Source organism: Peribacillus sp. TH16, from assembly GCF_016651095.1.
In the GTDB taxonomy this organism is placed as follows: domain Bacteria; phylum Bacillota; class Bacilli; order Bacillales; family DSM-1321; genus Peribacillus; species Peribacillus butanolivorans.
In genome coordinates, this window is the sequence record NZ_JAEKEM010000002.1 from 2,133,846 (window position 1) to 2,191,516 (window position 57,671).

Genomic DNA, 57,671 nt, shown 5'->3' on the forward strand with positions numbered 1-57,671 from the left:
ATAAGCTAACCCTTTTAAGAAATTCCTGGCGAATTTATCCCCGCACTCTTTATAATTTCTATGACCAACTTTTCTTAAGATGGCGCTTAATTCTCCTTTAGTTATCATGACTCCTGCTTCATCCAGGATATCAATCATATCCTCGCTTGTTAATGTCAGCGCAATTTTCAATTTCTTTAGCAGAATATTATTCATGCTTTCCTTATTCTTTGCAGTAGGTGCCGGGTTTTCTGGCTGGCCGGGTTTTGGTTCTTGTTTCCCTCTTTTAAAAATGATCAAGCCATTTAAAAAAGATTCCAACATCGTATTGTTACATTTTATACCTTCATCATCCATATCATCGTCGTCGTATTCATCATAGAAACCGTCTTTTGGTTTTGTGAGCATCTGCATGACTTCTTCTCTTGTTACTTCAATATCCCCAAGTTTAAATATCTCTACCATATCTTTATTTTTTATATCCAGCGCATATCTTAATCGAATTAAAATATCATGATTATGCATCCATAAACCTCCTGTATATTTCTTATTTTTTACAGTACCTTCATTATTTCACAAATGGATTGAAATAAACGCAGATGAAAATCCGAGAACCTTTTACAGATTCTCGGATCCTTCTGCTTATTCTTTCCTTTTCAACTTCGTCACAACTTCAACATGACTCGTCTGCGGGAACATGTCCACAGGCTGCATGGATTCTACGTTATATAAAGCGCTCAATTCTTGTAGGTCTTTTGCCAATGTGGATGGGTTACATGATACATACACAATGGTTTTTGGTTTGACCTTTAGGATAGTTTGCAGTAAGGATTGGTCCAGGCCAGTTCTTGGTGGGTCGGCGACTAATACGTCCGGTTTCCATCCTTCTTTGTTCCAGCGCGGCAGGATGTTTTCGGCTTTTCCTGTTTCGTAGTGCATGTTGGTACGTTTGTGTTTTATGGCGTTTTTCTTGGCGTCTTCAATGGATTCTTTGATGACGTCCATTCCGCGAACCTCTTTTGCATCTTCCGATAACCAAAGTCCGATGGTTCCTACGCCGCAATACGCGTCAACGACTTTTTCGGTACCGGTTAGGGCTGCCGCTTTTTTCACTTCGTCATACATGCGGACTGTTTGAACTGGATTAAGTTGGAAAAAAGTACGGGCCGATAGTTCGTACGATAGATCACCCAATGTTTCGTTGATGACTTTTTCGCCAGCCAGATGGATCGTCTTTTCGCCAAAAATAAGTGATGTGTTTTGGTTATTAATATTTTGAACGACCGATTTCACTTCCGGCAGTTGGTCACGAATTTGCTTAAGCAATTGATCTTTTTGTGGAATTTCTTCCGCTCCTGTAACTAAGACCACCTGTACTTCGCCTGTTTCAAAGCCAACTCTTGTAATGACTGTTCGGATCACACCTTTTCTCTTTCTTTCATTATAGATCGAGATATTCAGGTTCTTTAGTATCTTCTTCACCGTACGGGTTACTTTATTAGTAGCCTTGTGTTGGACAAGACAGTTGGGAATATCGATCAAGTTATGGGAGTTCAAACCGTAAAGACCGGCAATCAATTTGCCATCTTTCTGACCGACTTGGTACTGACTTTTGTTGCGATAGTTCCATGGATCTTCCATGCCGATTGTTTCTTGTATATTTAATGAAGAAATCGGGAATTTCGTATGACGTTCCATCGCTTGAATGACGATATCGCGTTTTTCAATAAGCTGTTGACTATAGCTTAAATGCTGTAGTTGACAGCCACCGCATTCTGCGTAGATTGGGCATGGTGCGGCAATGCGGTGTGGCGATTCTTTCCGGATGGTTTTTATTTTTGCTTCAGAAAAGTTTGGCTGCACTTTTGTTATTAAAGCTACAATTTCTTCACCTGGTAATGCTCCTGGGACGAATACGACTTTCTTTTTAAAGTAGCCGACTCCCTCTCCGTTTATGCCAAGCCGTTTAATGGTTAATGGAAGGGTTTGATTTACTTCTAGTGTTGTATCTTGCATGTTTGTCATTTCTTTTCACTCCGTTTTTCAATGCTTCTCCACAAATAGAGGGAAGCGTAGCTTAGATATGGAGACCATTTTGCACTGTAGGATTCCATTTCTTCTTGGGTTGGCTTCTGCGGTAAGCCGTATAAAAGTTTTATGGCGTTTTGAATGCCAATATCGGCTTTTGGAAAAAGGTTCGGCCTTCCGAGTCCAAAAAGCAGGAAGTTTTCAGCCGTCCATCTACCGATTCCGCGTATTTTTATTAGTATATCCATAACCTCTTGATCGGATAGCTCTGACAACAGATCAAGATTAAGATGGCCATGAGTGATTTGCTGGGATAGTCCGATGACGTATTCAGCTTTTCGGCCACTGAATTGAATGGCTCTTAACTGTTCCACCTGAAGTTGTGAGGTCGTTTCTGGTGTTGGATAAAACCACACACCATCTATCTGGTAGCCAAATGTTTTCACGAACCGCTCCGTGAGTATATGCGCAAAAGACAAGTTTAATTGCTGATGTATGATGCATTTGACGAGGCAACTGTAATAATCGAAGTCCAAGACTATGGCTGTACCGCGGTGCTCTTCAAAGATTCCCCTCAAATCAGATTCTCGGAAATGCTGGGAAACGCCTTCTAATGGCTGATGCCAATGAAAAACCTTTTTTAACCGTTCGATTGCTTTAGACTTGTATTCCTCTGATTGACCTTTAATGATAAAGGTCGGTTCTTCGATGTTTCCTATTGCCTGAACATGCAAAACGACTGGTTCTTTTTCTATATAAAGCGGAACTTTTACCGTTCTGTTAGTAAAATCAACTACTTGAAGTGGGTCTAACGATAATCGTTCGAGAACAAGGTCGAAATTATATGGTCCCTGGACCTGTAATTTTTCCGTCCACACAAGCGATCCATCCTTTAGCAGTTTTCCACGTATTATAGCATGTTTCCTGAAATATTACTTAAAAATGAGGAGAATGGAAAAAAGCGGGACCTGTAATCTCACTTCAGGTTCCGCTTTTTATTTTAATAAAGCATTCGATTTGGCAGGTGTTTTTCAATCATTAATTCATCCAGACTGCTGAATTTGTATCCTTGTTTTTCAAGATCAGTCAAAATCGAGTCAAGCGCCTCTGCATTATCTTTTGAAACAGTATGCAGTAATAAAATCGCCCCTGGATGAATCTGTTTAAGCACTTCATCATGAGCGTAAGCTGCACCCTTTTGTTGGTCAACGACCCAGTCTTTATAAGCAAGCGACCAGAAAATGTGGTAATATCCTTCTTTTTGTGCGACTTTCATTGTTCTCTCATTGAATACACCACGCGGCGGCCTTAGGTAGTTCATCCCCTGTTGGCCCGTTAATTTTTCAGTTGCTTTTTTAACCCGTTGCAGTTCCGTGCGAATGACTTCATCCGTCACACCGGTCATATCAGGGTGATTCCAGGAATGGTTTCCGACGATATGACCTTCATTCGCCATACGGACAACAAGCTCCGGTGCGGTTTTTAAATAATGACCAGTGACGAAAAAAGTTCCTGGGGCCTTATGTTTTTTTAACACATCTAAGATATGTGCCGTATATCCATTTTCATAACCATTATCAAACGTTAAATATATGTTTTTTTTCGTTGTGTCACCTTTATAAATTGCTTCATATTTAGGCAGCATTTCATTGAAGTTTTTTCCTGCATCGGCAGGAGTTCCGTTTTTCCCTTTATTGAAGCCCCAATTATAGGACTCCGCAAAAGCCGGACTTGCTAAAGAGCAGATTAAGCATATAAAAACGGATAGAATCGCCATTTTTTTCATTGGATTATCCCCCATGTTCTTTTTTTCTTAGTGTTTGGAACATGAAGATTTATATGCATGATATTGTCATAGGTCGAATATTTCGTGGTGACGGTCATTTTTTGTTCTTAGGACGAATTTTTGCCGGTGACGGTCGAATTATCTTTCTGTAGGACGAATTATCTTTCTGTAGGACGAATTATCTTTCTGTAAGTCGAATTTTTGCCGATGACGGTCGAATTTTTGTTCTGTAGGTCGAATTTTTGCCGATGACGGCCGAATTTTTGTTCTATAGGCCAAATTGTCCCCGGTTACGGACGAATTCCACGCAAAAAAGGCCTATCCTCCTAAAAGGATTGGCCCCCTATCTATTTACCCTTTAAATAACGCCTGTACCGCCTTCCAAATGATGACGATGGCAAAAACGATAACGGTTACAATTCCAATTACGTCTAAAGTTGGTTCAAGTCCGGAGAAAATCGTGCCTGCCACAGGAAGATGGATGAAAGCAAAACCTGTTAACATTGCGACAAAGAACAATAAGATGCTATTTTGCATTTTACTCCCCCCTTTCTCTTCTAATGTATGAGCAAAGGTGCAAAAAGATTGTACTTTTTTAAGGCAATAATAGCCTTTTTTTTCATATACATTAGCAAGGGGGCGTATACAATGCTGGAATGGGTGATTACGTTAGGCTTTATTGGTTGTCTGGGATTAGGTGCGGGGCTGTTTGTTTATTTTGTGAAAAGTGGATTGAATTTAGGGGATTCAAAAAGGATTGATCCATTGCCGAAAATAGAAGAGTAAGGTAAAAAGACGCTCAACCGAATTGGTGAGCGTCTTTTGCATACATCTTATTTAAATACAGGTTCTTTGAATTGTGACAGTTTTTCTAATGAAGATTGCTGTACGTCTTTATGCAGGCTGTTTCCATGTGAATCCATGGTAACAACTGCGGTAAATCCTTCAACTTTCAGGTGCCACATTGCTTCAGGAATACCAAATTCAGTGAAGTTCACACCTTCGACTGATTTAATGCAGTCTGCATAATATTGAGCTGCGCCACCGATCGCGTTTAAATAAACACCACCGTGTTCGCTTAGTGCTTCTAGTGTTTTTGGACCCATTCCGCCTTTACCGATAACAGCGCGAATGCCAAATCTTTTCATGATATCGCCTTGGTATGGTTCTTCACGAATACTAGTTGTCGGACCTGCAGCTTTCACGTGCCATTTACCTTCTTCGTCCTTAAGCATAACCGGCCCACAATGATAGATAATCTGTCCATCAAGGTCAATTGGTGCAGGGTTTTCAGACAAGTGCTTGTGTATCGCGTCACGGCCAGTATACATTCTTCCGTTAATCCGGACTACGTCACCAACTTTCAGCTCACGGATTTGTTCTTCCGTAATTGGTGCCTGAAGGATGATTTCACGCGGTGCTTCAACTTCAGCTTCTATTGCTGCGGCTACTTCTTCTTTCGCTGCTTTTTCTGCTTCTAGAGCAAAGTCAATTTTCTCGCCATCTTGATATAGCCATTCATTGATTTCTCCTGTTTCTGGGCTCACTTTCACACCTAAGCGACGGAAAGCCCAACAGTTATAAGCAACCGATACGAAAAAGCTTGCCGGAATACGGTGCATGACACCAATTTTACAGCCAAGCAGTGTTGTTTCGCCGCCAAAGCCCATTGTGCCAATTCCCAATTCATTTGCCGTCTCCATGATATACTCTTCTAGTTTACGAAGATCCTCATTCGGATTCACATCTTCGTTACTGCGGAAAAGTTGAGCCTTAGCCAAATCATATCCGGATGAACGGTCTCCCCCGATACCAACGCCGATGAACCCTGCGCTACAGCCTTGTCCTTGCGCTTGGTATACGGAATGAAGAACACATTTACGGATTCCGTCTAAATCACGGCCGGCTTTACCTAATCCTTCAATCTCCATCGGAAGACTGTATTGAATATTTTTATTTTCACAGCCGCCGCCTTTTAATATAAGACGCACATCAATGTAATCTTTTTCCCATTGATCGAATTTCATGACAGGAAGACCTTCCCCAAGGTTATCCCCACTGTTTTCACCTGACAAAGAGTCAACTGCGTTTGGACGAAGCTTTCCGCCTTTTGTTGCTAAAATGATTGCATTTCGAATTGCTTCTTTTATTTCAAGTTGGTTCACACCAACTGGAGTTTTAATTTTAAATGTCGGCAGACCTGTATCCTGACAAATCGGTGATACATTGTCGTCAGCCATTGTAATATTATTCGTGATTGTTGTTAGGCTCAACGCTGAACGCGTACCTGCATTTTCACGTTGTTTCGCACTTTTGACCGCACGACGAACATCCTTTGGAAGATTCGTTGAAGTTTCAACGATAAGACTGTACATACTTTCTTGGAATTTTTGAATATCCAAATTTCTCTTCCCCCTCTTATTTCCCCTAGATTTAATCATTCACCGCTTCTCTATTAAGAGCGAATGATACAACACCCGTTTTATTATACATCTAACATAATCTTTCGAAAACAAGTAATTAATTTTCTTAATGGAAATCGGTGTAAAGAGAAATAATCAGGGGCGCTAAGATTAGCATAAAGCAAAAAAAACATTCCCAATCATTACCTAATACTGAATAACCATTTTTCTTCATTACATATATAAAGGGATGACGAGTAAATAGCGTCATCCCTTTACGAATATTAATTATAAAAAAATCATACTATCGTACAGATATTATCCTTCTTTGCGCGTTTTAAATTGTTCTACTTTAACTTCCAAATCATCAAGCATGCCGATTAAGCGATCAATATCTTCTAATTCTGTATTTTCTGGTTCAATATGGTCAAGAACCTCCATGAACATCGTGAGGCGTTCTTTTAAGTATGTTAATTGTTCGTTTTTACCTGTAATGGTTTTTCCCATGAGGCACTCTCCTTCCGTTCTTCTTCCATCGTAACGAAATCCTCTTGAAAGTGCAATGGCAAGCTAAAATGAAGCTCTCCGCCATTTGACAATTTTTGTGCCCATTGTTCATAATGGGTTAGTGCATTATTACGTAAGGAGTTTTAAACATGTCTATGATCAAGCAAGATCTTTTAACACCAATCACACCCAAGTATGATCCTTGGGAAGCATATATGGACGTTGAACAATACGGAAAGCTCAGTCTTACCAATGTCGAATTCACAACCACTACCCTTTGCAATATGCGTTGCGAACATTGTGCTGTCGGTTACACACTTCAGCCAAAAGACCCGGATGCTCTTCCTTTAGAATTAATAATTCAGCGCCTCGATGAGATACCATTGCTTCGCTCGCTAAGTATAACTGGCGGTGAACCAATGCTTTCTAAAAAACAAGTGAAAAATTATGTTTTACCTTTATTAAAATATGCTCGTAACCGTGGAGTTCGTACCCAAATCAATTCTAACTTGACCCTTGACTTGAAACGGTATGAGGAAATCATACCCTATTTGGATGTTCTTCATATTTCCCATAACTGGGGAACGATCGATGAATTCATCGATATCGGTTTTGCCATGATGGACCGCAAACCTTCGCGCGAGCAACGAAAAAAATTATTTGATAAAATGATTGAAAATTCCCGTGCCCTGACAAAAGCAGGTGTACTAGTTTCTGCAGAAACGATGCTTAATAAACGCACCTTGCCACATCTTGAGCATATCCACAGACAGATTGTCGATGAAATGGGATGTCAGCGCCATGAAATACATCCGATGTACCCAAGTGATTTCGCCTCAGCACTTGAAACGTTATCATTGGAGAACATGCGCGAGGCGATTCATCATCTACTTGATATTCGGGATGAAAATGTATGGATGCTTTTCGGAACGCTCCCATTCTATCCATGTAACAACAACAAAGAAGAATTAGAGCTGCTTCAGCGGCTTTACAGTGCTAAAAAAGTGACAGTTCGGAATGACCCTGATGGACGCTCTCGTTTGAATGTCAATATTTTTACCGGAGAAGTCATTGTTACCGATTTTGGGGATGCACCCACTTTGGGAAATATCATTGATCAACCGTTAACCGAATCCTATGAAACATGGATGAATTCGAAGCTGGCCAATGAATTAAACTGCCACTGTTCGTCGGTTAAATGTCTCGGTCCGAATGTTCTTGTCAAAAATGCATATTACCCTAAAGAAGACTTCAGCGTAAGAAAGTCTAATATATGAGAAAAAAACTCGCCAATCAGGCGAGTTTTTTTACTTCACCTTCATTACCGTGGCTGTTGCGAAACAGTAAAGCTGAAGGAAACATGGTCCTGAACTGGTATCCAAGCTCCTATGCCTTGCGAGGTAATATTTTTAATCGTAATCGAGCGTTTATTTCCTTTAAGGTTCAAATATACTTCTCCATAGGTGACCTTACCTTTTTCATTGACGGCAGAAGCATAGCTAGATAAATAACCAATCCGATTTGAAGCAACATTGTATACTTCATCTTTTTTCGTACCAGCTCCAACAATCGTTTCAAAAGCGAGTGGCAAATGGGTCTTTTCCGTAGCTTTTAATAGCATCATCTTTTTAACATCCTCGGCCTTAGGAATTTTCGCTGTTAGTCCACCACTCACTGCCTTTTGGTTTTCTTGGACATAACGGATTCTGTATGGAACATCACCGCCGCGATTATCATAGTAATTCATATTGATCTTTTGATATTCCCAATTGGGGGCCGTCTCGGAAGACTCGTAATTCAACGCCCAATGGCCAAGGTAAATGGTCGCCCTGTAACCAAAAGCAAGCGGTGCTTTTGCAATTGCTGATTCATTCAACATATGAATGAGTTCTGGATTTTCAATCTTAATATCCGATGAATCAATCAACTGTTTAGCAAACTCACTCGGCTGCAGCATTGGAAGATCCTGAGTCGAGTTCGGATACGTATTCTCCTTCGCAATATTTAATACGGAAGGTGGGATATTCACCTTGTTCGGAGTTGTTTTATCTCCGGCTGATATAGGGGCTGCAAAACTTACATTCGCCTGAATAAAGGCAGTTAGGGCAAACACTGTAATAAGAATAAGTCGTCTCATGATGTAGCACTCCTTTAAAAGGTTCAATCATTTTGTTTATAGATTTTGTTTTTCCTCAACATTCTATACATTTCAATAACATGTTGATTTTGTAATAAATTTGTAAAGTTCAGAATATTTACTTTTTTATATAAATCGGTTATACTTAACTTACATTATAAAAAGGAGGCGAAATCGTTCATACCTAATAAACGTTCAGGAGGTATGCTTATCGATCTAAGACACCCTTTTCAAGGATGACAGAAAAACGAATTCGCCACTTACTTAAATTTGATGTAAAAGGATGGTGTAACACTCTAGAATTATTTCTCAACTTTAACAGAAGCATGATGAAAAATTTTGGATTAATTTATGAATGGTAATTTACTAATATAGAAATGACTCTGCTAAATAACCTGGGCAGAGTCATTTTTATGTATCCGCATTTCTCATAATGAAAGACCTCCCGATTTGGAAGGCCTGACACTCTTATAATAAGTAAAATCCAATCCCCATAATAAAGTAAGCAGCCAACAGGGTAAGCCCTTCAAACCAGTTCGTTTCCCCGTCATTCGAAATCATAATCATCAGAAAGACAGCCGTAACCATAGAAATCAACTCAGGCAATGTGAAAACAAGCGGCATATGTGTTGGATACATTAATGATATCAACACTAGGACAGGAGCAACGAACATCGCTACTTGCAGCGTAGAACCGACTGCAATCTCAACAGCGACATCCATTTTATTTTTATATGCCATAATAACGGCTGATGCATGTTCAGCCGCGTTACCTACGATGGCAACGATAATGACCCCGATAAATAACTCTGTCCACCCGAACGTCTCCCCGACTTCACTGAAAGTATGAACAAGTTTTTCCGATACGTAAGCAACAGCCAATGTAGCAACTGCAAGGATAGTAATGGCCTTTTTCTTGCTCCATTCCGGTATTTCCTCTTCATGTTCCTCATGGGCTTCTCTTTTTTCCGCATGCTGATAAACCCCGCGATGAGTAACTAATTTAAAGAATAATGCTGCTAAGTATAATAAGATTAAAATAATGGAAATTCCGACACTTAACGACATTGTACTTGATTCGCTCATGTTTTGGGTGAACACTTCCGGTATCACGAAAGCAACAATAACGGCGAAGATTAGCAGACCAGCGTTATGCCTTGCATCGAACACATTAAATTTCTGCCGTTTGTACCTCGTCCCCCCAATAAAAAAGGAAAGTCCTGCCACCAACAATAAGTTTCCTAATACCGATCCAGTTAAAGAGGCTAATACGACGCCCACTAGCCCTGCCTTTAATGAAAAAATGGAAATAATCAGTTCCACTGCATTACCAAAGGTTGCGTTCAACAGTCCACCAATCCTTGGTCCCATCACAATCGCTAGACTTTCCGTTGCCCGGCCCATAAAACCTGCGAGCGCTATAATTGTTAAACAATACACAATAAACATGATTACACTCGGCCAATGCATCAAAGAACCTATAACTGATAAAGGGACACCTAAGAGGACGAGCCCCAAAAATATTTTATCCACGATATTTCTCCTCACAATCCTATATGCAATTTAATATGTAACAAAAATTATCATACATAATTTTCCCGAAATGAAAAAGGGGATTTTTAACGATATTCTCTTCTTGTCAACATTTACCCAAATTTCTATTGCTTAACCCTCTCCCCTGGATGTAACATCAACAAGGTATACATATCTTAGGAGACGAAAACTTATGAATCAAAAGCTGCTTATTAGTGTTTTAATTTGTATGGTCGGCATATCTGGATTTTCTCAAGGAATGCTTCTGCCAATTATCGCAATCATTTTCGAAAATGACGGAATTAGCTCTTCCTTAAATGGATTTCATGCTGCGTCACTTTATATTGGGATTCTTTTAATTTCTCCTTTTATGGAAGCACCTCTCCGTAAATATGGCTATAAGCCATTAATATTATTTGGCGGAATAACGGTAATTCTTTCACTTGCCTTATTTCCGGTCTGGAAATCATTCTGGTTTTGGTTTGCTCTGCGTTTTTTCATCGGGATCGGTGATCATACCCTTCACTTTGCTACCCAGACATGGATTACCGCTATTTCCCCTTCAGCAAAGCGCGGAAGGAATATCGCTATTTATGGACTATTTTTCAGTCTTGGTTTCATGGTTGGTCCGCTAATGACGAAGCTTCTGGAGATTAATCAGTCTTTGCCATTCATCATTACATCCATACTAAGCCTGCTTACGTGGATGACTGTATTCCTGATTAAAAACGAGCTTCCTGAACAGGATGAATCAGAAAGCACATCATTCTTCGGTACACTTAAACGGTTTACGAAAGTGAGTCGCATCGCATGGGTCGCCTTTTTACTTCCATTCACCTTTGGTGTGCTTGAATCCTCATTGAATAGCAACTTTCCAGTATTCGCATTGCGCTCTGGAATTGATTTAACCGCAGTATCGCTTATCATTCCAGCATTTTCAGGTGGTACTTTGCTTTCACAGATTCCGCTTGGAGTGCTCAGTGACCGATTTGGCCGACGAAAAATCTTGCTGATCATTCTTTTTTCAGGCTTTACCGTATTTACTCTAGCTGGAATTGTTTCATATTCCGTAATCGGTCTGTTCATTTGCTTCCTGCTTGGCGGGATGATGGTGGGTTCGACTTTCTCTTTAGGAATCAGTTATATGGCAGACCTTTTGCCTCGCAACCTATTACCTGCAGGAAATCTGTTATGCAGCATCTTCTACAGTCTCGGCAGCATTGGTGGTCCGTTTTTCGGTGGTTTAGTCATCGAATACTTACAAGGAGGTAATTTTTTCTATCTAATTAGTATAATGCTTCTTCTTGTCTTTATTTCACTGGTGCTATTTAAGGAAAAAATGCCTGCTCCAAGCTTGTAGTATAGTTTATTATCTGAACTACTCCATTTATTATTCAATTTGTATTGTTTTTATCATATAGTGGTCAAATGATATAATTTATGGTTCTTTATATTTTTTCCTACATTAGAATCATTATTCTTTATTTTTGAATAGGATATGTGTTAATATAATATTAATAAAAAGAACATCACGTTAATAAACCTTTTAAATCGTTGCTGTCATCGCAATTTCGGTGACAGCTTTCATATTTTACTCAGAGAAATGACGTTGATTATCTTTCTCAATTAGATATTATACAAATGATAATCTATATCATTTACACAAAAATAGAAAAGAATATGGGAGGGAATCTTATGACCACTGATACTAAACAATTAACACAACCGACTGCATGCGAAACCTCTTGGTTGGAAAAAGTAAAACCCCATCTAGAACTTATTGCCGCATTGTTTAGCGGTGTATTAATATTATTAGGCTGGGCGCTTTCTAAGAATGGACTTGAAACTCCTTCTATCGTTATATATTTAGCTTCCTTCTTAATCGGCGGTTATGCCAAAGCAAAAGAGGGAATTGAAGATACGTTTGCCGATAAGGAATTGAATGTTGAGATGCTAATGATTTTCGCGGCCATCGGTTCTGCGATTATCGGATACTGGACGGAAGGCGCGATTTTAATTTTCATCTTTGCTTTGAGCGGGGCGCTTGAAACATACACAATGAATAAAAGTCATAAAGAAATTTCAGCACTTATGGATTTACAGCCGGAAGAAGCGCTGCGAATCACAAATGGATATGAAGAAACCGTATCCGTTTCCCTGCTACAAGTCGGGGACCTAATTTTGGTAAAACCAGGTGAAAGAATACCCTCTGATGGAAAAATCACGGACGGACGTACCAATATTGATGAAGCGGCGATCACTGGCGAATCTATTCCAGTTAGTAAGTCATTGGATGATGAAGTATTTGCGGGAACAGTGAATCTGCGTGGAACGATTACCGTAGAAATTACAAAACCAGCAAACGAAACGTTATTTCAAAAAATAATTACTCTCGTTCAATCTGCACAAAGTGAAAAGTCTCCTTCTCAGCTGTTCATTGAACGTTTTGAAGGAACCTATGTAAAAATTGTATTAACCGTTGTCGCTTTGATGTTGTTCGTACCGCATTTTGTATTAGGGTGGAGTTGGACCGAAACATTTTACCGGGCAATGATTTTGCTTGTTGTTGCTTCACCTTGTGCCCTCGTAGCTTCTATTATGCCAGCTACGCTATCTGCCATCTCTAATGGTGCTCGTCATGGAATTCTATTTAAAGGCGGTATCCATCTTGAGAATCTTGGTAACTTGAGGGCAATTGCCTTAGATAAAACCGGAACACTAACAAAAGGAAAACCAGAGGTAACGGATGTCATTATCCGTGAAGATTTAAACGAAGAAGATTTCCTATTCCATATTGCATCTGTTGAAAATTATTCGAACCATCCTTTGGCAACATCAATTGTGCGCTACGCTAAAACTAAATTAGCAAAAGACATCATTAAACCGGATAATATGGAAGATATCTCAGGTAATGGGGTTCAAGCATATTTCAACGGAGTGCTTTGGCAAGTAGGAAAAGCTGATTTCGTCGGAAGAAGTGAAGCCGAACAATTTCAAAATGGGATTGCACTAACACTAGCTGAACAAGGAAAGACGATAGTTTATGCAAGAGACAATCAAGGTATTGCCGGCATTCTTACATTGAAAGACGTGGTGCGTGAAGAAACGATTACTGCTATCGAAGCATTGAAAAATGAAGGCATTCATACCGTTATGCTGACAGGCGATGGTGAAAAGACCGCTAAAGCGATTGCGTCTGAGAGCCATATCGATGCATATATTGCTGAATGCTTACCTGAAACTAAGGTTACTGAAGTGAAAAAGTTGAAAGAACAATACGGTACTGTAGCAATGGTTGGAGATGGAATTAATGATGCACCTGCACTTGCAACTGCTTCTGTCGGGATTGCAATGGGCGAAGGCACAGATGTTGCGTTGGAAACAGCGGATGTTGTCCTAATGAAGAATGACCTACCGCGTATTGCCGAAGCAGTAAGGTTATCTAAGAAAATGAACCGAATCATTAAACAAAACGTCGTTTTCTCGATTTCTGTCATTATGGTTCTGATTGCATCCAACTTCCTTCAATTCCTCGACCTTCCATATGGCGTAATTGGCCATGAAGGAAGCACCATTCTAGTTATTCTGAACAGTTTAAGATTATTGAAAAACTAAACAAAAAAGGGGGCCTAAAAGGCCCCTTTTTTTGTGTTCATTCTACTTAGTGATAGCCGTTTTTCCCATTAGCAGAACCTGACGTTTTATGGTTCGAACCTTTTTTTCCTTTTTGCTTTTTGTTGCTTTTACCCATGAAAGAATTCCTCCCTACTACTAAGTCGTCATTTCTTGATTAGCATTAGCTGCAGGACTTATAGCTATTACGGGAACTTTAGGAAGCTCATTCACATTTTGGCTGTTCTTTATTACTTATGAGGGCATTAATTTCCCCGCCTAAAATTATGATTAGCCCTGATAAGTAAAACCAGACCATTAACACGATTATCCCACCAAGGCTCCCATAAGTTGCAGAATAATTTGCGAAGTACGCTACATAAAAAGAAAATAAAAAGGAAACGAGACTCCAGCCAGCCGTGGCAAAAATAGCACCCGGAATCACTGTCAGGCATTTCAACTTTTTGTTGGGCGCAATCAAATAGAGGATCGTAAACACGATAAATAATACAATTGTGCTAATCACCCAGCGCATATGATTCCAAATCGACAAAAACTCGTCAGATAGCCCAAATTCGGCAAATAAAAATATACCTATCTGCTTTCCGAATACAGGAAGCAACAAAGCGACAATAAAAACAAAAATCATCGCTAATGTGAGAATAATCGACATTCCCCGGGAAATAAAGTAAGTTCGACTTTCTTTTACACCATATGCGTGATTAAAGGCTTTAATAATTGCATTCATTCCATTAGATGCTGACCATATTGTTCCGATGACACCAAACGACAATAAGGTACTATTCCCTTCCATAACTTCTGCTAGATTTCCCTCAATGATTGCCATAGAACCATCTGGTGCATATGAACGGACTATACGTAAAATATCTTCCTGTGAAAATGGCAGGTAGGCCAATAAAGTAAATAGGAAAATAAGTAACGGAAACAGGGAAAGTAAAAAGAAATAGGACAGCTGGGCGGCAAGTCCCGACACATCATCCACTTGTAACCGTTTTATGAAAGTTTTGAAGAATGACCATTTCAACCATTCTTTTTTATCGGCCATACCTCCACCTCATTATCTAATTTAAGGGAATACGCTCTTCTAAATCATGGTTTGAAGACGATTCTTGCTGTCCTTCCGCAGAGAAGACCTCTTTCGTCTCCATCACAACATGCGCAACTTGCGATGGAATATCTTTCATCTCCTCTACTCTTTGGGAAATGAAGGATACATCATCGGAAATTTTTTCAACTGTGGCACGAACTTTTGAAGATGTTTCACGTACTTGAGTTAGGATTCCATTGGGGTTTTTCACTAGTTCTTTCATATTATTTATGCAACTTTTGCTGTTTGCCAATACGGAACTTCGCGTGTTTTTATCAAAAAGACTAACAGCAGCCCCAGCTAGAGCCCCTATAAAAACCGCTTGCATAAATTTACTTTTCTTTGCACACTTATATTCTTCACGAATGTTGCTCATATATTCTCCTCCTCGTCATATATTAGTTGATGGGTAATGGTGGTTATCTCCATTATACAGTGTTTAAAAAAGTTTTTTCCTATCTTTTCCCAAACATGCTCACATTAAAACGCGAGACAATCAAGTAAATCGGAGATAATGCGTCGTTTTCCTACTGAATATTCATTGACTTATAGGGGTAATCATGCAAAGATGAAAATAATTTAGAAACGTGTGAAAGGATGAGGGAAATGGATTTAACACAAAATACAGCCGAAAGTGTCGAGTTTATGGTAGAAGCAATCAAGGATAAACTAAAAGTAATGAACTTCGGAGCAATCAAATCCACCCATTTCGATATCGAAATGTATGAAGAACTTCATGATATTTATAAAATGGTGATGAAAAAAACAAACTTTAGTGTCCGTGAAATGGAAGCAATCGCTGAAGAACTTGGAAGACTCCGTAATAAATAACATCCAAATCCTCCCATAATGGTGAGGGTTTTTTATTTATTAAAGAATTCTGCTAAATTTGTTATAGTGAATATTATTGGACAATCAGACAGGAGTTGTAGGTATGGTAGAAAGAAGAACGCCCATTAGTCTCGCAGATGCAGTAGAAAAAGTGATGAAACATAAATTAGAAGGACAGGTGGAAATAGTTGCTCTTGAGGAAAGTCATTATCGTTTTTTAGCTCAAGATATTATAGCCACAAATGATGTTCCACATTTCAACCGTTCACCGTATGATGGTTTTGCCCTCAGGTCTGAAGATACGGCTGAAGGTTCCCTTAATAATCCGCTCGAATTCGAAGTGATAGAAGAGTTGGCTGCAGGGATGGTTTCTACTCTTCCTGTGCAACAAAGCCAGGTAGCAAGAATCATGACTGGAGCCCAGATGCCAGATGAATGTGATGCAGTTATTATGCTCGAGCTCACCAAGGAATTTGAAAAGGACGGGAAGAAATACATATCCTTTAAACGCTCTCTTAACGCAGGCGAAAATGTGTCTTTCAAAGGAGAGGATGCAAAAAAAGGTGATATTCTTGTCAAAAAAGGCACAATGATTAATCCAGGCATCATCGGCTTGCTTGCTACATTCGGTTACGCTGAAGTTCCAGTTGCCAAAAAGCCTGTCGTCGGCTTATTTGCTACAGGGTCAGAACTTCTAGATGTCAGTGAACCATTGCAACCGGGAAAAATTCGCAACAGCAACTCTCATGCCATCTCCGCCCAAATTCAGAGAGCAGGAGGAGAAGTTCGTTTTTATGGAAAACTTAAGGATGAATTTGACTTAAGCTATGAGGCGATTTCCTCAGCCTTGGAGGAAGTCGACCTTCTCATTACAACGGGGGGCGTCTCCGTCGGTGATTTCGACCTTCTCCCTGACATTTACCAGAAAACAGGAGCTGATGTTTTATTCAATAAAGTAGCCATGCGCCCTGGCAGTGTAACAACAGTTGCTGTATTTAATAATAAATTTCTATTCGGCTTATCTGGTAATCCATCTGCCAGTTATGTCGGCTTTGAGTTATTTGCAAGACCGATTATTCGAACCATGCTGTTTTCTGAGCAGCCTCATTTACGAAAAGAAAAAGCGCAATTGGCTGAGGATTTCTTAAAGCCCAATCCCTTCTCACGGCTTTTGCGAACTCGTTTATTTTTCGAATCTGGCCAACTGAAGGTTATCCCTAGTGGTGTAGATAAATCCAATATAACAACAAGCCTTGCAGGAGCAAATTCACTAACCGTATTACCTGGAGGCACTCGTGGATTCAAAACTGGCGATATCGTGGACGTCCTTCTTCTTGATGACCAAGAAGGATGCGTATGGCCTTGGTGAAACCATTTATATTTCAAGTGGTCGGCTACCAAAATAGAGGAAAAACGACTTTCATTACGAATATAATTGAGAAGCTTCGCGCAGTAAACTTGGAAACAGCCGTATTAAAGCATCATGGGCATGGCGGAAAACCCGATCATACAAGTATAAAGGATTCGACCAAACACTTTCAGGCTGGGGCAGCTGCATCACTTGTTGAAGGAGACGGGACGATTGAATTACTTGGCAACTTTAGAAATGGAACCTCTATAGCAGAGCTGATTCAATTGCTGGCTCTTTTTCATCCCGACGTGATTTTGATCGAAGGATACAAACAGGAAGACTTTCCTAAGGTAATTCTAATCAAAGAGGAAAATGACCTTCTATTACTAAAACAGCTTAATAATATCAAAGCAATTATTGCTTGGCCTGACTGTTTGGAGCAATCAATGAGCAATGCTTCAGTACCCGTCTTCCCTTTAAATTCGGATCATTTCATTTCATGGTTTTTAGAACAGATATGAAGGAGTTTTTTTATGTTTATTCAATTTCCCTTAGAAAAGCGACGCGCGATGATTGAACGCATTCAAGAGTATGTCTACCAGGAGAATGGTGAAAAAATTGGCGAAATTGCTGCTGAAAACCACTTACAATTCATTCTCGACAACATCGCTCCCTTTATATATAACGAGGGCATTAAAGATGCTAAAACAGTAATTGAGGACCGAATTGGGAACATCGAAGAAGATTTATATTCATTGGAACGACCAATTAAATGAAATGAAAAAAACAGCATCAATTTTCGATGCTGTTTTTTTCGCTTTTTAGGAGATAAGATAACCAAATCATTATTGTTCCGTTAAAATAAGTGGACCGTTCTTTGTGATGGCAATCGTATGCTCATATTGAGCCGAGTATTTCCCGTCTGCAGTAGAGGCGGTCCAACCATTCGCATCCCTGCTGGCTTTATATGTACCTACGTTCACCATCGGTTCAATTGTGAATACCATGCCCTCTTTTAGACGCGGCCCTTTATTTGGCAATCCATAATGCGGAACTTGAGGCTCTTCATGAATAACATTTCCAATCCCGTGGCCGATAAAATCACGGACGACAGAGAAGCCTTCCGCTTCTACATATGATTGAATAGCATGACCAATGTCGCCAATACGATTGCCTTCTACAGATACTTCAATCGCCTTATATAAAGATTCCTTTGTCACATGCAGTAAGTGTTCCGTTTCCTTTGAAACCTTACCGACCGGGTACGTCCAGGCAGAGTCTGAAAGCGCGCCGTTATAATTAACAACCATATCAATTGTTACGATATCGCCATTTTTCAAAGGTGTCTTTCGAGGAAAACCATGACAGATTTCTTCATTGATGCTTGCGCATGTCGCATATTCATACCCTTTGTAACCCTTTTGTTCTGGCTTCGCCCCATGTTTCTTTAAAAACCCTTCAACAAATTCTTCAATTTCCCATGTTGTCACACCGGGTACAATTAATTTTGCAATTTCCCTATGACAAGCTGCCAAAATTTTACCTGAGTCATGCATCGCTTGAATCTCACGTGCAGATTTTAATACGATCAATCGTTACACTTCCTTTTTTTTCGTCTCTCCTTTTATTTTACTGCAAAGATGGAAGTATATGAATCCTTAAAACCATATTAAAGAAAAAATCCCGACGGCGTCGGGATTTCAGTTTGTAGACAAAAGGGGGCCAGAATGTTTTAATTCTGGACCCCTTTTGAAATTCCCTTTGAATTTTGATCAAGATTAAGAGATTGGGCCTCTACGAGCCCACTTTATTAAGCCATTATTGGACCTTGCCATGTCCAATTGGCAATCTTCTTTAAATTCATGGCAGCGAATGTAAGCATCGCCTGCATCGACAATTTTTTAAGTCCCCTTAAAGTAGTCCAACGCATACCATGCTTTTCTTTTGCATCTGCGAATACACGCTCTATTGTTTCTTTGCGTTTCGCATATATAGGTTTTACATCCTTGTGGTGACGCAGATGATCTGCTTCTTCCATATAATTTTTCCAGATATGGCGTGTCACCACTTTTTGATGGTCTTTGCTTACTGTACACTGTGATAAAAATGAGCATGTCGCACAAGTGTGTTTGGGTGATTTGTACTCGCGATAGCCCTCTTTATTTGTTGTTGAGTACTTTAAAATCTCGCCCGATGGGCAGAGATAACAATTAAGATGTTCATCGTAAACATAGTCATGCTTGCGAAAGAACCCTTCTTTTGTTCGTGGACGTGTATAGGGTAAAGCTGGTGTGATTTCTTTCCCAAAAAGGTAGCTTGTAATGGCTGGTGTTTTGTAAGCTGCATCTGCGGCAACAGCTTCAGGTTTTCCAACTTTCTCAATCACTTGTTCAACAAGAGGCTCTAAGATATGACTATCATGCGTATTTCCTGGTGTTACAATCGTCCCCAGCACAAAACCGTTGCGGTCTGCAGCCGCATGAAATGACTAGGCAAACTGTTTTGTTCGTTCATCTTTTACATAGTAGCCACTCTCAGGGTCAGTTGAACTTTCTTTAATTTCTTTGGTTTCTTCTTTATCAAATTTATCCGGTGGAAAAGGCTTCTTTCCATTGTTTTCACGATCTTGATTTATTTCTTCTTGAAGGCGTCCTTGATATGCTCGTGTTTCCTTACGAACGATTTTCTTTTCGAATTTCCGCTTATTCGCACTGGCTTTCACATGTGTTGAATCAACGAATACGTGCTCTGCACTAATTAACTTTCTTTCTGAGGCTGTCATTAAGATACGATAAAAAATCTGTTCAAACAGGTCTGTATCTTTAAAGCGACGCTCATAATTTTTCCCGAACGTTGAGAAGTGAGGTACTTTATCATGGAAACCGTAACCTAAAAACCAACGGTAAGCCATATTCGTTTCAACTTCTTCAATCGTTTTACGCATCGAACGAATACCGAAGGTATATTGAATGAATGTCAATTTAACTAAAATAACTGGATCAATACTTGGGCGGCCTATCTCTGAATACATCTCTTTCACCAAGTCATAAATGAAAGTGAAGTCAATGGCCCCCTCAATTTTACGAACCAAATGGTTCGCTGGCACCAGTTGATCCAAAGTAATCATTTCAAGTTGATCTCGCTGAATAGAATTATGTTTCGAAAGCATCGTCATCACCTCAAGTTTTAATACTCCTATATTAAAACAAAAAAGACTGTAGGAAAAAGTGTTTATTTCTAATTGTTAAAACAAAGTTGATTGGAACGGAAGGTGCGAGACTCCTGCGGGAAAAGCGTGTCCAAAGGAGACCCCCACAGGCGCAAAGGCGCCGAGGAGGCTCCCTGACCGCCCGCGGAAAGCGAGTGCCTGGAGTGGAAATCAACGTTCGAATTTTTACAACCCCTCAAAAAAACTGTAGACAAACTCGATTTTCATCGAGTTTGTCTACAGTCTGAAATCCCGACGGCGTCGGGATTTTTTTATTTCAATAATCTAAGTGACTCTCGATTAAAGGCTGGGATATCTTCTGGTGTCCTGCTGGTGACAAGTTGATCGCCGCAAACAACGACTTCTTTGTCTAAATATGTAGCACCTGCATACTCCATATCTACCTTAATAGATTTATACCCTGTTGCATGACGTCCTTCAAGTGTTTTGGCAGTAATCAGCAACTGTGGTCCATGACAGATTGCAAATACAGGTTTTTTTTCATCCATGAACGATTTTGCGAACGTTACGAAGCGTGCATCTGCACGTAGCTGGTCTGGGGAAAAACCTCCAGGAATGAACAAAGCATCAAACTCCTCTGGTTTTACTGAATCGATGCTTTCATCTATTGTGACTTCGACTTCACCTTGTTTGCCTTTAACAGTTTTCCCTTGTTCCATTTCAATCGTAGTTACCGTATGGCCGGCTTCCTCAAATGCTTTTGCCGGTTCACTGTACTCCGAGTCTTCAAACATATTCGTTACTACACATGCGATTTTTTTACTCATAAAAAATTCATCTCCTCCATTTTTAGATCGAATGAACTTACTCCATTTATGTTCCCTCATGTAGAATAAATAAACACTTGAACTACCCACCACTTATCGACCTTACGGTCCGATTGAAGTGGGGGATTCCTAAGAACATTAGCCTATCGGCCAATTTTTAATTAGGCTACTCCCGTAGTTCCTACGGTTAGAAGCCTTAAGGCTTCATTCATTAGATTGAGTCCTGCGTTAATATCTCGATCGTGGCGAGTAGAACAAAAAGGACAATCCCATTCACGAAGATTCAGATGTTTAACGTCTTTATTTTGGTTACCGCAGCTAGAACACAATTGGCTAGAAGCAAACGTTTTAGATACGGTCACGATTTGTTTACCATACCGTTTTGCTTTGTATTCCAACATTTTTTTGAATTGGTACCAAGATACTTCACTAATAGCTTTAGCTAGTTTTTGATTTTTCATCATATTCGACACTTGCAAGTCTTCCATTCCAATAACATCGTGGTTTTTGATGATTTCGGTAGAAACTTTATGTAAGTAATCCATTCGGGCATTTGAAATTTTTTCGTGTAGGATAGCCACTTTTCGTTTTTGTTTTTGATAGTTTTTGGCTTCAGCCAATGGTTTATTTTGATTCAAGGCTATTTCTTGTCGCCTTGAAAGAATCCGTTGTGCTTGGGACAATTTCTTTTCGACCGTCCGGAAGAATTTTGGGTTTTGATAGACCGTACCATCTGAAAGAATAGCAAAGTTCTTCAAACCAACATCTACACCGCACGAACGATTCGTTTTAGGAAGTACTTGTACATGGGTTTCGGCTAAAACGGAAATGAAATATTTACCCGAAGGGTTCCGCCTAATTGTGGCATTGATGATTCGCCCTTCGACTTCGCGGCTTTTAGCAAAACGAACTAGACCGAGTTTTGGCAATTTGATTTTGTTTCCAAAAATTCCAATATTCCCATTCGTATGTTTAGTCGTATAGGACTGGATAGGATTCTTTTTCGATTTGAAGCGTGGTGACTTGTTTTGCTTTTTATAATATCGACTATAGGAATCTGCTAAATTTTCCACCGATTTCTGTAAGGCAATACTGTCTACTTCTTTCAGGAAAGAGTACTCTTTCTTTAAAGCTGGAAGTTCTTTGATTGTTTCGTATTTATTCAGAAAAGAACCTTTCCGTTCATTAGAGGGTAATTGGCCGTTCTGCTTCATTTCTTCACAAATATACCAGTAGGCATCTTTCTCCTTTTGTTTGCCTAAAAAGAAGTTATAGACAAAACGGGAGCAGCCGATCGTTTTATTGATTAGAACTAGTTGTTCTTTAGTTGGATAGATTCGAAATTTATAAGCTTTGTTTACGACCATTGGTTTCACCCCCTTATAGTTATTATTAACCATCGAACGTACGTTTGCAAAAAGATTACTTTGGCTTATGCCAACCGCCATTCATCTCCCCCTTACCGTTGTGCTCTCGCCCTTCACACGCTTTAAGAGGGAGTCTTCTGGTGGGAAATGATAAAAAATAATAATGTCCTCCATATATATACCAATAACTCTCGTATAAGGTTATTAAATTTATAGATGATTTTTGATCCAAGACTCTGAGCTCCTGTCATGTTCTATTCTGATTATGTTTGGGGAATTTACCTACCACATGTATGGCACTAATAAGTCTTTTGTTAATCCACTTTCGGTTTTCATCTGTATTCAAGTTTTCAAATATCCGCTTCCGCCCTTCTTCCGTTGTTACATAATAATTGGGCAGGGCATTCAAAGATAATGTGATAATGTCATTCTTACATTTGTTGCACGAGCAAAACGTTTGATATTCCATTCCAGCCATTAAAATCTGCACCCAAGTCACAACAATCTCTTCCATAACATTTGTATATTCTCTTTCCATACATACTCCTTTAAAAAAGAAAAACCCGTCCATACCAGACAGGTTTTCACTCATTTATTGCCGTCCGCGGAACAATCAGTATTTCAACACGCCGGTTTTTCGCTCTTCCATTTTTTGTTTTATTAGAAGCAACTGGCTTAAATTCCCCATGACCTTTTGCGCTGAACATTTCGGGATCCAAGTCTTTATTTCCGAGGAGAAGTTTCATGAAATTAACCGCACGCATAACGCTTAAATCCCAGTTCGAATCATACCTGTAAGTCTGAATCGGTATATTATCGGTATGTCCGCTTATTATAATGTTTCTGGGTAAGTCCATAACTAGAAGATTTGAAATTTCCTTAGCCATTTTTCGATCTTCACTTCTAACCTCTGCCACGCCTGATTCGAACAGCACATTATCCCTAATTGATATCAGCATGCCTTCATCCGTGAGGTTCGTACCCAATTTATCTGTTAAACCGTTCTTTTTAATATATGCATTTACACGTTCCTGAACCTCTGTAAGCTGTTTCTTTTCGCTTTTACCTAACCTCTTAAGTTCTTCTGCCCCTGTACTTTGTTCCGGTGATGTTGGTTTATTGCTGGGAGAATCGCTGGGGAAATCCATAAATCCCGTCCCGCTCGTAAACACTTGATTAAACACATTAGATAATTGTTGGAATCGAACTCCATCAACCGAACTCGAAGCGAAAAGGACGATAAAAAGTGCAAGAAGCAAAGTTAAGATATCGGCATAAGGTACTAACCATGACTCATCAATATGCTCTTCATGCCGCTGTTTTTTTTTCCGCCTAGCCATCTTCTCTCACATCGCCTTCTAACCACTTTTTACGATCTTCAGCAGGCAAATAGGATGTTAGTTTTTGTTCTATCGTTCTTGGCGCTTCCCCTTCGATGATCGATAAAATTCCTTCTATCATCATTTCTTTTATCCGGACTTCTTGTTGCGATTTCCGCTTAAGCTTATTCGCAAATGGATGCCATAACACATACCCTGTGTAAATTCCCATCAAGGTTGCTACGAACGCTGCAGAAATGGCATGTCCTAATGCCTCGGTATCAGCCATGTTACCTAATGCAGCGATCAGCCCGATTACCGCACCCAATACTCCAAGTGTCGGTGCATATGTGCCAGCCTGACTAAAAATTGCAGCCCCGCTTAGATGACGTTCTTCCATTGCGTCTATTTCTTCTGCTAAAATATCACGAATATAATCAGCACTCTGACCCTCGACCGCAAGATTCAACCCATTTTTCAAAAAGGTATTGTCGACTTGATCCGAAATAATTTCTAAAGCCAATAAGCCTTCTTTTCTGGCAATGACCGCCCATTCAGAAAAGGTTTTAATTAGTTCTTCAGGCTTTGTTAATTGTTGTTCTAAGAATAAAACTTTTAATATTTTTGGCAATCTTTTTAATTCTGAAAAAGGGAAAGCCGTTACAACAGAAGCTATTGTCCCTACAATAATGATCAAGATAGCTGCCGGGTTAATCAGCGCTGTAATGCTTACGCCTTTCAATACCATTCCCACTAAAATAGCCACAATCCCTAGAACTACTCCCAAAACCGATGTTATATCCATAATACTCACCCATTCATTAAAAGTCTTATCTGCCCTTTATATCGGATGAAGTTTGAAAAAAATGAGTATTATTTTACTATTCCATTGGATAGAATTTAAAATTTCATTCTATTATCACAAAATCTACCTGCTTTACTCCTTATTAAGGACAGATTCCATAGCATATTTCAGTTCAGACAAAGTTTCCGTCAAAAGGGAATTTCAAGCCGCCCTGTTTTTATATATTAATTTTTTCCATAAAAACCTTGTTTAAAAAGGAATTTTACGATATCTTCTCTATTGTTCCAATGTGCCCTCCGCTCTATCTCATTCACCCTTTTCTTATTAATCTATTAAAATGAAAAATATTTAGACAAAAAAAGACGAAGCATGTCAGCCTCGTTCTTTTTTCTGGTACCATATATTTCTACCATCCAGCCATTTGATGATGGGTGAGAGTAAAAATAAAATGAATAAAATTCTGAATAAGTGGAAACTAGTGACCACAGATAAATCCACATGAACAGACATAGCTGTTACTGCCATTTCTGCCACACCGCCTGGTGCCATACTTAAAAACAATTCGTTAGCCGGTATAGATAGGATGGGAGCAAACTGAATCGAAAGATAATAACAAAATCCAATTAACAGGACATTACTAACGAATACTGCTCCGAACATCTTTCTGAAAAGTCGAGGATTGTCGACCTTCAATGTATACCCTAAATGCGTGCCAATCAGCAATTGTGAAAAGTTCAACCAAAAATCAGGAATTTGCGGTGCCCCAGGTCCTGCCAAATTAAATAGGGCTGCCGCCATGAGAGGCCCAAGTAAAAATGGCAGCGGGAAGTTTACCCTTTTAGTGATGAAAATGAATAATAGAAAGGTTACAATCATCAGAATGGCTAATTTCCAATCATAATCAAACATGAAAAAGGGCCGATCCGAAACACTTACTACCGCAACCGAATCAACTGTCATAACGTGAGTCACAAGCCAGGGAACAATGGATATAACAAGGATGACTCGAAGCGTCTGCATGAAGCCAACAATTGTTTCATCACTATCCTTCATTTCCTCACTTAGGACCACCATCTGAGACAGACCACCAGGAAAACTGCCAAGCATGGACGTACTCAAAGATAAATTCATTCGCTTTCCAACAAACCAACCAGTTAATACCGTAAATAAAATGATAGCAACCGTCGTAAAAAGCATGATGGGCAAATATTCAATCATTTCATTTAACGATTGTTTCGTGAATGAACTTCCTAGTTGTAAACCAAGAATAACCAATCCAGTGCTTCTAAAGGGTTTAGACCATAACATGTACTTTCCTAATTTGATTTTAGCAATCATCACCACAAATAATGGTCCGAGCATCCACGGTAAATATATTCCAAGACGATTGAACACGAACCCACCTATGAAAGCTAGAAAAGCGGTGAAAATAACTCTAAAAATCTTACTCTCAACTAAATATGTTTTCATATTATTACCCTTCTTTATCTACCATAATTTCATCTTTCATCTTAACATAAAATAACCTGTTTCAAGTCTACTACCCTCTCTTGTTTTCGCCTGGGGCAATGTTAGCACCATTGGCCATTCCCATGACAGGATGGATTGGCTACAATTGGACATTTGGCATTCTTAGTGCGCTGGCAATCGCAAGCGCTGTTTTATATTTCATCATGTTTTCCCTTTATGAAAAAGAACAGTGCAGCAATTCCACTATTTACTAGATTTCCCACCCCCACAAACTCTCAGTTCAAGGTAGAATGTTTATATAGGGGTCAAACTCTTATGGAGGGGTGACTAAATGTTATCAAATACAGAAATAGGCATTGACTTAGGAACTGCAAATACGCTAGTTTACAGTAAAAATAAAGGAATCGTATTTAATGAGCCATCTGTTGTGGCCATTGATATAGAGACTAATAAAGTATTAGCAGTCGGTGTGGATGCAAAAAACATGATTGGAAAAACACCTGGAAATATTGTTGCGATCCGGCCACTAAAGGACGGGGTCATTGCGGATTTTGATGTTACCGCACAAATGCTACGGGAAATCATGAAAAAAGCAAGCAAGGCTTTAGGCTTATCAATTCGAAAGCCAAGTGTAGTAGTCTGTACACCATCAGGCTCAACATCTGTGGAAAGAAGAGCCATTCAGGACGCAGTCAAAAGCTGTGGAGCCAAGCAGGTCCACCTTATTGAGGAACCAGTAGCAGCAGCAATCGGAGCAGGTCTGCCTGTAGAAGAACCAGTTGCTAATGTCATCGTTGATATCGGCGGTGGTACAACTGAGGTGGCAATTATTTCTTACGGCGGCGTAGTTTCTTGTAATTCCATCAGAATTGGCGGAGATCAATTGGATGAAGATATCTCCCAATTCGTAAGAAAAAAACATAATGTGTTAATCGGGGAACGGACAGCTGAACAAATAAAAATGGAAATCGGCTACGCCCTCGTTGAACATTCCGTTGTGACCATGGAAGTCAGAGGTCGCGACCTTGTAACTGGTCTTCCAAAACCGATTACGATATCATCCACTGACGTCCAGGAAGCAATCCAGGAATCGCTTCTTCATATTTTAGAAGCAATCAGAGCCACTTTGGAAGACTGTCCTCCTGAATTAAGTGGTGATATTGTTGATCAAGGTGTCATCTTATCTGGTGGAGGTGCACTCCTTAATGGAATACAAGATTGGCTAACTAATGAAATTGTAGTACCAGTCAAACTTGCTGATAACCCGCTTGAATCAGTTGCCATAGGAACTGGCCTTTCACTTGAGGTCATTCATAAATTACAAAAAGCAGTCTATTAAAAAAAGAAATTTAGAGAGGGAATTCCAACTTAGGAATTCCCTCTTTTTTTATGTTTTATGCTGCCAAACTACGTTTTTTTGAAATGCCCTACATCCCCTCCATTTAGTAAGATATAACACACTAAACTGATATATTTTTTCTTGTTTAGGTAGAGAATAAGTAAAAGAAGGTTTATTTTTGGACACCACTTTGTTATTTCCATATGAGTTGCTTTTTTTGGGGGAATCTTTCTTATAGGACTTAATACATGTAATGTAACATAATTTGTGATATAATATAATTATGTTACATTGGTAAGAGGAGAAGATCTATGGAATATGTGGAAGCCTTTAAGGATATCAATCAAATCAGCAAAATAAAAACGTACTTACGAGCTCACTCCAGTCGGGATTATTTATTATTTGTACTCGGAATCAATACGGGTATGAAGATAAATGAAATGCTGGAAATCACTGTTTCCAACGTTCTCGATGAAACAGGAAAAATCAAAGAGTTTTTTGAGCAACGAATGGAGAATGAAGAAATCACTCAAATTTATTTGAACTTGAAAGTTCGTACCGCCTTACAAGAATACCTAAAAGGCTCGAAGGTTATCGAAGGTCAATTTTTATTTCTATCCCCTAAAACAAAAAAGCCGATTACGCGCCAACAAGCTCACCGAATCATTCATGATGCTGTGGAAGGTGCAGGTCTGACAGGTAAATTCGGAGCGAGTTCGATGCGCAAAACATTTGGCTATCATGCCTATAAACAAGGAGTGTCTCTTTCTTTGATACAAAAGCATTACCATCATTCAAGTCCATCAGAGACACTAAAATACATCGGCATTTCTAAGGAGAAGAAATTCAAAACGATTATTGACGTTAATTTATAAACATATTTCTATCTTCTAAAACTCTAACCAACTATCTTAAGGAGGAATTCCAGTGAAAATTAGAGAAAGCGAACTTCCTGGTATTGGCCAAAAATTTGAAATCATAACGAGAAATGATGAAAAGTTAGTGATTGTCATTCACGATGATGGCCGTCGGGAATTGTACCATTTTGATAATGAACATGAAGAAGTTATATCGAGCATCACCCTTAACGATCAGGAATCGCGACAAATGGCTTCCATCATAGGCGGTATGGTTTACAAACCACAAGCGCTTGAAACGATTGAGATGTCATTAGGCGACTTGGTTATTGAATGGTTCAAGGTGGAACCAGGTTCAAGAGCAATCAATCAAACAATAGGCTCGATTGATATTCGGAGCAATTACAACGTAACCGTTATTGCCCATTCGAAAAAAGGAAAAAAACAACTAAACAATCCTGGTCCAGACTCTATCATCGAAACAGGCGATACGCTAGTAATATCTGGTGAAAGAAAAGATATCCGTAACCTGACAAGAGAACTTTTGACCGACGAAAGGAGTGACTAAGCACATATGGACCATTTAGTCTTTGAAGTAGGAACTGCCCTGCTTCTAGTAGCATTAGCTGCTCTCGTTGCAGGTAAATTTAAAATATCAAATGTTCCATTATTAATTATCATCGGCATGCTCGTTGGCCCCCATGCTCCAAACTTCGGATTGATTGATCTGCGCTTCATCGAAAGTGATGAAATCATAGCGTTCCTCGGAAGAATCGGGATATTGTTCCTTTTATTTTACTTAGGTCTTGAGTTTTCCGTTAAAAAGCTAATGAAGTCAGGGAAAAATATAGTAACAGGCGGAACGTATTACATTTTAATCAACGCTGGAATGGCCTTACTATACGGTTTCCTACTAGGACTACCTTTAAGAGAAGTTCTAATATTAACAGGGATTATCAGCTTTTCATCAAGTGCCATTGTAGCAAAGGTCCTTGTCGATCTTAAAAGAACAGGTAATAACGAAACAGAGCTTATTCTTGGTATCATCATGTTTGAAGATATCTTCCTTGCTGTTTATTTATCAGTCGTATCTGGATTGGTATTAAGCGATTCTGGTTCCATTTGGGGAACGCTACTTTCTACCTTCATCGCCATCGGATATATGCTGATATTTTTCGTAATAGCTCGGAAAGCCTCTGGTTTACTCAACAAATTATTTAATATATCCTCTGATGAGATATTTATTATTGTTGTGTTTGCCTTGCTATTCTTTGTCGCAGGTTTCTCAGAAACAATTCACGTTGCAGAGGCCATCGGTGCATTACTGCTTGGTCTAGTCTTTTCTGAAACGGAACACAGCGACAGGATAGAAAAACTTGTCATTCCCTTTAGAGACTTCTTTGGCGCCATATTCTTCTTCAGCTTTGGCTTGAGCATTGATCCAACTACCCTTGGTGGAGCTGTCTGGATGGTCCTTGGAGCCGTTATCATCACTATAATCGGTAACTTTGTCGCTGGTATGATAGCCGGACGAAAATCTGGTTTATCTCACAAAGCCTCAGCCAATATCGGTTTAACTATTGTTTCACGTGGTGAATTCTCCATTATTCTCGCCAATCTAGGTATTGCAGGTGGTTTAATGCCAATACTAACCCCGTTTGCGGCACTATATGTTTTGACCTTAGCGATTCTTGGACCGATCCTTACAAAAGAATCCAAACATATCTATAATATCCTCAATAAAATCTTCAAATGGACGCCGCCAAAGGTCCAAAAGGAACAACAAAAAGAAGAAGTGTAATAGAGGAAGGTCGGACAAAATGTTCGGCCTTTCTTTACACTTCTTCTTTAAAGCTCTGCAAATGTTAACCGCCGAAACTTTTTCCTTATTTTCCCGTATAATAGTAAAAAGACGGGGGGGAAACATTTTATGAGCCATTCTTGGAAAAGAACAATTAGTTATTTATCCTACTTAATTCTATTATTAAGTGTATTATTATATGGTTTAAAGTACCAACATCATCTAGAATTAATTAGTCGCGAAACATATGAGATTAAGGGATATTTTTTGTTTCAATCTTTCTTTCCAATTTTCATCGGGGGCATATTCGCGATACCTAGTATCGTGAAAAACTTTTTAACAAAAGGTCACTGGAAAATGAATTGGCTAAGGTTACTCATCCTTGGATTACCGTTCATTTACATGTCCATTATTCCAATTTTGTATTTCACTGAAATAATTGAATTCGAATTACCTTTCTCCACATTGGTTTGGGGAGGATACTTCGGAGCAGATGGATCAACCACATTTAATTCAATTACAGGAATAATTGCGGGTTATATTGTTCTTACAAGTATAAGAAAACCAACAGATATACAATGAAAGACAACCTGAAGGGTTATCAAGACCTTTTTTAAAAAAGTACCTTCCATTTTCTTTTCTTTTCTTTAGATAGGAGGATTAACTTACCTGAACTGTGGGAAAAGAAGCAGATAACCTTAGTAACTATTCAGGAGTGATGCCCGGATGAATAAGTCGATAAAATTCAGCAAGCAGCTTATCAAAGAAATAAAAGAAGATCGTGTAACAGGGTTGGCAGCAGAACAGGCCTATTATTATTTACTCGCACTATTCCCTTTGCTCATTTTACTACTTTCGATTTTACCTTATTTGAATATCGACATTCAGACAGCCATGGATACTATAAAAACATTCATGCCAACGGAAACGGTGGAAGTCATCGAGGAAAATATTATCAACATATTAAGTGAGCGGAACGGCGGCTTACTTACTTTCGGTTTCCTAGGCACCATATGGTCAGCCTCAAACGGTATGAATGCGTTTATTCATTCAATGAACATCGCTTATGATGTGAAAGAAACAAGGAACTTCATTAAAGCCCGCTTTATTTCTATTATCTTAACCTTAGGCTTGGTTGTAGCTTTTATCGTTATGTTAGGTCTGCCCGTTTTTGGGAAAGTGATCATCGATTTATTACAACAAGTCATCTCGCTTCCTGAAGAAATGCAAAGTCTATTCAGCTTATTACGGTGGATCATTGCAGTTGTCGTTATCTCACTAGTATTGACCTTTTTATATCGCTTTGCACCGAATAAGAGTTTTCCAATTAAACACGTTATCCCTGGGGCCGTGACCGCAACCGTACTGTGGCTCGGAATATCACTTGGATTCTCATTCTATGTCAGCAACTTTGCTAACTATTCGTCCACTTACGGCAGTTTAGGGGGCGTTATCATCTTAATGTTATGGTTGTATTTGAGTGGTCTGATCTTTGTAATCGGTGGCGAAATCAACGCAATTCTTCATCGCCAAAATTCTATACCAAAAAAACAATCCCGTACCATCGTACATCCTGTCCCACTTAAAAGGTGAAATAGCTTAAACAGGCTCAAAAGGCATCCCTTTTGAGCCTGATTTTTATGAAAGTTCAGTCCAATCCTACGTAAATGAGTAGGATCAACAACTTTTATCAACGAATCTTTCTTTTTATCTACGAAATTTCAGTTTAATCTACGGAAAGTCTCCATTTATCTTCGTTTCCTTCGATTTATGGATGATTCTACACAAAGTGTCAGGTTTCCGTCTTAGAGACACAACAAAAAGCGACTGCCCACATTCGGACAGCCGTTTTCCTATTCACCCTCTATTGACAAACTCTTCGTATCTTTCATCATGGGCCAGCCACGCAGCGTATTTCCGCTTTATATATTTATCCGCTTCCCCAAATGTATCAAATGTTTTTTTCTGTTGTTTTCCGTTGATCTCCACAATCCATTCTTCTTCTTCATCTTCATAGATGAAAATATCTTGTTTTTCTCTCGTTGAATACAGGCAACCCTCTGGGGATTCCTTGATATTCAATTGGTTTTTATGAGCATCGCGTTTAATAGGCTCGGCAAAGAAGGTCTTTTCTACGTATTGACTGTATGCCTTTTCGGACATTGTGCAACCTGCGGCTTTTTGATGACCGCCCCCATCGTATTTACCTGCAACCTCAGAAACGTCTATGTCATCATGGATTGTCCGAAAGCTGATTCTTTTACTTCCGACCATTAGAATTGCAATATAATCCAGATGGGAAAACTCTTTGGACAGTTCGTTTCCCAATTCCGAATGATAGGACTCAGCATGGACCACACCTGCTGTATGGGGACCAACCGTAGCCTGATAGACTTCTCTTTTTTTCCTGTTTATGTACCGATCAACCCGGCTTTCCTCAACATCCAAAAGCGTTTGCTCAACTTCGTCAAAAGTAAAGCTTTCAGCCGTTGATAATTTATGGGCGATTTTCATCTCAAATTCCTCAATCGGAATCATAAAGAACAAATCATTTAACCGTTTTGCCGTTAAATTTTTGTTTACTTCCCATTCCCAAGTATCGTATTGACGAACTAATTCAACAAATTCAGCAACAATCCGCGAAGGTTCCAACAATTTTTTTTCAACTGCATACTGATAGAATAATGAAGTCGCTGCTGTTTGTTTACCGTCTTCCTGCTCGACTGTTACAGATGCCCATTCATGTTCGTTCAAATGCAGCGCTGATTTATGATGATCAATCAGAAGCGCTTTGCCTCCATCTTCAACAAACTGTGAAATCGCTTTTTCATTATCTTCATCAACTGAAAGATCAGTAACCAGCAACGTATCCTCAATTTTGGCCTGCTCAAGAAATGCTGCTACATTCTGATTAAGTCTCCCGATTGAATTATAACTAACCACTACTTCTTCCCCGAATGCCAGCTTCGCTACAATACCGCATCCGACTCCATCTAAATCATTATGTGTAAAGAGATGGTACACACAAACCCCTCCTAAATACTAATATAATTACTTTTCCCTAAGATATGAATTTCAATTGCAATCTTTACAATTGTAGCATAATCATATCCGCATATTTTAACATGCTTCATTTACGAACAGCTTTTGTAATAAAATATTTTCATATCATACCTATAAAATTCTTTATTTCCCAGTATTTATTCGATTTATAAAGGTAAGATATTACTTTGGAATCGAGATATTTTCATGTATTCTAAGTGAATCCAGCACGCCACTGTCGAGAAAATGAAGTCCTTTACTACGGAAAGTGGAACGAGGACTAGTATAGAAGCAAGGAAATGGTCACCCTTGCTAAGAACATCATACCCTTGGTGAAAAGGCTAAACAGAAGGAGTACTAATGGATGAATGGATCAGCAAAATAAAGACATCCAAGCGGTTTTAGTAAAGATTGAAGACATATAACACAAACGAATTTATTTTCTCTGAATGCCTCAATTGAAGCTGCTAGAGCAGGTGAACACGCTTCTTCATTGAAGAAGTGGCGGCAAGCTTCAATGATTAGGATAATCTCATCAATAAAATAGCAAGAAATTTCCCGAACTTTGAAGAACTGCTTAATGGGTTGAAAAAGCTAGCTCAATCTGACAGGTAATTGTACATTCGCTACATTAAAAAGCCGCAGAAAAGAATTTTCTTCTCTGCGGCTTTTTTAATGTGTACCATTTACTGTTCAATCAATTTTCCAAGGTTCGCCATTTCAATAGCACTAACGGCTGCTTCATAGCCTTTGTTGCCTGACTTTGTTCCTGCACGTTCAATAGCCTGCTCGATATTTTCAGTAGTCAACAAACCGAAGATAACAGGTACGCCTGTATCCAGAGAAACTGCTGCCATGCCTTTAGCTGCTTCATTACACACATAATCATAATGAGAAGTGGCCCCCCTAATTACTGTTCCAAGGCCGATAACTGCATCATATTTGCCTGTGTTCACTAGTTTTTTCGCAATTAGCGGAAGTTCAAAAGCCCCTGGTACCCAAGCTATGTCAACATCATTCTCATCAACACCATGACGCTTAAGGCCATCCAATGCACCTCCTAAAAGCTTGCTTGTAATAAACTCATTAAATCTTCCTACCACGATGCCTACTTTCAAACCTGATCCGATTAATTGTGCTTCAATAATTTTCCCCATGTCCATATCCTCCTAATTTTAAAAAAATGCCAATTTTTTTCGTATTTTTATTTTTCAACCACTTATATCCTTCAAGCATTCGGAATATTTAATTCAAGTTCCTGTTTCTCATATATTTTTCTTTGTTGGAGATAACGAGTTAGCTTGGCAATCGTAATGAATTTAAGATCGAATTTTTCGGCGATAACTTCTAGATCAGATACTCGTGCCATTGACCCGTCTTCATTCATGATTTCACAAATAACACCTGCAGGAGCAGCCCCGCATAACTTTGCCAAATCTACGGATGCCTCCGTATGCCCTGCCCGTATTAACACGCCACCTTCTTTAGCGACAATCGGAAAAGTGTGACCAGGTCGTTGGAAGTCCCCAGCAACTGAATCTTCTTTAAGAAGCTCCAGAATGGTCAAGGATCTTTCAAATGCACTTATTCCTGTAGAAGTACTTTTATGATCGACACTAACTGTAAAAGCAGTTCCATGATGATCGGTATTTTCACCGACCATAGGATGCAAATTCAATTTTGCCGCCAGTTCTTCGGTAATGGTTGTACAAATCAAACCGCGTCCATGGGTCGCCATAAAATTAATCGCTTCAGGCGTTGCCTTTTCTGCCAATACAACAAAGTCACCTTCATTTTCACGGTCTTCATCATCGGATACGATTACTACTTTACCAGCTTTTAAGTCTTCGATCGCTTCTTCTATTGTATGGAACATCTTTTACACCGCCCTTTAATTAAAATCCGTGTTCTGCCAAAAACTCTAAATTCAGTCCTGGTTTTGAATCACTTTTTTTTATTTGATGTATAATATATTTCCCTATCATGTCATTTTCGATGTTAACGATATCGCCAGCTGCTTTCCGCCCCAATATTGTGTCTTGATGAGTCAGGGGAATCAGAGATACAGTAAGCAGGTTTCCCTCTATCCCGAAAATTGTCAAGCTCGTACCATCAATGGCAACTGACCCTTTTGGGATGCAAAATTTACTAAGTCCTTCTTCCAAATTGATCACATAATACACAGCATTTTCTTTTCGCTCTTTTTTTATTATCGTTCCCGTACCATCAATATGGCCTGAAACAAAATGACCGCCAAACCTGCCCTGTGCACTCATGGCACGTTCCAGATTCACAGGTGATCCTAGTTTTAACGTCCGGATTGAAGAAGCTTTGACCGTCTCTGGCATCACGTCGACAGTAAACAGACTTTGCGTGAAGGACGTTACGGTTAAGCAAACTCCGTTGACAGAAATACTGTCCCCCAGATGAACATCTTCGAGGATTTTCTCAGAACGAATCGCCAACTCCATGCTGCTTTTTCCTTTTTTCAAGGAATGGACGGTACCGATATCCTCAATGATTCCCGTAAACATGTTTTTCCCCCTTTTATAGAATATAAAAAACCCCTTAGATTGACCTAAGGAGTTAGCAGGAGAAATGAGTGAAAAATTGTATACCTAAAAAGCCTAAAATTTTCATTTTTGAAAAATTAGGCGCACGTATACACTTGGGTTCCACACGTCCTTCTCCCATCCAGACTATACTGTCGGCTTTGGAATCTCACCAAATCCTGCCTTTATCAGGCTCGCGGGCTTAGAATTTCTTCATCACCGCCGGTTGGGATTTTCACCCGACCCCGAAGGACTAAATTATTATGAATCTCTGAATATTTTATCACCTTAAAGTAAAGATGTAAAATTTCTAACCTTAAATGAACCATTAGTAACAAGAACTTACTATGTATAAGGAAGAATGTACATATTTTTCTTCAAAACCTCCTATGTGCTCAAAATGGTTAAATAAGTAAAATTAGTGTTCATTATTATTGAGCTTTTGATTAACTTGATTGTCATTTATACAAACATTAAAAAAGTGGAGCATGCCTCTTTCTACCTATTCCCTATTTCCATTTATTTAGGTTGGGTAAGCTTCACAGCCATCGCTGACATTTCTTACTATCTCACCTATATTAGCTGGAAAGGATTTGAGATATCTAATGTAACCTGGACGTTTGTCATGATGATTGCAGCAACAATCCTGGCCTTTGTCTTCGCAGTTAAAAACCGGGATTGGTGCTATCCGCTTGTCTTCGTCTGGGCGTTCATCGGCATTGGTGTACGGAACAGCACACTCTACCCGACAATCACCACTTTATCCTACATCCTGGCTGTTCTAATCCTTATCTTATCCTTCACCATTTTCATCAAAAAAAACCAGGAAATAGGGTCTGACTCCATCTAAAAGGCTTGCTGAAGATCGTGCCAGATGTCCTGCCAAGCTTCTAGGCCTACTGAGAGGCGGATAAGCTGGTCGCTGATACCCATTTGATGTCTGGATTCTTCAGGAACTGCCGAGTGAGTCATGGTAGCTGGATGCTGAATCAATGTTTCGGCATCTCCTAGGCTGACAGCTATTTTGATAAGTCTCAAGTTATTCAGGAATTTCTGGGCATCCTGCTTCGTACCTCGCAATTCAAAGGAGATAAGGCCTCCACCATGTTTCATCTGTTTTTCCATTATATAATGGGCCGGAGAACTAGTATCCCCTGGATAATATACATTCTTCACCTGGGGGTGCTGTTTCAGCTCCCGAAAGATTTCCCACGCATTGGCAGAGTGCCGGTCCATCCTAACTGGTAAAGTCTTTAACCCCCGCAGTAGTAGCCACGCATCAAACGGCGAAATAATTCCTCCGATATCTTTCTGAGTCGTTACCGCTACCTGATTGATAAACTCTTTCTTTCCAACTATAAGACCTGCAACGACGTCTCCATGTCCACAAAGATACTTCGTCGCACTATGAAGTACGACATCACAGCCATAGTCAAGAGGCTTCTGTAAATAAGGTGTCGAAAAAGTATTATCGACTACAACCGGTACATTGCATTCTTTCGCGACTTTCATGACCATTTGTAAATCAATCATTTTCATTGTCGGATTAATAGGGGTTTCCACATAGATGCAGGCTGTTTCTGGGCGGATCATCTTCCTTAACTGTTCCTCTGTATCCATATCACAAAAATCATGATTAATACGATATTTACTTTTCATCAACTGAAGGAGGCCAAACGTACAACCATATAATCCTTGTGAACACAAGATGTGGTCATCTGTTTTAGTTAATGCAAAAAGCACAGCCGATACCGCAGCCATCCCTGAGCTGAAAGCAAGCCCTGCTTCCCCGCCCTCCAATGCCGCAATCTTGTCTTCAAGCACCTGTACCGTTGGATTTCCAAGACGCGAATAAATATATCCATCTTCTAAACCGGCAAAACGTCTTTCTCCTTGCTCGGCCGTTTCGAAGGTAAATGTTGAGGTTTGAAACAGTGGTGTTGTTAAGCTTCCTAAATGCTCCTTCGAGTCATATCCTTCATGAATTACTGCCGTTTCAATATGCTTATATTTCTCTGCCATACCGTCTCCTCCTCACCAATGTCTATTTCTATCATATGTCAATACCCCATATAAAGGAAGCGTTTTCATTTGTGTTTTCCACTCATTATTAAACTCCTATCTTCAGCAAAATGCTATAATTTCACAATCATTCAATACTAATTTTCACTATTCATAGATAAGGATTTTTGGAGGGGAAACGATGAACAAAGTCATTTTTGGTTTACTTGTCATTTTAACGACTGCTTTAATGGGTTCGTCATTCGCTATCGGAAAAATAGGATTAGCTTATACTTCTCCCATGTTGCTTGCAGCCATAAGATTTATCCTTGCAGGTTTGATCATGGCCATAATTGTTAAACTCATCAAACGACCTCATCCAAGCAAGACCATAGACTGTGCTAAATTGGCTATCATCGGTTTATTCCAGACAGCTGGTGTCATGGGCTGCATCTTTGTAGGCCTTAGGACCATTTCAGCAGGGGAACTTTCGATTTTGACGTTTATGAATCCTTTATTAGTTATCATTTTTGGAACGCTCTTTTGTAAAACAAGATACGCCCCACAGCAATGGGCAGGGGTTTTCCTAGGATTTATCGGTGTCTTTATCACAATGGGGGCACATCTTGATTTAAAAACAGGAACCCTTCTCGGATTGATGTCAGCCATTTCCTGGTCCCTCGCCACCCTGTTGATGAAAAACTGGGGACACGCAATCGACACTTGGGTCATGTCAGCCTATCAAATGCTATGCGGAGGGTTACTGCTGCTAATTGGCTCTTATCTTTTTGAACAGCCCTTTTTCATAATCACAACGGCATCCATGCTCATTTTATTATGGCTAGCCATTATGGCTTCTATCGTACAATTTTCAATTTGGTTTTTCCTACTACAAAAAGGAGATTCCGCCAAAACGAGTGCCTTTCTATTTCTAGCTCCCTTTTTTGGCGTCTTATCTGGTTTCATCTTGCTAGATGAACCGATCCACTGGTACGTTGCGTTAGGTGGTTCACTCATCTTCGTAGGGATCTTTCTGGTTAACTGGACATCCCATCAAGTTGCGACAATAGAAAAGTCCATGTAGAGTGTTCTTCAAAATATACTCTAACTGTAGGAGGGAACAAGAAAATGAGTGGAGATGATACTCTATTGTTTATACACTTGTTCGTTATCCCATCAATAAGCGTTATGTGTTTTCGTAATATGGTTTCACTTTTGAAAAATCTAAAAGCAGGTAAAAGTATTCATAACCAAACGATTTTGGGAGCTGTTCTTTGTTATATTTTATTCATGACGTTAATGATTGGTTTAGAGGGTATGTATTAATACATCTGCCTAGTCTTGATAAAAAAAGTAGAGACAGCCTAAATGGCCATCTCTACATTCAAAAATTATTCTTCGACTACGATGTTTCCACCATAGAATGTTACTTTCGTTAACGGAATCTCAAGTTCACGTGCCATTTTTTTCAATTCTCGCTCTTCTCTTTCCGTTACAATTGAGATAACCGTGCCATTTGCACCCGCACGCCCTGTTCTCCCGGATCGATGAATATATTGGTCAATGTTTTCAGCCATATCAATATGAACGACGGCTGTCAGTCCTTTAATATCAAGTCCGCGAGCCGCCACATCTGTTGCCATCAACATCGGAGATTTACCTGAACGAAGCTTGCGCAGCGCTTTCTCACGGTCTACTTTATTAGATTCACCGTGAAGGACACCCATTTCAACGCCTTTATAACTCAACTTTTCATGTAAGACGCTCAGCTCTGCGATATCGTTTAAAAAGGCAAGAGCTTTCACATCTTTCAGCCTCGTGATTTTCTCAAGAATCTTGGACTTTTCCCGTCTCTCAACAACAAAGTAAAGATGGTCTACTTTTGACTCCATTTTTTCATGCTTATCGACCTTGATCATTTCTGGTTCGTTCATGAATCCACGAGCCACTTTTTCCGTTTCCTCTGGTAGAGTTGCAGAAAACACCATGATTTGGCGGTCTTTAAGCGTAGTTTTGATAATATTATTAATCGTTCCCATATGCTCGGGAATAATTAATTGGTCACCTTCATCGAGGACAATTGTTTTTACTTCGTGCATCTTCAATTTCTTTTGGGCAATCAATTCATAAATCCGTCCTGGTGTTCCAGCAATGACCTGTGGATGCTTCTTCAGTTTGTCCAACTGACGTTTTACATTAGCTCCACCGATGAATGCTGCACCTGAAATACCGCTTCCTTCTGACCAAATCCGAATTTCTTCATTAATCTGCATGACCAATTCACGTGATGACGCCAAAATTAAAGCTTGGGGAGATTTTTTATCAGGATCTATTTTTTCAAGCAATGGCAGTAAATAAGCAAGTGTCTTTCCTGTTCCCGTGGGTGATTCAGCCATGATGTCTTTTCCTTGTACAATTACAGGAATCGCTTTCGTTTGAATCGGAGTAAGTTGGCCGAAGCCAGATTTTTTCCAGGCCTCCTGGATAAATGGCTTTCTATCGTTCACTAATGCTGGTAATTCGCTCATATCGTTCTCCTTTAATAAAAAAACTTTTCATATACTCTATAGTACCATTTGTTAAAGCGTAGTAGCCAACGGAATCCGAATTGTAACCGTGGTTCCCTTATTTTTCTCACTTTCAAAATGCATCTCTCCGTCGAGGCGGTGAATAATCTTCTGGCAGATTGCAAGTCCGATTCCTGTGCCCCTTTCCTTCGTCGAATAAAAAGGTTCACCGATTCGTTTCAAGCGTTCAGGCACCATACCTACTCCATTATCACTCACACTGATTACAGCATGATCATCAATGACATCCAAGGATATGTCTATATTCCCATTATCACTAACCGCTTCAATGCTATTCTTGACAATATTAATGACCATCTGTTTAAGTTCGATGGAATCAGCCATAATATAAACCGGCTCGGCTTTTTTTACCTGATACCCCATCTCAATATTATTCAAATTCGTCTCTGCTTTCATTAACGTATATACTTGTTGTAAACAGTCACCAAGATCAATTTTACATAAAGCAACGTCCTGTTTTTTCCCGAGAACCAGCAGCTCACTCGAAATAATATTAATTCGATCAATTTCCTTTAACATGATATCAGAATGCATCGGGTTGACTTCTTTCGTCATATCCATTAACTGCACGAACCCTTTTAGCGATGTTAGCGGATTCCTTATCTCATGTGCGACGGCAGCAGCCAGATGTCCGATTACAGATAACTTTTCAGACATGATCATCAATTCCTCTTCTCGCCGCAATTCGGTAATATCCCTGACGATTGCATATACTCCAAGCATTTCCGTTTGAACAATAATTGGCAAAAAAGTTACACGAATTATCCGCTTTTCATCACTCATATTCTGGATGGTCGTTTCGAATTTAACAGCCTCTCCTTGAAGGGATTGTGTAAAGAAAACAGATACTTTTTCACTTTCATTCCAGTTGATGAGATGATTGGCATTCTTACCCTTCAAGTTGTCACTTTGGTGACCTAACAGCTTTTCAGCCTCCGGGTTAATTGAAACGACATTTCCTTCGAGGTTCAATTCAAGGACACAATCCGGATTATGCTTGAACAGCGACTGATATTGCTCATCCTTAAGATTAAATTCCTGTTGGGAGCGCAACATTTTCCCAGTCCAATATCGGATTATAATATATAAAAAAATCCCGGTAATGAAAATGAACATCCACCCTTTGGAATGCTGAAACATCGCATATGTCTGGACATCTTCTTTTGCCTGGGTCATCGAGAAGGAATCTGTAATGATAATCCATAAGACCCCAATGATTATATATATAATAGCTACTTTAATTGCAATTTTATGAGACTGGTTCATTTTATATCCTTTGTAGTTGTTTTTGGTTTATTATACCCAAACCACTCAAAAAAAGTCCTCATGTTTTACACATAAGGACTTTACGGATATTGTACCATATATTTTGGTTATTTATCATATAAAAAACGCCGCCCATTTGATTGAGCAGCGTCAATAATCAAGAGAGATTTTTTACAGCTTGATTGAAATCCTCTTCTATCTCTTTAGAAGGTTTGGCTGATAACAGGCTAAAAAACACGACTGCTATTGTACCAGCAATAAATCCAGGGATGATTTCATAGACTTCAGCAAATTTATCAATCATTTCCCACACGATCACGGTTGCGGTACCCACAATCATTCCTGCTAGCGCGCCCCATTTCGTCATCCGTTTCCAGTAAAGACTTAACAGAATGACCGGTCCAAATGCTGCTCCAAACCCAGCCCAGGCATAACCGACCAATTTAAGAATCGTACCACTAGGGTTGAAAGCTAAAATAAGGGCAATAGCAGATATCGCTAATACACCAAATCGTCCAACCAGCACTAATTCCTTATCCGATGCATTCGGGCGAATAAACTGCTTATAGAAATCATCAGTCAGCGCACTTGCCGATACTAACAGTTGAGATGCAATCGTACTCATGACCGCGGCTAAAATCGCTGCTAATAAGAAGCCTGTAATTAAAGAAGGAAATAGTTCTTTAGCCAGAATGATGAAGACAGACTCGGCATTTTTTTCCCCTAGAGGTCCGCTTGTCAGATTAAAATAAGCGATTCCGACCAAGCCCGTAAACATCGCTCCTACGATAGCGAAAATCATCCAGCCCATACCGATTCGTCGTGCGCTTTTCAATTCTTTCACAGATGAAATCGCCATGAATCGTACGATGATATGAGGCTGACCAAAATAACCAAGACCCCATGCTAGCAACGATATAATACCAATAGTTGAAGTTCCTTCAAAAGCATGTAATAAATTCGGATTAATCGATTTTATTTCATTAATAGTAGGATCCCAGCCGCCAATATTTACAATCGTGACAACAGGGACTAAAATTAAGGCAATGAACATGATCGTACCTTGTACAAAATCCGTCCAGCTAACCGCAAGGAAACCGCCAAATAATGTATAAAGAATAACAACACTCGCTGTCAGCCAGATGCCCCAGCGGTAATCCATATTAAAAGCAGTTCGGAAAAGCTCCCCACCTGCTACCATACCTGAAGAGGTGTAAAAGGTGAAAAAGATTAAGATGACTAAGGCTGATACCACTTTTAATATTCGAGAACTATCTTTAAACCGATTTCCCAAAAAGTCCGGTATCGTAATCGAATTGTCGGCCACTTCCGTATATGTCCGAAGTCGTGGCGCTACAAATAACCAATTTAAATAAGACCCTGCACACAGGCCGACAACAATCCACCCGGCACTTAAGCCGCTTATGTACATCGCACCAGGAAGACCCATTAACAGCCATCCGCTCATATCGGAAGCCCCTGCACTTAATGCGGTTACAGCCGGGCCCAAGTTGCGGCCTCCAAGCATATAATCGGTTAAGTTGGCAGTTCTTCGATAAGCTAAATAACCAATTAATAGCATACCTGCCATATATATTCCAATAGATATTATTACTCCATAATCCAAAAATATATCCTCCTATTACTTATTCATTTTGTGATAAAAAAGGTTCATTTTTATCTTGTAAGCTTATCAGAAAAAAATCATATGTTAAGAAGTTCTTGCAACTATCTACTATTTCACATTCAATAATAATTAAGATATAAATAGATTATCGATGCAAGATATAAGATTAGATAATAAGGAGGAATAACGCCATGCAACCCTATATCAATCAACCAGATGGAGTCTTTCCCTCAGTTTGCTCTCTTGATTGTCCTGATCAATGCGGCTTACTTTTGCACAAAAAAGATGGGAAAATCATTAAGGTGCAAGGAGACCCTAACCATCCTGTTACTAAAGGAAATATTTGCAACAAAGTCCGAAACATGACAGCTCGCATATATGACCCCAAACGTCTTCAGCAGCCATTAAAGCGGATCGGCTCAAAAGGAGAAGGGAATTTTGTTCCAATCAGCTGGGAGGAAGCCATTGACACAATCACTTCAACATGGAAAAACTTAATTGAACAGCATGGCCCAGAAAGCATCCTTCCTTACAGCTTTTATGGAAACATGGGAAACCTCAGTGCAGAAGGAATGGATCGTCGGTTCTTTCATAAGCTCGGGGCAAGCAGACTTGAACGTTCCATTTGTAACGCGGCCGGTTCTGTTGGATATAACTATACGATGGGTGGTTCGTTCGGCATCGACCCGGAAGAAACGATTCAAACAAAGCTTTTTATCCTGTGGGGCATTAACGCTGTGAGCACAAATATGCACCAAGTAACAATTGCCCAGCAGGCCCGAAAAAACGGGGCAAAAGTTGTGGTCATTGACGTACATAAAAACCAAACTGGAAAGTGGGCCGATTGGTTCATTCCTATTCTGCCCGGAACAGATAGTGCTCTCGCTCTCGGTTTAATGCATATTTTATATGCTGAAAATCTAGTCGACCAACCTTTCTTAGATGAATACACTGTGGGCTCAGCTGAATTGTGCGAGCATGTCCGCCAATATGACCCTGCCACCGTCTCAGCGATTACTGGTGTTCCGATTGATGATCTATATGAGTTAGCACGAATGTACGGTAGCACGACTCCTTCATTCATTCGAATAGGCAACGGTCTGCAGCACCATGATAATGGCGGCATGGCCGTACGGACCATCGCCTGCCTTCCTGCACTTACCGGTCAATGGCTTTCGAAGGGCGGTGGCGCGATAAAGGGGAATTCAGGATACCTGGCTTTTAATACAAACGCCCTAAGACGTCCTGACCTTTTGAAGGATAAAACAACACGTATCATTAATATGAACCAAATCGGTCAAGCCCTTTTAGAAAAAGAAAACCCGATTCTTTCCTTATTTATATACAGTTCCAATCCAGCCCTTGTCGCTCCGAATGCGAATAAAGTGCAGGAAGGTCTGATGAGAGAAAATCTATTTACTGTGGTCCATGATTTATTCTTAACCGAAACGGCAATGTATGCTGACATCGTCCTGCCTGCTGCTTCATCTTATGAAACGGAGGATTTTTATAATTCATACTGGCATAATTACGTCCAAATACAAAAACCTGTAGTGGAAAAGTATGGAGAGTCGAAATCAAATGTCGAATTATTCAAACTGTTAGCCCGGGGTATGGGCTTTGAAGAACCAGCTTTTAGAGATTCAGAGGATGATATGATACGCCAGGCACTCAATTTTCCAGATAACCCGTATTTAGAAGGAATCACTTATGAATCCCTTTCAGAAAGTCAATTTGTCAAAGCCAAGATGAGTCCGCTGTTCCCGGGTAAACTGCAGACACCGAGCGGCAAAATCGAACTCTATTCTGAACAGATGAAGAAGCATGGATACGAACCGCTACCAACGTATATGCCAATCGTCAAAGACAGTGACCTGCCATTTTTATTCATACCAGCACCTAATCACAATTTCTTGAATTCAACTTTTTCCAATAACGAAAAACATATCTCTATGGAAAAAGAACCGAAACTACACATGAATACGGCAGATGCCCTAAAATTAGGAATAGATACAGGAGATATGGTCCGTATCTGGAACGAGCGCGGTGAATGTGTGCTAACTGCTGCTCCCGGGGAAAATGTGTTAGCCGGTGTTCTTGTCAGCCAAGGCTTATGGCAGAACACACCTGAAACAAAGCAACATATCAATGCCCTTACTCCAGACAGGGTGGCAGATATGGGAAATGGCGCCGTTTTCTTTTCAGGCCGGGTTGATCTTTTAAAACTGTGAAATTATAGTCGTATCGGATTTGATTGATTATCATGATTTATACTCATTACTGAAAAGTGTCTATTATTCATTTTATTTTGAGTGCATTTTTTAAAATATGTTCGATTTCTGGAGTTTATCTACGATTCTGGAGTTATATTTACGTTTCTAGAATTTCATTTCCACAAAAAGGCTGTTCCTTAAGGAACAGCCTTTTCATCTAGCTATTTTTACTCTTCATCAAACCATCCTGTTGGTTGAATATCCAAGTTGTTATTAATTTGCTTCACTTCTGTGTAAGCCTCGTATCCGAAAGTACCTAGCTCACGGCCATTTCCGCTTTGTTTGAAGCCACCCCAAGGAGCTTCGTTATATGTTGGGTGATAAGAATTTATCCACGTGATACCAGCACGTACTTTTTTGATTACACGGTACGCCTTAGCGATATCATTCGTAAACACCGCTCCAGCTAAACCATATTTCGTGTCATTGGCCAGTCGAAGAGCTTCTGCCTCGTCCTTGAACTTTTGAACAACAAGTACTGGTCCAAAAATTTCTTCCTGCACGATACGCATTTCAGGTGTTGTATCAACAAAAATCGTTGGTTCAACAAAGTACCCATTTTCCAAGCCCTCTCCTTTAATCCGGTTCCCACCAACGATTAATTTGGCTCCTTCTTCTTTTCCAATTTCGATATACGATAAAATTTTGTTCATATGGGCTTCAGAAACGACTGGTCCCATATGAGTTTTTTCATCAGAACCTGACCCCACTTTAATTTGTTTCGCTTTCGCGGTAAGACTTGCAATAAATTGATCATAAATGGACTCTTCCAAAAGTAATCGAGAGCCCGCTGAACATACTTGTCCTTGGTTACAGAATATCCCGAATAAAGCGTAATCAACAGCAGTCTCAAAGTCAGAGTCTGCAAATACGATATTAGGGGATTTCCCACCAAGCTCCAAAGTCACTTTTTTCAAATTCCCTAACGATGCTTCCATGATTTTACGGCCTGTTGCTGTTCCGCCTGTAAAGGCCACTTTATCGATTTCCTCATGTTCAGCAATGGCCTGTCCGACAACTGGTCCTGCCCCTAATACTAGGTTTGCGACACCTTTGGGTACTCCGACCTCTTCCAAGATTTCGAATAGTTTAACAGCCGTTACTGGTGTTACTTCTGATGGTTTGAAAACGACGGAATTTCCTGCAGCTAGCGCCGGAGCCAATTTCCAGGCTGACATCAACAAAGGGAAGTTCCAAGGAATGATTTGCCCGCAAACACCGATTGGTTCCCGGACGACCATTGCTTGCTGACCGTCAGGCACCTCATACGTCTGTCCTGTCGGTTTAGTAGCTAACCCTGCATAATATCTAAAACAGGCTGCTGCATCATCTATATCAAAACGAGCTTCGCGCAATGGTTTTCCATTATCCAACGTTTCCAAAGCAGCTAGTTCTTCAGCTTTTTCTTCTAATTTATCGGCAATTTTGAATAAAAGTCTGGCTCTCTCCACTGCCGGAGTTCCCCACCAGCCTCCTTCATAGAAAGCATATTTAGCTGCCTCAACCGCTGCATCTACATCCTTCTGTGTTCCTTCTGCAGCTGTAGCAATAACTTCTCCCGTAGCCGGATTCAATACATCCCTTTTTTCACCCGAAGTCGAACTCACCCATTCCCCATTGATAAACATCTTTAAGTCTAGTGCTTCCGTTCCTTCTTTTTGTGTGTTATTTTGTAAAGTTTCCTGCATTTTAATTCCTCCTCGGTTTTAAGTTATCTACCTATATACAAGATATAAGCAAGATTCATGCCAGTTTGGAATATTAGGTAAATCGCATTTTCTTTCTCTTCCCTGTCCCATATAAATTCAATCGTGAATTATCTATTCATTTTTGCATAATAACTTCAGTCAATCTTCTCTACTTTCGCCACAACCTCTTTATTTCTATTAAAAGAATCATAAAAAATATATGTAGAAGAAATATATTTTCTCAAAAATAAAGAGATGAGCAGCTGCTCATCTCCATACTTTTTCATTATTAATTCCGATTAAAAATGACCAGCTTCATTTCCGTCATTTCTTCAATCGCATACTTTAACCCTTCACGGCCCATCCCGCTTTTTTTGACTCCGCCATATGGCATGTTGTCGACGCGATATGTTGGGATATCATTTATGATAACGCCACCGACTTCCAGTTTTTCAGCTGCAGTAAGGGCCAAATTGATATTGTCTGTATAAACCCCTGCCTGCAAGCCAAATTCGGAATCATTGACCAAATCAATTGCTTCTTCAACCGACGACACCTTATTGATCAAAACAATAGGAGCAAAGACTTCCTGACAGGATACCTTAAGCTTCGCATCCACTTCCAGTAAGACAGTAGGATGCAGGATATTCCCTTCAGATTTACCTCCTGCTGCAACAACGGCACCGTACTGTTTTGCTTCACTGATCCAGTCCAGACTGCGTTCTACATCACCAGCGCTTATTAACGCTGAGACATCCACTGCCGGGTCCAAAGAATCGCCGAGTATTAGTCCCTTCGTTGCCTCAGAGAATTTTTCTACAAACTCGTCATACACCTCTTCATGAACATATGCTCGTTGTAAGGAAATACAGACTTGCCCTTGAAAAGCAAATGCTGCCGTTACACAGCGTGGGACAATCTTATCAATATCAATCCCTTTATCCACAATAACCGCTGCATTGGAACCAAGTTCAAGACTCACTTTCTTCAAGCCTGCCTTGTTACGGATACCGATTCCTACAGCAGGGCTTCCGGTGAATGAAATGCTCTTCACCCGTGAATCAGTCACTAATTTATCACCAATTACCGAACCGCTTCCCGTAATCAGATTAAACGCTCCATCAGGAAGATCTGTTTCTGCTAATAGCTCAGCTAACAATAGCGATGATAGTGGCGTTTGGCTCGCAGGTTTCAAGACAATCGGGTTTCCAGCAGCAATGGCTGGTCCGACTTTATGAGCTACCAGGTTCATCGGGAAATTAAAAGGAGTAATTGCACCCACTACGCCAATTGGCTCGCGTACGGTGTAACCAATTCTACCTTCCCCGTCAGCTGTCGCATCCATCGTTAATGTTTCTCCATGAATCCTCTTTGCTTCTTCTGCTGCAAATTTATATGTGGCAATCGTCCGAGAGACTTCTCCTATCGCTGTTTTAATCGGCTTCGCTGCCTCTTTAGCAATAATTTCAGCTGCCTCATCTTTACGGCTTTCCAAAAGAGTTGCAAGCTTTTCAAGAATGGCAGCCCGTTTATGACTTGGCAGAGCAGCCATTGCTTTTCTAGCTTGATAAGCTGAGTCTATCGCCAACTCAACCTCTTCAGGGGTAGCAGCCGGAATCTCCGCTAAAACCTCCCCGCTATAGGGAGACTTTAGTGTCGTGAACTTTTGGGCTTCTTGCCATTTTCCATTAATAAATAGTTTCTTTTTCAGAGTTTCCGTCATTACCATCCTTATCACCTCTTATAAAATTTCTTTTTCGACAGCTGTAAATGTTTCATCCAGGATTTCAATTATTCTTTCGACTTCTGATTTAGTTATGATTAAAGGTGGTGCAAACACGAGTGTATCTTGATCAAACGTAACAGACCGGCAAATTAAACCATTCTTCGCAGCTTCAGCCACAAGTCTTGGTGCTAGCTGTGTTTCAAAGCCTTCCCCGGTTTGTTTATCTTTGACAATAGAAATGCCTCCAATAAGACCAAGTGCTCTAACATCCCCAATAATCGGGTGTTTGCTTTGTAGCTTTTTAAAGCCCTCAAGCAATTCTACGCCACGCTGTTTCGAGTTTTCTATTAAGTTTTCGCGTTCAATAATTTCAATATTTTTCAAGGCGACAGCACAAGCCATTGGGTGCCCACTGTATGTGTATCCATGTAAAAGCGTGCCTTTAGACAGGGCTATAAAATCCTGATGCATCTTATCATTAAGGACCACGCCACCTAACTGGGCATATCCGCTCGACACACCTTTTGCAAAGCACATCATGTCTGGCACAACACCGAAGTGCTCAATTCCAAAATACGTACCTGTTCTTCCGAAGCCTGTAATGACTTCATCTGTTACCATTAAAATGCCGTATTCATTACAAATCTCTCTTACTTCCTTAAAATAGCCTTCAGGAGGTAGATTCACACCGCCAGCTCCTTGAATCGGTTCCGCGATAAATGCAGCAATCGTTTCTGGCCCTTCTTGTTCAATGACCTTACGCAACTCTTCAATGGAAGAACCATCTACATAACAAAAATCCGGAGCAATGGAATTCGTGAAGTCACGGAATGGTTTCAAGCCAGTTGCACTTGTCGCTCCCATAGCCACCCCATGATAAGATTTCGAGCGGGAAATAATCTTTTGACGATTAGGCTGGCCTTTTAAAATCCAGTAGTGACGAGCAAGTTTAATTGCCGTATCATTTGATTCCGATCCACCTGAAGTGAAGAAAACTGCATTCAAATCCCCAGGCGCAATAGAAGCAATTTTAGCCGCTAAACGAATAGCCGGCTCATTGCTGAAGGTAGCAAAACTTGAAGTAAACGCCAACTTTGCCATCTGTTCTTTCGCCACTTCAGCCAACTCTTCTTGTCCATGCCCAATATTCACATTCCAAAGTGAGGCCATGCCATCAATGACAGTTCTACCCGTGATGTCCGTAAGATATATTCCTTTACCTTCTGTAAAAATGAAACTTGGACCATCCGCCTGCTGTTGTGCAATTGCTGTAGTCGGATGAATAAAATGCTTTTTATCCAAATCGATTAATTCCTGAATCCCCGTCTTCTCTTTAATCATCTAAAAAACACCCTTCTCACTTAATAGATTTTTTTATCATTTGCTATACGTATTTATATAGCAAGATGCATGCCAAAGTATATGAGCTTTATATAATAGTATTCAAAGAGAAAATGATTCATAAATAAATCAAAAATAGCGCATATTGATTCGAATATAAATCAATCGATTCATATTCAAATCAAACATATTTAAATTTCCATTTATCAACAAAAATTAATACTTTTTTACTAATATTGTCGTTTTTTGTATTTAATTTCTTAATGATGTTACATAACCTGACATAAATTATTGAATTTTCTAAAAATTTGTATTATTATCATGGTAATAACATTTGCATTTCCCTTTTGAGCCCTCGGTTAATCTAAAATGAAAGAAGTTGATATAAATGCAGGTAGGCTTTGAACTGTATCAAAAGCAAACTTTGAAGTTAGCTTTGACCCCTGAATTACAGCAATCGATCAATATTCTACAATATTCTGCACATGAACTTATAGATTTTTTACACCAACAGGCTAACGAAAATCCTGTTCTCGAAATAACCGAAACATTTAAAGACCCTCTCGCCTCTCTCTCTGAATCCGGTATACGTACAAATAAAATAAACACTCAGGCAGGAGGATCTTCGGCTATAAGTAAAGGATTCAATGGAGACAGTGATTATAACCCGATCAATAATTATTCAGTAAAAACAGAAACACTAGAAAATCATTTACTAGAACAAGTGAGTATGCTGAAATTCTTGAAACCTCTTGAAAGAAAGATCCTCGCATTTTTAATTGGAAACTTAAGCGAATATGGATTTCTTGAAGTGGATGCAGTTTGGGCAGCCTCTCTTTTTTCCGTGTCTATAGAAGAAATTGAAGACATGATTCAAGTTCTGCAATCCCTTGACCCCATCGGAGTGGGTGCCAGAGATTTGACTGATTGTTTACTCATTCAGCTGCGTGAGCATGAGCATTATAATGAATTGGCGTACACTATTATAGATAAGCACTTAACAGATTTAGCTGAAAAGCGCTACAAGAAAATAGCCAACCTTTACAAAGTAACTATTCAGGAAGTCCAAGAGGCATCAGATTTTATCCGCACGTTAAATCCCCGTCCCGTCAGTCATTTTTCTAACGATATGACTCATTACATCGTTCCGGACGTATTCGTAGAAAAAGAAAAGGATGGCTATCTGATTACGGTTAACGATAGTTTCGCACCTAAACTATCAATCAATCATTACTATACGAATATATTAGCGACTAAGCCGGGCGATCCAGCTAAAGATTACGTCAAAAATCACTTAAATGATGCTCAATTACTGATTAAAGGTCTTGAACAAAGGCAAATGACCCTTTACAAAGTGACAGCAACAATTGTAGAGGAACAACAGGATTTTTTCTTGAAAGGGATTGCTGGATTAAAACCTATGACACTGAAAGATATATCCGAAAAACTCCAGCTTCATGAATCAACAATCAGCAGGGCCACGAGCAATAAATATATCCAAACGCCGCAAGGCCTCTTCAAATTAAGGAACTTCTTTACTAGAGGCTTAAACCGAGTGAACAGCCAAGAAACCGAATCCACTATTACCATCAAAGAAAAAATAAAAGTCTTGATCGCCGATGAAGATAAAATAAAGCCTTTTTCTGACCAAAAGATTTGTCAAATATTTGAAAATGAAGGGACCAAAATATCCCGTCGGACCATCGCAAAATACCGTGAAGACCTCGGTATACCTGGATCTTCTAAACGCCGGAGATTTTGAAATAAAAAAACTAGCTGTGTAAAAGTACAGCTAGTTTTTTTCTCTTTATAGTTAAACTTTAACATCGGGAAACGGCATCACTAGTTTGAACGACTTCCCATTTATCGTCTTCTCCTCTGACTTTACCCTGACCGATACAATCAAAAGCAACTGAAGAACGACAGCCCGATGATACCCTATCACACCAAACCTCTCCACATGCCTACACTCAATATGCGTAGTGGATTGTAATTCGAGAGAGGATAAGATTGGAGTCAAATTTGTTCACTGTTTTTCCTGTTTTTATTATTAAAAGTATAAAGCTGCATCACCAAATTTTCTCCTCACTAGCATGAATGAAGGTACAAAGAGTTTTATTTTTTACCCCACTTATCTTCAAAAATAAGATCATCCTTAGACCGTCTCTTTTCCCAGTTAGCTAATTCAAGAATAGGTTTATCCGGGTATTGATCAGTATAGCCAACCGACATTAGTGCGATAGGCTCGACGTGCGGCGGTATATCCAAAATATCACGGATATCATTTTTCTTGTAAAAGCTGACCCACCCCATTGCTAATCCCTCGGCACAGGCAGCTAGCCACATATTCTGAATCGCACAGGCAGTGGATAGAATATCGGTTTCTGGAATCGAGTTCCTCCCCAACACATGGGAACCTCCCCGTGTCGGATCACAGGTTACACAGATGGTATATGGTGCTTCTTTTAACCCTTCAACTTTCAAACTAAGAAATTTATTTTCTTTTCCGCCTTCATAATGAATTGCGAGCGCTCTTCTCTCTTTATCGGCTGCCCAGGCCAAGCGGTTTTTGATTTCCTGAGATGAAACAACAATAAAACTCCAAGGTTGCATAAATCCTACAGATGGGGCATGGTGTGCCGCATCCAAAATTCTTTGCAGTATTTCCTTTGAAATGGGATCGGGTAAAAAACTCCTGATATCCCTTCGGTTATAAATAGCTTTATATACGGCTGCTTGTTCGTCATTAGTAAACATAGTTCTCCCCCAATGTTTCCGGCTTCTCAGAAATTTATCTAAAAATTCAATATAAATGTTACAGGTAAACCATTACAATTAAAAGTAACTTCGACACAGAAAAGGAATGATGGGAATAAAGCTGAAAAAGAATGTCCTTCTTATCGTTGTCGATATCCAAAAGGCATTCGATGATCCTAATTAAGGCAGGCACAATAATCCTCAGGCAGAATTTAATATTACCCGGTCCATTCAAGCATGGCGGGAGTCTAATCGGCAGGTAATTTATATACTGTACTTATCTGAATCAAAGGATTCCCTCTTTTATCCCGAGAATGAAACAAGCCGGTTTAAAGCGTTCAGTCAATCAAAGTCAACTGAATGGATTCTCACAAAATATGTGAATAGTGCGTTTATCGCTACCAATCTTGAGAAGATTTTAAGAGAAGAGGCTTGTCCCCAGGTTGTCATTACTGGATTAACGACCAATCATTGCGTAGAGACCACCACCCGGATGTCCGGTAACCTCGGATTCATTCCTATCTTAGGATAAGATGCGACCGCTACATTTGAGCGGATAGGCCCTGATGGAATGTGCTATAGCGCAGAATTGATTACCAGATTTCCTTGGCAAATCTGCATAATGAAATTCACTGAAATTATGCAGACATAGAGCCTTATTCATAGTCTATGATGATTGGAGATGAGAAGTACCTGTGAAACATGTACAATGGAGAACAGCACAGGCACTCGCCTATATTCTTGAGTCCATGAATATACCTTTTGCGATGAGCGTACTGAAAAACAAATTACATCTGCCCCAATTGCAATGGGGCATTAGTGAAAGGCAGGACAAAGAGTCTGAATTCATCTGGTTCCGTCCACCACAAGATTCACTCTTTCTTGCGGCCTATGTGTGTCAACATAGAGATCTTCATACACCATCCAGTTATCCTCCCACATCGGACGCGCTTCTTCACCATCACGCTCAAGTCCCCGTTCCAAACGCTGATTTCGGGGACATTCTACCCAGATTGTGAAATCATAAAGTTCAGCTAGTTCCTTACGAGTGGAATACGTTCCTTCAATAATAACAAGGCCTTCAGCAGGAATAGTATGCCATTCGCCCATTGCGTCCGTTTCCCAATCATACCGTTGATATTTCGCTTCACCCCTCCAGTTAAGCGGTTGGAGAACCTGACCAAAAACCCGTTGCCAATCATAGTCCGCACCAATTTGCTTTTTGGAGGGAGGCAGTTGGATTCTCTGTGATGACGGCAAATAAAAATCATCCATATGAACAACCGTGCTACCCGGACATTCTGATTGAATACGGGCCGCGAGCGTACTTTTTCCGGATCCTCCGCGACCATCTATGGCGATTAAATATGGAGATTGTTTTTTGGATAACGTATGAATGTTAGCTATAAGACTCTGAATCGTATAAGGTCCTTGAAGTGTTGGAAAGTTCATAAAACATTCCTCCTATACTACTTATTTCTATCCTCCCTCCCTTATATTCCTTCCTTGAGAGGATAAAAAATCTAAGAAGAAGGTGCAACTATTGAATAAAATCCAATTTGCCGCCATTTTCGATATGGACGGCACCTTGTTTCAAACAAATAAGATATTAGGTCCTTCACTTGAACGAACGTTTGAAATCCTTCGATCAGAAGGGAGCTGGACAGGAGATACCCCGCTTGCCACGTACCAAAGGATTATGGGCGTCCCATTAACTGTCGTTTGGGAAACCTTATTGCCAAAGCATCCCGAGCATATTCGCCGTCAGGCGGACCAACTTTTTTTAGAATGTTTGAATCAAGAAATCAAAGAAGGAAAAGGTCAGCTTTTTCCTCACGTTTTGGAGACCTTGTCAACGATCAAACAGCTTGGAATTTCCATTTTCATTGCTAGCAACGGTCTTGAAAAATACTTGGAAGAAATCTGTTCATATTTTGGGCTAAATGAATATGTTACGGACATATACAGTGTGGAAAGGTCTTCGAAAGGCTCGAAGACCGACTTAGTGCGAATGCTATTGAAAGACTATCAAATCGAGAAAGCCATCCTGATTGGTGACCGAAAATCCGACATCGAAGCAGCAAAGGAAAATGGCTTAGTGGCTGTAGGCTGTCAATTCGGATTTGCCGCTGAAAATGAATTGAAAGATGCAGATATACTCATCGCTGATTTTCTAGAACTACAAACTTACATTTCTAAGGGATACTAAAGACCACTTTCTAACAAGTTTTCCTGATCTGCCAGCATCACGGCTATCTTATCCTGTATGGCCGTGATGCCTTTTTCTTCTACAAAGTTATTCAAGAGAATGGAAAAGATGATTTTTTCCCCTCTTTTGGTCGTCACATAACCAGATAAGGAGCTCGTCCCTGAAATTGTCCCTGTTTTTGCGCGAACGTTCCCAGTTGCATTAGTCTTTTTCATCCTCTTTCTTAGCGTTCCGCCAACCATTCGTTCTTCAACCCCTGCAACTGGCAATGCATTTAAGTATGCAGGAAACCATGTTTTTTCCTGAACGGCATATAGCAAACTCGTGATTTCATTTGCAGGGATCATATTGACTTGGGAAATGCCGGATCCATCACGCATCTTAATCGTATGCATATCGAGGCCCAATAACGTCAACTGGTTTTTTGCCACTTTCAATCCATCTTCCCAGCTTCCATCTCCATTTGCCGCTTTACCCATTTCTTTTACCAAAACCTCGGCATGGCTGTTATTGCTCAACTTCATGAAAGGAATAAGAAGTTGTGAAAGCGGCATTGATTCATGAGTGGCAATCATCCTTGCATCTACTGGCGTTTTACCTTGCTTCTTTTCACCGACCACTTTGATTCCTTGTTTCTTCATTGATTTTTCAAATAGGTTTAGTGCATACTCTGTAGGATCTGTCACCGAAAACCACTCTTTCATCTGCCCAGCATGTTCCGGAATGGTCCCAGTTACCGTTATAACATTTTTGCCATGAAACCTTTCGACATCGATTTTCTTCTTTCCATCCGCTGCTACGGTTTTTGTTTTGTTTATGATTTCCACATACTCCGTTTCCGGTTTCATCTTCACTGTTGCCTTTTTACCAGCTTTCTTACCTGGAGATACCTCCACGAGAATTGTCCCGGTATCATAGTCTTCATTCGGGGAAGCGGTTAATGCTGAAACAGCAGCTCCGTAGTATTCGTACTCATCACTCCAAACTAAGTCCTTGGAATAACGAACATCATCATACCAGGTGTCATCCCCAATGAGATTTCCATGGACGATTTGGATTTGATTTTGCTTCAGTGAAGCTGCCAACTCATCAAAGTCCTTTTCTAATAAAGTAGGATCTCCTTTTCCTTTCAGATACACATCCCCCTGCAAAACATGGTCGACCTGCAATCCTTTTATGTACAGTTCTGTTTGAAAAACATAATCATCACCTAATGTTTCAAGTGCTGCCGCAGCAGTCAAAAGCTTTAGATTCGAGGCAGGCCGCAGTCTCGTTTGCGAACCGCGTTCATAAATCAATTCTCCCGTTTCTGCTGAACGAATGGAAATTCCCACTAAGGCACCTGCCAATGCTGGAGACTCATTCAAAATCCGCTGAATTTGCTGACCTAGAATTCCCTCTTCATTCGACGCCTGCATCGATTCTCCATTAAAAAAGCAAATCAAAAACAGGAAGAATATAAAACTCAACTTCCTTTTATATGACAAACATACCACTCCTACTCTGAAAAAAACTCATCCCTACTATCTTGTCCATTTTATGGTCAGATAAATAGTGAAGATTCACTTGAAAGTTTCCCCTAATACATACACAAGAAATCCTCAATTATTCAAGCGGTGTTTCAGCTAACAAATCTAGACTTTTATCAATAAACGGCCCCCATACCTAATAGGGCTCTTTTTCATCCCTTTAGATGATATTTAGGGAACTTTTCTGAAAGTTTATTCGTATTAGTATTAAGACACAGTAAGGAGTGAACATATGTATTCAATGATTCAACCGCCCACGAAGAAAATTTCCAAAGAATCCGTTAAAGTTTGGCGGATGACTGAAACCATTACCAATCTTGTAATCCTCGCCGTCCTTAGCATTCTATTGTATGTCGATAATTATTTTGCTTGGAAAGAATGGATTGGATGGACTATAACCGGCCTTATCGTATTACTATTTTTTCATGCAATATGGTCCATCTTTATTGAACCAATCCTTTTGCAAAAGTATTGGCGTTACGACGTGAGCGAAGAATTCATTCAAACAAAACAAGGAGCATGGAAGGAAACTCACGAACTCATTCCGATGACGAAAGTACAATCAGTCAAGTTGAACCAAGGTCCACTTTTGCGGAAATATAATCTTTATTCGATAAGTATCGGGACAATGGGTGCTTCCCATGACATACCTGCCATTTCAGAGAAAGAAGCGTATGAACTACGAGATAAAATTGCCCATTTCGCAAAAATTAAGGAAGTGGATTAACAATGGAAGAACATGCAAAACGGTTACACCCGTTCAAAATCCCTTTCGAATTAGGGAAAGTAATGAAAGGGAACTTGTTTTTTATTATCATGCTTTATGTACTAAACTTCGGTACTG

At 39.8% G+C, this 57,671-nt stretch carries 57 protein-coding genes, 2 pseudogenes and 1 riboswitch (2 of these 60 cut by a window edge); of the genes and pseudogenes, 24 read left to right on the forward strand and 35 right to left on the reverse strand.

The window, feature by feature from the left end; all coding sequences use genetic code 11:
- The 5 genes from JFV29_RS10275 to JFV29_RS10295 all read right to left on the reverse strand — a co-directional run.
- A protein-coding gene (locus JFV29_RS10275; protein WP_053344379.1) for a DUF1456 family protein crosses the window boundary here: on the reverse strand, nt 1–504 show its 5' portion. The gene continues 15 nt to the left of window position 1, outside the view; 504 of the gene's 519 nt are visible here — the first part of the coding sequence; the start codon lies at nt 502–504; its stop codon lies off the left edge, out of view.
- A gap of 117 nt (nt 505–621) precedes the next feature.
- Nucleotides 622–2,004 carry a 23S rRNA (uracil(1939)-C(5))-methyltransferase RlmD gene (gene rlmD / locus JFV29_RS10280; protein WP_201183007.1) on the reverse strand — a complete coding sequence of 461 codons (1,383 nt, stop codon included), beginning with the start codon at nt 2,002–2,004 and terminating at the stop codon, nt 622–624.
- Nucleotides 2,001–2,885 carry a DNA-3-methyladenine glycosylase gene (locus tag JFV29_RS10285; protein ID WP_201183009.1) on the reverse strand — a complete coding sequence of 295 codons (885 nt, stop codon included), beginning with the start codon at nt 2,883–2,885 and terminating at the stop codon, nt 2,001–2,003. Before JFV29_RS10285 ends, rlmD begins: the two co-directional genes overlap by 4 nt.
- A 122-nt stretch (nt 2,886–3,007) precedes the next feature.
- Nucleotides 3,008–3,793 carry a delta-lactam-biosynthetic de-N-acetylase gene (gene pdaA / locus JFV29_RS10290; RefSeq protein ID WP_201183011.1) on the reverse strand — a complete coding sequence of 262 codons (786 nt, stop codon included), beginning with the start codon at nt 3,791–3,793 and terminating at the stop codon, nt 3,008–3,010.
- Between the two features lie 351 nt (nt 3,794–4,144).
- Nucleotides 4,145–4,330 (reverse strand): hypothetical protein, encoded by a 186-nt coding sequence (locus tag JFV29_RS10295; RefSeq protein WP_201183013.1) that lies wholly within the window; start codon nt 4,328–4,330, stop codon nt 4,145–4,147.
- A gap of 111 nt (nt 4,331–4,441) precedes the next feature.
- Between JFV29_RS10295 and JFV29_RS10300 the strand changes: the two genes are divergently transcribed.
- A complete protein-coding gene (locus tag JFV29_RS10300) occupies nt 4,442–4,579 on the forward strand; it encodes a hypothetical protein (RefSeq protein WP_162878737.1) in 138 nt (45 codons plus the stop codon).
- A 47-nt stretch (nt 4,580–4,626) separates the two neighbouring features.
- Here the strand turns inward: JFV29_RS10300 and JFV29_RS10305 are convergent, their stop codons facing one another.
- Complete coding sequence (locus JFV29_RS10305) at nt 4,627–6,195, reverse strand: fumarate hydratase (protein ID WP_274606919.1); 1,569 nt, start codon at nt 6,193–6,195, stop codon at nt 4,627–4,629.
- 318 nt (nt 6,196–6,513) lie between these two features.
- A complete protein-coding gene (locus tag JFV29_RS10310; RefSeq protein ID WP_053344373.1) occupies nt 6,514–6,702 on the reverse strand; it encodes an SE1561 family protein in 189 nt (62 codons plus the stop codon).
- 155 nt (nt 6,703–6,857) lie between these two features.
- Here JFV29_RS10310 and yfkAB point away from each other — a divergent pair, with 155 nt between their 5' ends.
- Nucleotides 6,858–7,979: a radical SAM/CxCxxxxC motif protein YfkAB gene (yfkAB, locus tag JFV29_RS10315; RefSeq protein ID WP_201183511.1), complete on the forward strand. Its 1,122-nt coding sequence runs from the start codon at nt 6,858–6,860 to the stop codon at nt 7,977–7,979.
- 44 nt (nt 7,980–8,023) lie between these two features.
- Here the strand turns inward: yfkAB and JFV29_RS10320 are convergent, their stop codons facing one another.
- Together JFV29_RS10320 and cax are read right to left on the reverse strand one after the other, a co-directional pair.
- Complete coding sequence (locus JFV29_RS10320) at nt 8,024–8,839, reverse strand: YfkD famly protein (protein WP_053344371.1); 816 nt, start codon at nt 8,837–8,839, stop codon at nt 8,024–8,026.
- Between the two features lie 468 nt (nt 8,840–9,307).
- A complete protein-coding gene (cax, locus tag JFV29_RS10325) occupies nt 9,308–10,375 on the reverse strand; it encodes a calcium/proton exchanger (RefSeq protein ID WP_053347939.1) in 1,068 nt (355 codons plus the stop codon).
- Between the two features lie 190 nt (nt 10,376–10,565).
- Between cax and JFV29_RS10330 the strand changes: the two genes are divergently transcribed.
- Together JFV29_RS10330 and JFV29_RS10335 are read left to right on the forward strand one after the other, a co-directional pair.
- Complete coding sequence (locus JFV29_RS10330; protein WP_201183014.1) at nt 10,566–11,732, forward strand: MFS transporter; 1,167 nt, start codon at nt 10,566–10,568, stop codon at nt 11,730–11,732.
- A 335-nt stretch (nt 11,733–12,067) separates the two neighbouring features.
- A complete protein-coding gene (locus JFV29_RS10335) occupies nt 12,068–13,987 on the forward strand; it encodes a heavy metal translocating P-type ATPase (RefSeq protein ID WP_201183016.1) in 1,920 nt (639 codons plus the stop codon).
- Nucleotides 13,988–14,210: 223 nt separating this feature from the next.
- On the opposite strand, the gene JFV29_RS10340 is transcribed toward JFV29_RS10335, so the two are convergent.
- Together JFV29_RS10340 and JFV29_RS10345 are read right to left on the reverse strand one after the other, a co-directional pair.
- The gene (locus JFV29_RS10340) at nt 14,211–15,050 is read right to left on the reverse strand and encodes a YihY/virulence factor BrkB family protein (RefSeq protein WP_201183018.1); all 840 of its coding nucleotides are present in this window, start codon (nt 15,048–15,050) and stop codon (nt 14,211–14,213) included.
- Nucleotides 15,051–15,066: 16 nt separating this feature from the next.
- Nucleotides 15,067–15,468 carry a YtxH domain-containing protein gene (locus tag JFV29_RS10345; protein WP_201183020.1) on the reverse strand — a complete coding sequence of 134 codons (402 nt, stop codon included), beginning with the start codon at nt 15,466–15,468 and terminating at the stop codon, nt 15,067–15,069.
- Nucleotides 15,469–15,698: 230 nt separating this feature from the next.
- Between JFV29_RS10345 and JFV29_RS10350 the strand changes: the two genes are divergently transcribed.
- The 4 genes from JFV29_RS10350 (at nt 15,699) to JFV29_RS10365 (ending at nt 18,050) form a co-directional block, all read left to right on the forward strand.
- Entirely contained in the window at nt 15,699–15,923 is a 225-nt protein-coding gene (locus JFV29_RS10350) for a DUF1128 domain-containing protein (RefSeq protein WP_053344366.1), read from the forward strand.
- A gap of 103 nt (nt 15,924–16,026) precedes the next feature.
- Nucleotides 16,027–17,292: a molybdopterin molybdotransferase MoeA gene (locus JFV29_RS10355; protein ID WP_201183022.1), complete on the forward strand. Its 1,266-nt coding sequence runs from the start codon at nt 16,027–16,029 to the stop codon at nt 17,290–17,292.
- On the forward strand, nt 17,280–17,795 hold the full coding sequence (gene mobB, locus JFV29_RS10360) for a molybdopterin-guanine dinucleotide biosynthesis protein B (protein ID WP_201183024.1): 516 nt from the start codon (nt 17,280–17,282) through the stop codon (nt 17,793–17,795). Before JFV29_RS10355 ends, mobB begins: the two co-directional genes overlap by 13 nt.
- Before the next feature lie 12 nt (nt 17,796–17,807).
- Nucleotides 17,808–18,050 (forward strand): DUF2164 domain-containing protein, encoded by a 243-nt coding sequence (locus JFV29_RS10365; protein ID WP_201183026.1) that lies wholly within the window; start codon nt 17,808–17,810, stop codon nt 18,048–18,050.
- A 69-nt stretch (nt 18,051–18,119) separates the two neighbouring features.
- Here the strand turns inward: JFV29_RS10365 and map are convergent, their stop codons facing one another.
- From map to JFV29_RS10405, 8 genes and pseudogenes are all read right to left on the reverse strand, one after another.
- Nucleotides 18,120–18,866, reverse strand: coding sequence for a type I methionyl aminopeptidase (map, locus tag JFV29_RS10370; protein WP_201183028.1), 747 nt, complete (start codon nt 18,864–18,866; stop codon nt 18,120–18,122).
- A gap of 218 nt (nt 18,867–19,084) precedes the next feature.
- A pseudogene (locus JFV29_RS10375) lies at nt 19,085–20,443 on the reverse strand (IS1182 family transposase).
- Between the two features lie 311 nt (nt 20,444–20,754).
- Nucleotides 20,755–21,270, reverse strand: a complete 516-nt coding sequence (locus tag JFV29_RS10380; protein WP_201183030.1) for a type 1 glutamine amidotransferase domain-containing protein — start codon at nt 21,268–21,270, stop codon at nt 20,755–20,757.
- Nucleotides 21,271–21,431: 161 nt separating this feature from the next.
- On the reverse strand, nt 21,432–22,637 hold the full coding sequence (gene tnpB, locus JFV29_RS10385; protein WP_201183031.1) for an IS200/IS605 family element RNA-guided endonuclease TnpB: 1,206 nt from the start codon (nt 22,635–22,637) through the stop codon (nt 21,432–21,434).
- Between the two features lie 247 nt (nt 22,638–22,884).
- The gene (locus JFV29_RS10390) at nt 22,885–23,229 is read right to left on the reverse strand and encodes a late competence development ComFB family protein (protein ID WP_242486811.1); all 345 of its coding nucleotides are present in this window, start codon (nt 23,227–23,229) and stop codon (nt 22,885–22,887) included.
- A complete protein-coding gene (motB, locus tag JFV29_RS10395; RefSeq protein WP_201183033.1) occupies nt 23,222–23,977 on the reverse strand; it encodes a flagellar motor protein MotB in 756 nt (251 codons plus the stop codon). The genes JFV29_RS10390 and motB overlap by 8 nt, the downstream gene beginning before the upstream one ends.
- The gene (gene motA, locus JFV29_RS10400; protein ID WP_057218176.1) at nt 23,970–24,761 is read right to left on the reverse strand and encodes a flagellar motor stator protein MotA; all 792 of its coding nucleotides are present in this window, start codon (nt 24,759–24,761) and stop codon (nt 23,970–23,972) included. Before motA ends, motB begins: the two co-directional genes overlap by 8 nt.
- Nucleotides 24,762–25,133: 372 nt before the next feature.
- Complete coding sequence (locus JFV29_RS10405; protein ID WP_201183036.1) at nt 25,134–26,231, reverse strand: AbrB family transcriptional regulator; 1,098 nt, start codon at nt 26,229–26,231, stop codon at nt 25,134–25,136.
- Nucleotides 26,232–26,353: 122 nt separating this feature from the next.
- Between JFV29_RS10405 and JFV29_RS30985 the strand changes: the two genes are divergently transcribed.
- The 7 genes from JFV29_RS30985 (at nt 26,354) to JFV29_RS10435 (ending at nt 31,821) form a co-directional block, all read left to right on the forward strand.
- Entirely contained in the window at nt 26,354–26,485 is a 132-nt protein-coding gene (locus JFV29_RS30985) for a hypothetical protein (RefSeq protein ID WP_274606920.1), read from the forward strand.
- 77 nt (nt 26,486–26,562) lie between these two features.
- Nucleotides 26,563–27,570 (forward strand): rod-share determining protein MreBH, encoded by a 1,008-nt coding sequence (mreBH, locus tag JFV29_RS10410; RefSeq protein ID WP_098176932.1) that lies wholly within the window; start codon nt 26,563–26,565, stop codon nt 27,568–27,570.
- A gap of 311 nt (nt 27,571–27,881) precedes the next feature.
- On the forward strand, nt 27,882–28,445 hold the full coding sequence (locus tag JFV29_RS10415) for a tyrosine-type recombinase/integrase (RefSeq protein ID WP_201183038.1): 564 nt from the start codon (nt 27,882–27,884) through the stop codon (nt 28,443–28,445).
- Between the two features lie 52 nt (nt 28,446–28,497).
- Nucleotides 28,498–28,995 carry a cation:proton antiporter regulatory subunit gene (locus JFV29_RS10420; protein ID WP_053344355.1) on the forward strand — a complete coding sequence of 166 codons (498 nt, stop codon included), beginning with the start codon at nt 28,498–28,500 and terminating at the stop codon, nt 28,993–28,995.
- Between the two features lie 6 nt (nt 28,996–29,001).
- Nucleotides 29,002–30,228, forward strand: a complete 1,227-nt coding sequence (locus tag JFV29_RS10425; RefSeq protein ID WP_056522512.1) for a cation:proton antiporter — start codon at nt 29,002–29,004, stop codon at nt 30,226–30,228.
- Between the two features lie 129 nt (nt 30,229–30,357).
- Nucleotides 30,358–30,810: a hypothetical protein gene (locus JFV29_RS10430; RefSeq protein ID WP_201183040.1), complete on the forward strand. Its 453-nt coding sequence runs from the start codon at nt 30,358–30,360 to the stop codon at nt 30,808–30,810.
- 144 nt (nt 30,811–30,954) lie between these two features.
- Nucleotides 30,955–31,821 carry a YihY/virulence factor BrkB family protein gene (locus JFV29_RS10435; RefSeq protein WP_190270389.1) on the forward strand — a complete coding sequence of 289 codons (867 nt, stop codon included), beginning with the start codon at nt 30,955–30,957 and terminating at the stop codon, nt 31,819–31,821.
- Nucleotides 31,822–32,085: 264 nt separating this feature from the next.
- On the opposite strand, the gene JFV29_RS10440 is transcribed toward JFV29_RS10435, so the two are convergent.
- The 4 genes and pseudogenes from JFV29_RS10440 to ribE all read right to left on the reverse strand — a co-directional run bounded on the left by JFV29_RS10440 (nt 32,086) and on the right by ribE (nt 35,804).
- Nucleotides 32,086–33,252: a DHH family phosphoesterase gene (locus JFV29_RS10440; RefSeq protein ID WP_201183042.1), complete on the reverse strand. Its 1,167-nt coding sequence runs from the start codon at nt 33,250–33,252 to the stop codon at nt 32,086–32,088.
- A gap of 704 nt (nt 33,253–33,956) precedes the next feature.
- Nucleotides 33,957–34,427 carry a 6,7-dimethyl-8-ribityllumazine synthase gene (gene ribH, locus JFV29_RS10445; protein ID WP_056522523.1) on the reverse strand — a complete coding sequence of 157 codons (471 nt, stop codon included), beginning with the start codon at nt 34,425–34,427 and terminating at the stop codon, nt 33,957–33,959.
- A gap of 80 nt (nt 34,428–34,507) precedes the next feature.
- Nucleotides 34,508–35,146, reverse strand: a pseudogene (gene ribB / locus JFV29_RS10450) (3,4-dihydroxy-2-butanone-4-phosphate synthase); the annotation flags it as partial.
- A gap of 19 nt (nt 35,147–35,165) precedes the next feature.
- On the reverse strand, nt 35,166–35,804 hold the full coding sequence (ribE, locus tag JFV29_RS10455; protein WP_201183046.1) for a riboflavin synthase: 639 nt from the start codon (nt 35,802–35,804) through the stop codon (nt 35,166–35,168).
- Nucleotides 35,805–35,948: 144 nt separating this feature from the next.
- Nucleotides 35,949–36,079: riboswitch (FMN riboswitch) on the reverse strand.
- Between the two features lie 164 nt (nt 36,080–36,243).
- Here ribE and JFV29_RS10460 point away from each other — a divergent pair.
- Nucleotides 36,244–36,672 (forward strand): hypothetical protein, encoded by a 429-nt coding sequence (locus tag JFV29_RS10460; RefSeq protein WP_201183048.1) that lies wholly within the window; start codon nt 36,244–36,246, stop codon nt 36,670–36,672.
- Here the strand turns inward: JFV29_RS10460 and megL are convergent.
- Nucleotides 36,669–37,844, reverse strand: coding sequence for a methionine gamma-lyase (megL, locus tag JFV29_RS10465; protein ID WP_201183050.1), 1,176 nt, complete (start codon nt 37,842–37,844; stop codon nt 36,669–36,671). The two genes, JFV29_RS10460 and megL, sit on opposite strands and share 4 nt — an antisense overlap.
- A 181-nt stretch (nt 37,845–38,025) precedes the next feature.
- Here megL and JFV29_RS10470 point away from each other — a divergent pair, with 181 nt between their 5' ends.
- Nucleotides 38,026–38,907 (forward strand): DMT family transporter, encoded by an 882-nt coding sequence (locus JFV29_RS10470; RefSeq protein ID WP_201183052.1) that lies wholly within the window; start codon nt 38,026–38,028, stop codon nt 38,905–38,907.
- 44 nt (nt 38,908–38,951) lie between these two features.
- Complete coding sequence (locus JFV29_RS10475) at nt 38,952–39,149, forward strand: hypothetical protein (protein ID WP_201183054.1); 198 nt, start codon at nt 38,952–38,954, stop codon at nt 39,147–39,149.
- 65 nt (nt 39,150–39,214) lie between these two features.
- On the opposite strand, the gene JFV29_RS10480 is transcribed toward JFV29_RS10475, so the two are convergent.
- The 3 genes from JFV29_RS10480 to putP form a co-directional block, all read right to left on the reverse strand.
- On the reverse strand, nt 39,215–40,351 hold the full coding sequence (locus JFV29_RS10480) for a DEAD/DEAH box helicase (protein WP_201183056.1): 1,137 nt from the start codon (nt 40,349–40,351) through the stop codon (nt 39,215–39,217).
- 51 nt (nt 40,352–40,402) lie between these two features.
- Nucleotides 40,403–41,677 (reverse strand): ATP-binding protein, encoded by a 1,275-nt coding sequence (locus JFV29_RS10485; protein WP_201183058.1) that lies wholly within the window; start codon nt 41,675–41,677, stop codon nt 40,403–40,405.
- 157 nt (nt 41,678–41,834) lie between these two features.
- Complete coding sequence (gene putP, locus JFV29_RS10490) at nt 41,835–43,304, reverse strand: sodium/proline symporter PutP (protein WP_201183060.1); 1,470 nt, start codon at nt 43,302–43,304, stop codon at nt 41,835–41,837.
- Nucleotides 43,305–43,495: 191 nt separating this feature from the next.
- Here putP and JFV29_RS10495 point away from each other — a divergent pair, with 191 nt between their 5' ends.
- Entirely contained in the window at nt 43,496–45,535 is a 2,040-nt protein-coding gene (locus JFV29_RS10495) for a molybdopterin oxidoreductase family protein (protein ID WP_201183062.1), read from the forward strand.
- A 209-nt stretch (nt 45,536–45,744) separates the two neighbouring features.
- Here JFV29_RS10495 and JFV29_RS10500 read toward each other — a convergent pair whose 3' ends face one another.
- From JFV29_RS10500 to JFV29_RS10510, 4 genes are all read right to left on the reverse strand, one after another.
- Nucleotides 45,745–47,265 carry an aldehyde dehydrogenase family protein gene (locus tag JFV29_RS10500; protein ID WP_056522546.1) on the reverse strand — a complete coding sequence of 507 codons (1,521 nt, stop codon included), beginning with the start codon at nt 47,263–47,265 and terminating at the stop codon, nt 45,745–45,747.
- 155 nt (nt 47,266–47,420) lie between these two features.
- Nucleotides 47,421–47,552 carry a hypothetical protein gene (locus JFV29_RS30990; RefSeq protein ID WP_274606922.1) on the reverse strand — a complete coding sequence of 44 codons (132 nt, stop codon included), beginning with the start codon at nt 47,550–47,552 and terminating at the stop codon, nt 47,421–47,423.
- A gap of 2 nt (nt 47,553–47,554) precedes the next feature.
- Nucleotides 47,555–48,988: an aldehyde dehydrogenase family protein gene (locus tag JFV29_RS10505; RefSeq protein WP_201183514.1), complete on the reverse strand. Its 1,434-nt coding sequence runs from the start codon at nt 48,986–48,988 to the stop codon at nt 47,555–47,557.
- An 18-nt stretch (nt 48,989–49,006) separates the two neighbouring features.
- Nucleotides 49,007–50,332 (reverse strand): aminotransferase family protein, encoded by a 1,326-nt coding sequence (locus JFV29_RS10510; RefSeq protein ID WP_201183064.1) that lies wholly within the window; start codon nt 50,330–50,332, stop codon nt 49,007–49,009.
- A gap of 388 nt (nt 50,333–50,720) precedes the next feature.
- Between JFV29_RS10510 and rpoN the strand changes: the two genes are divergently transcribed.
- Entirely contained in the window at nt 50,721–52,094 is a 1,374-nt protein-coding gene (gene rpoN / locus JFV29_RS10515; protein ID WP_201183066.1) for an RNA polymerase factor sigma-54, read from the forward strand.
- 51 nt (nt 52,095–52,145) lie between these two features.
- Here rpoN and JFV29_RS30995 read toward each other — a convergent pair whose 3' ends face one another.
- Together JFV29_RS30995 and bluB are read right to left on the reverse strand one after the other, a co-directional pair.
- Nucleotides 52,146–52,277: a hypothetical protein gene (locus JFV29_RS30995; RefSeq protein ID WP_274606923.1), complete on the reverse strand. Its 132-nt coding sequence runs from the start codon at nt 52,275–52,277 to the stop codon at nt 52,146–52,148.
- 170 nt (nt 52,278–52,447) lie between these two features.
- A complete protein-coding gene (bluB, locus tag JFV29_RS10520; RefSeq protein WP_053344332.1) occupies nt 52,448–53,089 on the reverse strand; it encodes a 5,6-dimethylbenzimidazole synthase in 642 nt (213 codons plus the stop codon).
- Between the two features lie 271 nt (nt 53,090–53,360).
- Between bluB and JFV29_RS10525 the strand changes: the two genes are divergently transcribed.
- Complete coding sequence (locus JFV29_RS10525; protein WP_242486167.1) at nt 53,361–53,621, forward strand: isochorismatase family protein; 261 nt, start codon at nt 53,361–53,363, stop codon at nt 53,619–53,621.
- A gap of 314 nt (nt 53,622–53,935) precedes the next feature.
- On the opposite strand, the gene JFV29_RS10530 is transcribed toward JFV29_RS10525, so the two are convergent.
- Nucleotides 53,936–54,541, reverse strand: coding sequence for a uridine kinase family protein (locus tag JFV29_RS10530; protein ID WP_201183068.1), 606 nt, complete (start codon nt 54,539–54,541; stop codon nt 53,936–53,938).
- Nucleotides 54,542–54,641: 100 nt separating this feature from the next.
- Between JFV29_RS10530 and JFV29_RS10535 the strand changes: the two genes are divergently transcribed.
- Entirely contained in the window at nt 54,642–55,298 is a 657-nt protein-coding gene (locus JFV29_RS10535) for an HAD hydrolase-like protein (protein ID WP_201183518.1), read from the forward strand.
- On the opposite strand, the gene dacB is transcribed toward JFV29_RS10535, so the two are convergent.
- Nucleotides 55,295–56,716 carry a D-alanyl-D-alanine carboxypeptidase/D-alanyl-D-alanine endopeptidase gene (gene dacB, locus JFV29_RS10540; RefSeq protein ID WP_201183520.1) on the reverse strand — a complete coding sequence of 474 codons (1,422 nt, stop codon included), beginning with the start codon at nt 56,714–56,716 and terminating at the stop codon, nt 55,295–55,297. The two genes, JFV29_RS10535 and dacB, sit on opposite strands and share 4 nt — an antisense overlap.
- 343 nt (nt 56,717–57,059) lie before the next feature.
- Between dacB and JFV29_RS10545 the strand changes: the two genes are divergently transcribed.
- Complete coding sequence (locus JFV29_RS10545; RefSeq protein ID WP_201183075.1) at nt 57,060–57,554, forward strand: PH domain-containing protein; 495 nt, start codon at nt 57,060–57,062, stop codon at nt 57,552–57,554.
- 2 nt (nt 57,555–57,556) lie between these two features.
- Nucleotides 57,557–57,671 carry the 5' portion of a PH domain-containing protein gene (locus tag JFV29_RS10550; RefSeq protein WP_201183084.1) on the forward strand. Its footprint extends 1,355 nt past the window's final position, so 115 of the gene's 1,470 nt are visible here — the first part of the coding sequence; it begins with the start codon at nt 57,557–57,559; its stop codon lies off the right edge, out of view.

Coding starts and splice junctions, on each gene's coding strand:
- rlmD (WP_201183007.1), bottom strand. CDS start 2,004: ATGACAAACATGCAAGATACAACACTAGAAGTAAATCAAACCCTTCCA.
- pdaA (WP_201183011.1), bottom strand. CDS start 3,793: ATGAAAAAAATGGCGATTCTATCCGTTTTTATATGCTTAATCTGCTCT.
- JFV29_RS10295 (WP_201183013.1), bottom strand. CDS start 4,330: ATGCAAAATAGCATCTTATTGTTCTTTGTCGCAATGTTAACAGGTTTT.
- JFV29_RS10300 (WP_162878737.1), top strand. CDS start 4,442: ATGCTGGAATGGGTGATTACGTTAGGCTTTATTGGTTGTCTGGGATTA.
- JFV29_RS10310 (WP_053344373.1), bottom strand. CDS start 6,702: ATGGGAAAAACCATTACAGGTAAAAACGAACAATTAACATACTTAAAA.
- yfkAB (WP_201183511.1), top strand. CDS start 6,858: ATGATCAAGCAAGATCTTTTAACACCAATCACACCCAAGTATGATCCT.
- JFV29_RS10320 (WP_053344371.1), bottom strand. CDS start 8,839: ATGAGACGACTTATTCTTATTACAGTGTTTGCCCTAACTGCCTTTATT.
- JFV29_RS10330 (WP_201183014.1), top strand. CDS start 10,566: ATGAATCAAAAGCTGCTTATTAGTGTTTTAATTTGTATGGTCGGCATA.
- JFV29_RS10335 (WP_201183016.1), top strand. CDS start 12,068: ATGACCACTGATACTAAACAATTAACACAACCGACTGCATGCGAAACC.
- JFV29_RS10340 (WP_201183018.1), bottom strand. CDS start 15,050: ATGGCCGATAAAAAAGAATGGTTGAAATGGTCATTCTTCAAAACTTTC.
- JFV29_RS10345 (WP_201183020.1), bottom strand. CDS start 15,468: ATGAGCAACATTCGTGAAGAATATAAGTGTGCAAAGAAAAGTAAATTT.
- JFV29_RS10350 (WP_053344366.1), top strand. CDS start 15,699: ATGGATTTAACACAAAATACAGCCGAAAGTGTCGAGTTTATGGTAGAA.
- JFV29_RS10355 (WP_201183022.1), top strand. CDS start 16,027: ATGGTAGAAAGAAGAACGCCCATTAGTCTCGCAGATGCAGTAGAAAAA.
- mobB (WP_201183024.1), top strand. CDS start 17,280: ATGGCCTTGGTGAAACCATTTATATTTCAAGTGGTCGGCTACCAAAAT.
- JFV29_RS10365 (WP_201183026.1), top strand. CDS start 17,808: ATGTTTATTCAATTTCCCTTAGAAAAGCGACGCGCGATGATTGAACGC.
- JFV29_RS10380 (WP_201183030.1), bottom strand. CDS start 21,270: ATGAGTAAAAAAATCGCATGTGTAGTAACGAATATGTTTGAAGACTCG.
- tnpB (WP_201183031.1), bottom strand. CDS start 22,637: ATGGTCGTAAACAAAGCTTATAAATTTCGAATCTATCCAACTAAAGAA.
- JFV29_RS10390 (WP_242486811.1), bottom strand. CDS start 23,229: ATGAGTGAAAACCTGTCTGGTATGGACGGGTTTTTCTTTTTTAAAGGA.
- motB (WP_201183033.1), bottom strand. CDS start 23,977: ATGGCTAGGCGGAAAAAAAAACAGCGGCATGAAGAGCATATTGATGAG.
- motA (WP_057218176.1), bottom strand. CDS start 24,761: ATGGATATAACATCGGTTTTGGGAGTAGTTCTAGGGATTGTGGCTATT.
- JFV29_RS10405 (WP_201183036.1), bottom strand. CDS start 26,231: ATGAAAACATATTTAGTTGAGAGTAAGATTTTTAGAGTTATTTTCACC.
- JFV29_RS30985 (WP_274606920.1), top strand. CDS start 26,354: ATGACAGGATGGATTGGCTACAATTGGACATTTGGCATTCTTAGTGCG.
- mreBH (WP_098176932.1), top strand. CDS start 26,563: ATGTTATCAAATACAGAAATAGGCATTGACTTAGGAACTGCAAATACG.
- JFV29_RS10415 (WP_201183038.1), top strand. CDS start 27,882: ATGGAATATGTGGAAGCCTTTAAGGATATCAATCAAATCAGCAAAATA.
- JFV29_RS10425 (WP_056522512.1), top strand. CDS start 29,002: ATGGACCATTTAGTCTTTGAAGTAGGAACTGCCCTGCTTCTAGTAGCA.
- JFV29_RS10430 (WP_201183040.1), top strand. CDS start 30,358: ATGAGCCATTCTTGGAAAAGAACAATTAGTTATTTATCCTACTTAATT.
- JFV29_RS10435 (WP_190270389.1), top strand. CDS start 30,955: ATGAATAAGTCGATAAAATTCAGCAAGCAGCTTATCAAAGAAATAAAA.
- ribH (WP_056522523.1), bottom strand. CDS start 34,427: ATGGGGAAAATTATTGAAGCACAATTAATCGGATCAGGTTTGAAAGTA.
- ribE (WP_201183046.1), bottom strand. CDS start 35,804: ATGTTTACGGGAATCATTGAGGATATCGGTACCGTCCATTCCTTGAAA.
- megL (WP_201183050.1), bottom strand. CDS start 37,844: ATGGCAGAGAAATATAAGCATATTGAAACGGCAGTAATTCATGAAGGA.
- JFV29_RS10470 (WP_201183052.1), top strand. CDS start 38,026: ATGAACAAAGTCATTTTTGGTTTACTTGTCATTTTAACGACTGCTTTA.
- JFV29_RS10475 (WP_201183054.1), top strand. CDS start 38,952: ATGAGTGGAGATGATACTCTATTGTTTATACACTTGTTCGTTATCCCA.
- JFV29_RS10480 (WP_201183056.1), bottom strand. CDS start 40,351: ATGAGCGAATTACCAGCATTAGTGAACGATAGAAAGCCATTTATCCAG.
- JFV29_RS10485 (WP_201183058.1), bottom strand. CDS start 41,677: ATGAACCAGTCTCATAAAATTGCAATTAAAGTAGCTATTATATATATA.
- JFV29_RS10495 (WP_201183062.1), top strand. CDS start 43,496: ATGCAACCCTATATCAATCAACCAGATGGAGTCTTTCCCTCAGTTTGC.
- JFV29_RS10500 (WP_056522546.1), bottom strand. CDS start 47,265: ATGCAGGAAACTTTACAAAATAACACACAAAAAGAAGGAACGGAAGCA.
- JFV29_RS30990 (WP_274606922.1), bottom strand. CDS start 47,552: ATGAAAAAGTATGGAGATGAGCAGCTGCTCATCTCTTTATTTTTGAGA.
- JFV29_RS10505 (WP_201183514.1), bottom strand. CDS start 48,988: ATGACGGAAACTCTGAAAAAGAAACTATTTATTAATGGAAAATGGCAA.
- JFV29_RS10510 (WP_201183064.1), bottom strand. CDS start 50,332: ATGATTAAAGAGAAGACGGGGATTCAGGAATTAATCGATTTGGATAAA.
- rpoN (WP_201183066.1), top strand. CDS start 50,721: ATGCAGGTAGGCTTTGAACTGTATCAAAAGCAAACTTTGAAGTTAGCT.
- bluB (WP_053344332.1), bottom strand. CDS start 53,089: ATGTTTACTAATGACGAACAAGCAGCCGTATATAAAGCTATTTATAAC.
- JFV29_RS10530 (WP_201183068.1), bottom strand. CDS start 54,541: ATGAACTTTCCAACACTTCAAGGACCTTATACGATTCAGAGTCTTATA.
- dacB (WP_201183520.1), bottom strand. CDS start 56,716: ATGCAGGCGTCGAATGAAGAGGGAATTCTAGGTCAGCAAATTCAGCGG.
- JFV29_RS10545 (WP_201183075.1), top strand. CDS start 57,060: ATGTATTCAATGATTCAACCGCCCACGAAGAAAATTTCCAAAGAATCC.